We start from the raw sequence: 55,853 nt of genomic DNA, 5'->3' as shown, positions 1-55,853 counted from the left end.
CTGGGCCATGTCTTCGAAACGAGTGCTGCTATCGGCGAAATAAGAGCCCTTGTGCGCCCAGACGTGACGCAGCGCGATATCCGAATCGCTCTCTCGCAACTCCTTGAGGCGACCATACAGTGCCTTGGCAATGCGCGTGCGGCCCACAGGCGACTGCTGCTGCAGCTCCTTGAAGTACTTGAGGAAATGCTTGAAGTGGTTGACCTCGTCGTTGCGGATATTTCCCAGCAACTCGCTCAGAACCGGCTCGTCGCTGAGTTCGCGCAAGGTGTGATAGTAGGCTGTCGTGCCGGTCTCCACCACGCAGCGCGCCACCATTTCCAGGCGCGGGTCGGGGTAAAGCTCCTCCATGGTGCACAGCTGCGAATATTCGGCGAAAAAACTGTCGTAGGCTTTTTGCCAGGGAAACTCCGGCCACACGGCTTCAACATAGGCCCGCAGCGCTTGTCCGTGCTGCAGTTCTTCGCACTCCCATTGATCTTTGAGCCAGATCGCGATCTCGGGCCAGGCAGCGTAATGCTGGGCCAGGTTTGCCGCGTAGGTATCCGAGCCGGTCTCGATGAACGAGGCGCTCATCAGCAAGAAGAACAGGTCCTGGTTGTGCTCTATGGCGCGGCGATCGATGGCAGAGAAGTCGATGTTTTCAATGCGCCAGTGGGCAGAGCCGTTTCTGCTCGGGGTGGTTGAAGGTGAAGATAGGGACACGTTTTGCTGCATCAGTTGTAGGACCGACATACTGAATCTGCCGGGCTTCAGACTTGGAGATATGCCATCTTGTCGACATTTGGCCCTTACGCCATGTCAGATTACACCGACATTACAGGAGACTAACAATTCTTCAAATAGCCTTCTACAGGCTTTCATACTGGCTTTCAAGCTGATTTTTCGAGTTGCAATCATGGATCTGCGTGCGCTTCGCTACTTCATCACCGTGCTGGAGGTCGGCTCGATCTCGCGGGCGGCCCATTCGCTCTATGTGGCCCAGCCGGCACTGACGGCGCAGATCAAGAAGCTAGAGTCCGAGCTCGGCGTCCAGCTGCTGGAGCGTACCCATGCGGGAGTCACGGCGACGCCCGCAGGTACCCGGCTGTATGAGGATGCGCGCCGCCTGCTCTCCGATGCCGACGCGATGTGCGAACGCCTGCAGCGCCTGCCCATGGGGCCCGAAGGCTCGGTCAGCATTGCCATGCCGTTCTTGCTGACAGGCCTGCTCATGGGGCCGGTGATTGCCGGCTTGCGCCAGAGTCACCCGCGCATACGGGTGTTTGTGCTCGATGACTCCAGTCTGATGGTGCAAAAAGCCATGCTGGAGCGTCGCGCCGATCTGGGCGTTCTGGTCGATACAGCCAGTCTGCAAGGCCTGCAGGTGCAGCCCATGGCCACCGAGCCCATCTATTTCTGCGGCCATGACGCACAGGGCAAGGTCGCGCCCCTGCTGTATAGATACAGCACGGCGCAAAACACTCCCTGCCTGGACTTTGCCCATGCTGCAGCACAGCCACTGGTACTGCAGTCACGGCGCTTTTCCATACGCCAGACGGTGGAGCAGGCCGCCAGCGATCTGCAGCTCGGTTTGAACATCGTGCACGAACATGACTCGGCCCGTGTCATTCGCTCGCTCTATCAATGCGGCGGAGGCTTTACCTTCAGCCCCGCCTGCTCGGTGGCCGAGAGCCCGCAGCCCCAGAACGCCGGCAGTGCCTGGATCGTGGCCAGAGTCTGCAACCCCGATCTGCAACGACGCTACTACCTGGCGCGCCAGCCCGGCCGCGCCCACGATGCTGCGGTACAGGTGGTTCAGGACGCCCTGCTGCTGCAGGTCCAGGCCATGATCGGCGAGGGCCGCTGGCCAGCCCGCTGGGACTACGCTGCAGCATAGAGCGCACTCAAGCACGGTAAATACAGCGGCCAGCCGCCTGCAGCACAGGACAAACCCGCAGCGCGGCGGTCTGCAATCAGACTTGGCATGCGCAAGTCATTGATTTCTTGAGTCATCAAAAATATTGATGTCCATGGATAAACAAACGGTATTTCCTTGATCTCCTTCGTTTTGGGACAGTCCAAGCAGATGCCGCACATCGGTGCGGCGCGGCTTCAACAAGGACTTGCCCATGACCACTGCTTTGCCCATGGCCCCTATGCCGGGCGCCCCTATATCCAATGTCGGTGCACTCGTTGCGCGCTGCTGCCGTCTGTATGCTGACCACCTTGCCGTGACCAGCGCCAGCAAAAACCTCAGCTACGCCGCACTGGAGCGGCGCAGCAACCGTCTGGCCAATGCCTTGCTGGCTCAGGGCCTGCAGCGTGGTGACCGTGTGGGCATCTACCTGCCCAACTGCACCGAGATCGTAGAAATCGAGCTGGCCTGCTACAAGGCCGGTCTGGTCAAGGCTCCGTTCAACGCCCGCCTGTCACCCCGTGAGGTGATCGAGATAGCCGACAACAGCGATGCAGCCCTCATCGTCACCACGGCGGAACGTGCCGAGAGCTTTCGCGCCCAGCTACGCAACCCACAGGTTCGGCTGATACTGCTCGGCGACAATGAAAACAATAGCTATGAGCGATTGCTGGAAAAGGCTTCAGAGCAATTCTCAGCAGTATCCGTGCATGAGCACGAAGTAGCCGTGCTGCATTACACCTCTGGCTCTTCGGGCACGCTCAAGGCCGCCATGCAGACCTTCGGCAACCGCTTGGCCCAGTTGCGCAAGTTCCTGATGCGCGGCGAGGGCATGCAGCCTGGTCATACCCTGGGTCTGGTGGGCCCTGTCACTCACGCCTCGGGCATGCAGCTGATGCCCACACTGTGCACAGGCGCCACCATCCATCTGTTCAGCAGCTTCGAGCCTGCGCGCTTCCTGCAGGACATGCGCAGCCTGCGCGTGACCCACACCTTCATGGTTCCGACCATGATCAATATGCTGCTGGCAGAGACCGCCGGCCGCTACCGCCCTCTGCCCGATCTGCAGCGCCTAGGCTATGGCGCCGCCCCCATGGCACCGGCCCGCATTCTTCAGGCCATGGATGTGTTCGGCCCCGTTCTCAGCCAGGGCTACGGCGCGGGCGAAACCACCTCAGGCGTCTGCGCGCTCACCGTGCAGGACCATCTTTATGCCCGCGCTGCCAGGCCCGAGCTGCTGTCCTCCTGCGGGCGGCCTTTTCTCGAGTCCTGCGTGGAAGTGGTGGATGACGAAGGCAGGCACCTGCCCCAGGGTGAGGTGGGCGAGATCGTGGTCAGCGGAGCCGACGTGTTTGCCGGTTACTGGCGTGCCCCCGAACTGACGGCGGAGGTGCTCAAGCACGGTCGCTATCACACCGGCGACCTGGCGCGTGTCGACGAGCAAGGCTTTGTCTACATCGTGGACCGCAAGAAAGACATGGTGATTTCAGGTGGCTTCAATGTCTATCCGTCCGAAGTGGAGGCCGTGCTCCATGAGCATGCGGCGGTGCAAGACGCCTGTGTGTTTGCCATACCCGACGACAAATGGGGCGAAGCCGTGGCTGCCCACCTCGTGCTCAAGCAGGGGCAGACACCCGGTGACGCGGGCATCAAAGAGGCCATCGACCGCTTCTGCGCCGAGCGCCTGGGTGGTTTCAAGCGCCCGCGCCATATCGAGTTTGTGCAGCAGTTGCCCAAGAACCCGAATGGCAAGGTCATGCGCAAGACCGTTCAAGCGCCCTACTGGGCCAATCACAGCCGAAAGGTGAACTGAGATGAATGCCAAAGACCCCATGCAAACCACATCCCCATCCCCGAGCTCTGCCTTGCTTGCCATGCCGTTTGAGGGCTCGTCGCGCGCGGCCGAGCTCATTGCAGCCCTGCAGGATTTCTTGCAGAGCGAGCTGGCAGAGCTGGCCCAAAAGCACGGCATCAGCCATGACAACAGCGCCAGCAAGGAGTTGCTGCAACAGGTCTGGAAGCGTTCGCGCGAGCTGGGCTTCTACGGCATGACGCTGCCAAGCGCCATGGGCGGCGAAGAACTCTCGGTGCTGGACCAGGTGCTGATCAAGGAAGCCATCTATGCCAGCGGCTCGCCGTTCGCGCCTCATGTGCTGGGCGAACTCAGCGGCCCGCCCCGTATCGGCTCTCTGGTGCGCAAGGCCACTCCTTTTCAGATGGAGCAGTTCATCGCGCCCGTGGCGCGCGCCGAAAAAGCCATCTGCTTTGCCCTGACCGAATCCCAGGCGGGATCGGATGCAGGCGCCGTGCAAACCAGGGCTGTGCGCGAAGGCGAGCACTATGTGCTGACCGGCCGCAAGCGCTTTATCTCAGGATCGCCGTTTGCCGACTTTGCCGTGCTCATGGCATCCACCGCCCCCGAGGGCAGCGCCGAGCGGGAGATCAGCGCCTTCTTTGTGGACCTGGCCGCCCCCGGCGTGGAGGTGGTCAGCGGCTACAAGACCATGGCCGGGCAGTCGCACACCGGCGATATTCATCTGAACGCCGTGCGCGTGCCCGTGGCGCATCTGATTGGCGAGCCTGGCCGCGGTCTGGGCCTTGCGCTGGGGCGCATTACCGTCAACCGACTGCTGCACTGCCCCGCCATGCTGGGCCTGGCTCAGTGCGCGCTGCGCGACGCGCGCGACTATGCGCTGAGCCGCCAGCAGTTTGGCCGCAGCATTGCCCAGTTCCAGTCCATACAGCACATGCTGGCCGATATGGCCACCGACTGGATGGCCGCCCGCGCGCTGATGGTCCAGACCGCCCGCGCGCTGGACGCTGGCCTTGATGCACGCGCCCAGGCTTCGATGAGCAAGCTGTTTTGCTCGGAAAAAGCCTTTGCCATCGCCGATCGCGCGGTGCAGATCCACGGTGGCGAAGGCATTGTCCAGGGACGTCGCGTCGAGTTTCTGTTCCGCATGCTGCGCATGTACCGTGTGCTCACGGGCACCAGCGAGATCCAGCGCAACAACATTGCCAAGGAACTGCTCATGCCCTGACGGGACATGACCAGGCAGCTATAAAAACAGGAGACAAAATGAGCAAGCAATCCTTGATCCCCTCTGTCAGCAACAGCGCGCGCCGCCAGTGGCTGCGCATGGCTGGCGCAAGTCTAGGCGCCGCAGGCCTGGGCACTGTGGGTCTGTCCGCCCGGGCCCAGAGCTGGCCCAGTCGTCCCATCAAATGGGTGGTTCCCTATATGGCGGGTACCGGTCCGGACAATGCCGCGCGCATCATCTCCGAGGCGCTGGGCCAGCAACTGGGCCAGCCTGTGGTGATCGAAAACCGGCCCGGCGCAGGCGGCAACATTGGTGCCCGCCAGGTCGCTCGCGCCGCCGCAGACGGCTACACCCTGCTGTATTCAGGCTCGCCCATGGCAGCCGCCATGCGCATGTACAAAAACCCGGGCTTTGAGGTATTCAAGGATTTCAGGCATGTGATGGGCATGTCCCGCTCGGACATTCTGCTCGTGGTCCACCCCGGCTCCGGACTGCGCAGCCTGGCCGACCTGATCGCCGCCAGCAAATCCCGCGATATCGACTACGCCTCTGGCGGTGTGGGCACGCCGTCGCACCTGGGGGTGGAGCTGCTACTCTCGGCGCTGCAGATCAAGGCCACGCATGTGCCTTACAAGGGGGCATCCGATCTGGTCAATGCAGTGCTCGGCCAGCAGGTGGTGTTTGCGGCCCCTATCTTTTCCGTCGCCTACCCCCATGTGCAGGCCGGCAGGCTGATACCGCTGGCAGTCGCTGGCGAGCAACGCAACGACAAGCTGCCCCAGGTCCCCACGCTGGAGGAAACCGGCGTGAAGAACGTGCATCTGAGCTCTTGGGGCGGCCTGTCCGTGCCCAGGGACACGCCACAAGCCGTCACCACTAGGCTGAGCAACGCCATGGATGCGGTGCTGAGCCAGCCCAAGGTACGCCAGCTGCTGGAGATGGATGGCGGCAAGGTGCAGATTCTGGACTCCGCAGCCTATACCCAGGCGTTCGAGCACGAGCTGAAATTTACCGAAACCATGATGAAGCGCATAGGGCTTCAAGCGGTATGAAGACTCAGACTGAGCCGCCGTGACCGGGGCACGCGGCCGCCTGCTCAATCCCGCAAGCTCCTGGGTCTGCGGGCATTCGCGGATAATCGGCCCCAGTCATGATCAGTCTCAAGAACATCACGCTGCGCCGCGGCACCAAAGTCCTGCTCGACCAAGTCAGCACCACCATCAACCCGGGAGAGTCCGTTGGCCTTGTCGGCCGCAACGGTGCGGGCAAGTCCAGCCTGTTCGCCCTGCTCAACGGCAGCATCAGCGAAGACGGCGGTGATTTTTTCATCCCTCCGCAGTGGCGCATGGCACAGGTAGCCCAGCACATGCCGGAAACCGACGAATCTGCCACCCGGTTCGTACTGGATGGCGACACCCGTCTGGCCGAGCTGAACGCCCAGTTGGCTGCCGCCGAAGCCTCCGGCGATGGTATGGAAATCGCCCAAGCCTATGTGGATCTGGCCGATGCCGGTGCACATGATGCGGAATCGCGCGCCCAAGCCCTGATTCTGGGCCTGGGCTTCAAGGTCTCCGAGCTGGATCACCCCGTCAACAGCTTCTCGGGCGGCTGGCGCATGCGCCTGCAACTGGCCCGTGCACTGATGGCCCCAAGCGATCTTCTGCTGCTGGACGAACCCACCAACCACTTGGACCTGGATGCCCTGGTCTGGCTGGAGGCCTGGCTCAAGCGCTATAGCGGCACGATGATCGTCATCAGCCACGACCGCGAATTTCTGGACGCCATCACCAACGTCACACTGCAGATCCAGGGCGGCCAGATCAACCGCTACGGCGGCAATTACTCGCGCTTTGAAGAGCTGCGCGCCCAGCAGCTGGAGCTGCAGGCGGCCAGCTTTGCCAAGCAGCAGGAAAAAATGGCTCACCTGCAGAAGTTCATTGACCGCTTCAAGGCCAAGGCCAGCAAGGCCAAGCAGGCACAAAGCCGGGTCAAGCAGCTCGAGCGCATGGAAAAGATCGGGCCGGTGCTGGCAGAAGCCGAGTTCACCTTTGAATTCAAGGAACCCGCCAATCTGCCCAACCCGATGCTGGCGATTACCGATGCCAGCTTCGGCTATGAAGACGAAGACGGCAAGCAGACCACCATCTTGCGGGGCGTCAACCGCTCCGTGCTGGCAGGCCAGCGCATCGGCATTCTGGGGGCCAACGGACAGGGTAAATCGACCCTGGTCAAGACCATCGCCCGCGAGATGAAGGCGCTGGCCGGAACCGTCACCGAAGGCAAGGGCCTCAATATCGGCTACTTTGCCCAGCAGGAACTGGACGTGCTGCGTCCCGGCGAGAACCCGCTGGAGCACATGGCACGTCTGGCCAGGGAACTCGGCGCTGCCGCACCTGCAGCCAGCCGCGAGCAGGACTTGCGCAACTGGCTGGGCACTTTCAACTTCAGCGGCGACATGGTCAAACAATCTGTGGGCAGCATGAGCGGCGGCGAAAAAGCCCGCCTGGTGCTGGCCATGATCGTCTGGCAACGCCCCAATCTGCTGCTGCTGGACGAGCCTACCAACCACCTGGACCTGGCCACCCGCGAAGCGCTGGCCATGGCGCTCAACGACTTTGACGGCACCGTCATGCTGGTCTCCCATGACCGCCACCTGCTGCGCGCCGTATGTGAAGACTTCTGGATGGTGGGCCGCGGCGTTGTCGGCCCCTTCGATGGCGACCTGGACGACTACCAGCGCTATCTGCTGGAAGAGTCCAAGCGCCTGCGTGAAGAAGCACGCAATGCCGAACAGCAGGCCGCGAGCACGTCAAAGGTGCAAACTCAGGAAGAAATCAAGCCAAATCCGCCTGAAGTCCTTGTGCCAAAAGCGCCAGATACTCCTAAAGTGGAAGCATTCAGCGACACCGCGGCCGACCCTAGGGAAGCCCGACGCCTGGCTGCTGCGGCGCGTCAGCAACTGGCCGAAAAGACCAAGCCTTTCAAGAAAGAGCTGGAACAGATCGACAAGACGCTGCCCAAGCTCAATGCCCAGCGCAGCGCGCTGGAAGAAAAGCTGGCCACGCCCGGCCTGTCCGGTGGCGATATCGTGGAAGCCGGCAAGCAGCTCAGTGCCGTCAACGCTGAAATCGATCAACTGGAAGAGCGCTGGCTGGAGCTTTCGGAGCAGATCGAAGCCCTGTCCACCGAAACCTGCTGAGACCGTAAAGCAAGCCCTGCCATTGCCCAGCATTGGCAGGGCGCTATTCATTTTGAAGATGTACAGCGCCTGCTGACAACATCAGCAAACGTGAGTTGCATTTTCTTGCGCTGTTGATTCAGCTTCTTGTCAACCTACAGTTCAGGCCGGGCGTTGAACACGCAAAGGAGTGAACTGCAATGACCACCACTGTTACCGACACCGCCAAAGCCCAGCCTGCGAAGGCAGCAGCAGCTATGTCTCTGATGGCCTGGCCCTGGGATGAGCGCGATCGCAAGCGTGTCCCCGCATTTGCAGCCTGATTATCACTGGATAAAAAAACAGGTAAAAATTTTCCAAAAAGCTGTCAACGAGCTGAATCCGTCAGACGTTAAACAGACATACAGGAGAGATTCCCATGCAAACCACGAACATCATGTCCATCTGGCCCGAAGACGAACGCGATCGCAAGCGTTAAGCGCTCGCCGCGCAGCACTGTGCAGACCAAAGCGCAGTGTGTTGCAGCCAGGTGCCCGGGCAGTCGGCACTGATAGGCCAAAGAACCTACAAGCCTTACTGCCCCACGCTCAACCAGTCGCTTTGCGAAACGGCACAGAAGCTCAAGACCCGCATGATTGATTTCTGCGGGTTTTGTCATTTGGGCATCGTCGCGCTCTTTGCCCACAGGCTTGCAGAGAAAAGCAGCAAGGACATGAAAAAAGGAGCCGAAGCTCCTTTTTGCCAAATGCCTGAAAAGGCTTAGTGCATGTGCAGGCCGCCGTTGACAGCAAAGTCCGCACCTGTGGAGTAGCTGCCCTCTTCGGAAGCCAGCCAGGAGATGATGGACGCGATCTCGCTGGGCTCGCCCAGACGCTTGACGGGCACGCCCGCCACGATCTTGTCCAGCACATCGGGGCGGATGGCCTTGACCATATCAGTGCCGATATAGCCTGGGCTGACCGTATTCACGGTCACGCCCTTGGCGGCCATCTCTTGCGCCAGTGCCATGGTAAAGCCATGCATACCCGCCTTGGCTGCCGAGTAGTTGGTCTGACCGGCCTGGCCCTTGGCGCCGTTGACCGAGCTGATGTTGATGATGCGACCCCAGCCCTTTTCCACCATGTCTGCCACCACCTGCTTGGTGACGTTGAACATGGAGTTGAGGTTGGTTTCGATAACCGACTTCCAGTCGTCCGGCGTCATCTTGACGAACATGCGATCGCGGGTGATGCCCGCGTTGTTCACCAGCACATCGATGCTGCCGTGCTCCGCCTTGGTCCGGTTGAAGGCTTCTACGGTGGATTCCCAGTCCCCCACATTGCCGACCGAGGCATAAAACGTGAAACCCAATTGCGCCTGCTCGTCCAGCCACTTGCGGTAGTCGCGCGATGGTCCGCAACCCGCGATCACCTTGAAGCCATCCTTATGCAAACGCTGGCAGATTGCGGTACCGATACCGCCCATGCCTCCCGTGACGTACGCTACTTTCTGACCCATTCATCTCTCCTGTCAATCAATGGTTATTTCACGATCACACTATCAACGATAAACATTTTTAGAGATTGCTTATCGTTTTGAACGCCACACACCCTGCACGCTGGCCATACCAGTATGCAATCGAGTAGGTCCGAATGAACCCGCTTTCGCCGTGGTTTACCTCGTGATCTTCCCTAGGGTCGATGAGAGGCTGGCTTCAGCGGGCTTCCCAGACTGCACCGGTCTTCAGGAGCACCGGAGCAGTCTGCAATCCTGAAGCCTCAGCAGGCTTCCACAGCCATAGCAACACCCATGCCACCGCCGATGCACAGGCCGGCAAGGCCCTTCTTGGCACCGCTGCGCTGCATTTCATGCAGCAGCGTCACCAGAATGCGGCAGCCCGATGCACCGATGGGGTGACCGATGGCAATGGCGCCACCGTTGACGTTGACCTTGGCGGTGTCAATGCCCAGATCCTGGTTCACCGCACAGGCCTGTGCGGCAAAGGCTTCGTTGAGCTCGAACAGGTCCACATCTGCCGCCTTCCAGCCGGCACGATCCAGCGCCTTGCGCGTAGCGTAGACCGGGCCCAGGCCCATGACCTCAGGAGCCAGGCCGCTGGTGGCATAAGAGACGATCTTGGCCAGAGGCTTGAGGCCCAGAGCCTTGGCCTTGGCAGCCGTCATCACCACCACGGCCGCGGCTCCGTCGTTCAGACCGGAGGCATTGCCAGCCGTCACCGAACCGGCCTTGTCGAAAGCGGGCTTGAGGGTGGCGAGCACATCGGCATTGGTCTTGCGATTGACGTATTCGTCAGTGTCGAACACGATGGGATCACCCTTGCGTTGGGGAATGTTCACAGGAACGATTTCGTCCTTGAACTTGCCCGCATCCTGCGCGGCCGCAGCCTTTTGCTGGCTGGCCAGCGCCAGCGCATCCTGCTGCGCGCGGCTGACGTTCTTTTCCTTGGCCACGTTCTCGGCAGTGATGCCCATGTGGTACTGGTTGTAGACATCCCACAGGCCGTCCACGATCATGGTGTCCACCATCTTCCAGTCACCCATGCGCTGACCATCGCGCGAATTGGGCACTGCATGGGGCGACAGGCTCATGTTTTCCTGGCCGCCGGCGACCACGATTTCGCTGTCTCCGGTTGCCACGGCCTGAGCCGCCAGCATCACGGCCTTCAGGCCGGAGCCGCAGACGGCATTGATCGTCAGCGCAGGTGTCTCCTTGGCAATGCCGGCCGCCATCATGGCCTGACGCGCAGGGTTCTGTCCGGCCGCCGCCGTCAGCACCTGGCCCATGATGACTTCACCGACCTGGTCCTTGCCCACCTTGGCACGGGCCAGAGCCTCGGAAATCACGGTCGCACCCAGCTGGGTTGCAGGAATCTTGGCCAGAGAGCCGCCGAACTTGCCGACCGCCGTACGCACGGCGGAAACGATAACGATGTCTTCCATTGCTGACGAACCTTTCTAGGTTTCTTACAAGTGATGCATGCGTGCGGGTCGCATCCTGTTCATCGTGCCACCCGACGCTTCCTACCACGGTGCAAGCCTTGCTTGTTGCACCGCAATATGGAACTGATTGTGCCTCAGGCCTCGCTCAGGCTTTTGACAGAACGTAGCGACCCGGTGCATCTTCGATGGCGGCATAGGCGCGCGCACGGCCATAGCTCCTGGGAGCCGCCAGCTGCTTGCCTGCATGGCTTCCGAGCCAGGCGCTCCAGTCCGTCCACCAGCTGCCCGGATACTCCGTGGCCTCGGCCAGCCAATCGTTGAATGCCTCAGGAAACTGGCCATCCTCACGCAGCCAGTGGCTGCGCTTGTTCTTGGCCGGAGGATTGATGACGCCGGCGATATGGCCGGAGGCCCCCATCACGAAACGAAGCTCACCACCCAGCACCTGTGAGGAGGCATAGGCTGCACCGACAGGAACGATGTGGTCCTCGCGCGAGCCGTAGATATAGACCGGCATCTTGAGCTGGCTCATGTCGATCTTCTCGCCGCACACGGTCAGCACGCCGGGCTTGATCAGATTGTTTTCGAGGTAGAGATTGCGCAGATACCAGGCATAGAACGGGCCGGGCAGATTGGTCGAGTCACTGTTCCAGTAAAGCAAATCGAAGGGCGGCGGCGTCTCGCCCTTGAGGTAGTTGCCCACCACATAGTTCCAGACCAGATCGTTCGGGCGCAGAAAGCTGAAGGTGGATGCCATGTCCTGACCCTTCATCAGCCCGCCTTTGCCCATCTGCATCTCGCGCAGACGCACCATGTTTTCATCGATGAAGATGTCCAGAATGCCGGTATCGCGGAAGTCGATCAGCGTGGTCAGAAGCGTCATGCTGGCCACGGGGAAAGGCTGGGCCGGCGTCTTGACAGCAGCAGCCGTCCTGCTGCTGGACTTGGCTGCCGCAGCGCGGCTGCGTGCAGGCTTGGCGGCTGGTAGCTCTCCGTGCTCGCGGGCGTGGCGTGCGGCCAGCACCGCCATGGCCGTGGAGACCATGGTGCCGCCCACGCAGAAACCCAGCACATTGATCTGCGGCGCCTCGCAGATATCCTGAACCGTACTCACTGCCTTGAGTACGCCATCTTCGATGTAGTCATCCCAGCTCTTGTGACCCAGGCTTTCGTCTGGATTGCGCCAACTGACCACAAAGGTGCGATGTCCCTGGCTGACGGCATAGCGAATGACGGAGTTGTCCGGTTGCAAGTCCAGAATGTAGAACTTGTTGATGCAGGGCGGCACCATCAGAAAAGGCTTCTCGAATACCTTGGCAGTCAGCGGCTTGTATTCGATGAGCTGGAACAGCTCGTTCTCGAAAACCACCGCGCCTTCGGTGGTCGCCACGTTCTTGCCCACGGTGAACAGGCTCTCGTCGGTCATGGAGACATGACCCTGGCGCATGTCGGCCAGCAGATTGGCAATGCCCTGAGCCAGGCTCTCGCCCTTGGTTTCCACGACCTTGTTGAGCGCATCGGCGTTCAGCGCCAGAAAATTGCTGGGCGCCATGGCCGCCACCCATTGCTCGACCGCAAAACGCACGCGATTGCGTGTTTTCTCATCACCCTGCACCGCTTCGGCCATACCGGTCAGCATGCGACTGCCCAGCAGGTAGTTGGCTGCAGCCATCGATGCAACGGGATTGGCGCTCCATTCGGGCTTGGCGAAGCGCTTGTCCTTGGCCAGCAGGTCCTGAACCTGCTTGGCATCCGCCAGCGACTGCACGGACTGCAGGTATTCCTGCTGCAACCCCTGCAGCTTGGGAGCATCGAACTGAACCGTCTGAGCCGAGCCGGCCGCCACCTGGGGCATGGCCGATTGCATAGCCTCCATGATGGAAGCCCAGGGGTTGGGTGCAGCGCCCAGACCCGGAATGGCGCTGAGCCCCATGGGAGCACCGGACTGCATCTGCTGAAGCGTCTGGAGGCTCTTGCCCCACTGCTCCTGCCAGAATTGTTGAATGGATTGGCCAGCCTGGCCCCAGCTCGGGTCAAAATTCATGCTTACATCCTAGTCAAGGCAAGCGACCGGCGATCTCAGGGTCTGGGGACGCTTGCGGAATCTGCAATACGGCTCACACGGCGGCATTGTCACCTATGTGCCAGGCAGTTCCGACAAGAAGCGACTTCATTTCGCCGTTATGAAGCTGTTTTGACACAAAACAACCCGGAGCCAGAATGCTTTCTGGCCCATTACAGAAGCTCCATGTACCTTATTGCCATTGCCTGGATGTACGTTGTCGTGATGATGACGATCGCCGAGGCCGTCAGCCCCGGCGGCACCCTGCTGGGTGCATTTTTCACCTTTGTGCTCTATGGTCTGCTGCCGCTTTCCATCGTGCTCTACATACTGGGCACGCCGGCCAGAAAGCGCCGCCTCAAAGCCCGACAGGAACAGGAAGCACTAGCTGCAAAACAAGCGCCCCCCAGCCCAGGCTCAGGCGTCGCGCCAGATGCTGGCAGCCAGCCGCCCGCTGCCGCCCAGACGGACGGCGTCGCGCCGGTGCGAGAAGAAACGTGATGCATTGCTGACCGTGCACCAGGGCAGACTGCCATCGTTGCCGAAGATTGCAGCAATGCCCAATGCAGCAAGCCGCAGACGTGCCAGCTGCGCCAGATCGGCCAGATATTTGGTGCTGCTGCCCGCTACAGGCACAAAGTGTCGTGCCGCATCGGCGTCATGCGCCATGAAGATATCGCGCACCTCGGAGCCCACCTCAAAGGACTCGGGACCTATGCACGGGCCTAGCCAGGCCTGGGTGCGAGCGGCAATGCGGGACGGCTTCATGTCGGCCGCTGAAAGCGATTGCTGCGCCTGTACTTTGCGGGAAAAAGACTCGAAAAGCATCTCCAGCACACCGCCGGGCAACGGCCCCTCGGACGGCTGTCTGCCGGGCGGCATGCCGGCCAAACCGCGCCAGCCCGCATGGGCCGCGCCCACGACCAGCCCCGAATCATGGGCCAGCAACACGGGCAGACAGTCCGCCACCATGACGGTGCAGACCACGCCAGCATCGTCGGTCACACACGCGTCGAAAGCTGCACCATTGGACTCGAGCACATTGCCGGCATCCAGCTCCAGCACATCCACGCCATGCACCTGCTGCAGGAACGCCGTGCAGGCACCGGGGGTGCGGGCCTGCAGCGCCGCGTTGAACAGTTCACGGTTGCGGCTCACGTGTGCGGGGTTGTCGCTCACATGGTCGCCCAGGTTCATGCTGCCCCAGGGTGCCTGACTGACGCCGCCCTCGCGCGAGGTGCAGATGGCATGCACGCCGGGCAGAGCCGGCCAGTCCGGAACCAGCCAGGAGTCGGGCCAGAGCTCCGGCGGACCCGGCCGATAGGTCTCGCTCATGGCACCCTCTTCACTCTGCATCCGGACAGGCCGAAGGATGGGCCAGTTGAAAGGCAGGCAAGGCGTGGCAGCGCGCTGCCACGTCCATCAGGCGCGGCAGCGCATCGAGACTCACATTGAAGCGCTGGGCGTTGTAGATCTGCGGCACCAAGCAGCATTCGGCCAGCGTGGGGGTGTCGCCCCAGCAAAACGTCGAAGGCGGCAGACCTGAGACCTTGCGTTCGGCATCCAGCAGCGCCAGCTGACGCTCGAAGGCTTCGAGGCCCGAACGTACCCAGTGCGCGTACCAGCCATTCTTGGCCTCGTCGCCGACGCCCATCTGGTGCACCAGGTACTTGAGCACGCGCAGGTTGTTGAGCGGATGGATATCGCAAGCCACCATCTGCGCCAATGCGCGCACATGGGCACGACCCAGTGCATCCCTGGGCAGCAATGGTGTTTCAGCATGGGTCTCATCGAGATATTCGATGATGGCCATGGACTGCGTGAGCCAGTGCCCCTCATCCGTCACCAGTGCGGGCACCAGCGGGTCACCCACATGGGAGGCATAGGCCGCAGCCTTTTGTTCGCCGCGCACAAGATGCACGGGCACGGAGTCGTAGGACAGCCCCTTGAGTTGCAGCGCAATGCGCACACGGTAAGAGGCGGAAGAGCGGAAATAGGTATGCAGCTTCATGATGCGAGCAGCATAGCGCGAGCCGAGCAGACTGGCATTTTCCCTAGGGCCGGAATACGTAAAAGCCGTCATGCGCCATGCCGTCCCCGGGCCTGCATCGTGGCACACTGCTTGCCACATCAACCATTGCTGATTTCAGCGCGTGTTCCTGCCGAGGACTTCATGAGTTACGTGTTCAATCCCCCTGCCGTTGCCAGCCTGCCTGTTGTGGGCCGTGGCGAGCGCTTTCCCATTCACCGCATCTACTGCGTGGGCCGCAACTATGAGGATCACGCCAAGGAAATGGGCTTTACCGGCCGCGAACCGCCGTTTTTCTTCATGAAGCCTGCGGACGCGACCGTGGCAGTGGAAGCTGGCAGCACCACCACAGTGGCCTATCCCACGCTGACCCAGAATCTGCACCATGAGATCGAGCTGGTCGTCGCCATCGGCAAGGCCGGCAAGAACATCAAGGCAGCCGACGCACTGCAGTACATCTACGGCTATGCCGTGGGTCTGGACATGACACGTCGCGACCTGCAAAACGACATGAAGAAGCAAGGCCGCCCCTGGTGTATCGGCAAGGCTTTCGAGCAATCGGCCCCCATTGGCCCCATCACGCCGGCCGATCAGGCGGGAGACATCGTCAACGCCGAGATTTCGCTGCAGGTCAATGGTGACTATCGCCAGCGCAGCCACATCCACAAGCTGATCTGGAATATCGCCGAAACCATTGAGCATCTCTCCAGCGCCTGGGAGCTGCAGCCCGGCGATCTGATCATGACCGGCACCCCAGAGGGTGTGGCCGCAGTGATCAAAGGCGATGTGCTGGAAGGCGCAGTCAGCGGACTTGAATCGATCAAGATCCAGATCGCCTGAAAGTCCTTGGCGCACAGGCAGTTAGCGCCGACCAGGTACTCGGGGAGTCACGCGGCAATCAAGGTGCGACTCCCTTTTTCATAGCTGTTTGCGCATGTTGTACCTGCGCTAGCAGCTTGATTTGCTTATAGTTGCGGAATGATTTTTCGCAGCCCCATCAAGTTCTGCCGCAATTGCGGCACCGCAGTCACCTACCGCGTTCCTGACGATGGGGATACTCGCGAGCGTGCCGTTTGCCCGGCCTGTCACACCATCCACTATGAAAACCCGCTCAATGTGGTTGGCACCCTGCCCGTGACGGACGACGGACGCGTGCTGCTGTGCAAGCGCAATATCGAGCCGCGCCGCGGCAAATGGACGCTGCCTGCAGGCTTCATGGAGCTGGCCGAAACCACCAGCCGCGGGGCCCAGCGCGAAACCGACGAGGAAGCCGGAGCCGACATCGAGCTGGGCAGGCTGTTCAGTCTCATCAACGTGCCCCAGGTGGGACAGGTCCATCTCTTCTATCTGGCCCGCCTCAGAAGCACCCAGTTCTACCCCGGCCCCGAGACCATGGAGGCCCAGTTGTTTACCGAGGCAGACATCCCCTGGGAAGAAATCGCGTTTCGCACCGTCAAGCTCACCCTGGAGCGCTTCTTTGCCGACCGCAGTGCCGGCGTGCTGGAGCAGCCGCAGGTGCACTGCCTAGACCTGATCTGAGCTGCCAGACTGGCTACCCACTTTCTCACATGAATCACCGCACTGTCTTGGGGGGACAGAGGAAGTTGTCCGACGCCAGACTCACTTCTACAGGCCAAAAATTACCAATAAATACAAATTGCGTGTGATCTGACATACCTTCTGCGCAATGCTGTCAAAAGTCGAGCATGAGAGCGGGCATCGCGACGGACTTCTGATCGCCAGCAAGACGGCGTCTGCTGGCTGTTTCGTACCTGTGCGTCTTGTGGATGCCCTCACTCATGCACCTACAGTCTATTTACTGGATGAGGCGTCATGAAGGCATCTTTGAGCCCCGCACTGAAGTCTCAACAATTGCTGCAGCGCGTCTGGGCCTTTGCGCTGCTGGCACTGATTCTGATGCTCAGTGCCAGCTGCAGCCTGTACCTGCTCTCGGCCGTGCGCGCCTTCGTCAACGGTGAAAGCCTCTGGTCCAAGGCCCAGAAGGATGCGATCTACTCGCTGTCCCGCTATGCCGACGAAGGCAATCCAGTGGACTTCGCCCACTACCAGCGGGCGTTGCAGGTGCCGCGTGGCGATGCCGAGGCACGTATTGCCCTCTACGACAAGCCTCTGCGCCTGGACCTGGCGCGCAAAGGCATAGAGCAAGGCCAGAACCACCCCGACGATGTCAGCTCCCTCATCTGGCTGCTGCGCACATTCCGCTACTTCAGCTGGGTGCAGGAGCCCGTTGCGTACTGGAAGATGGGTGACGAATACCTGACCCAGCTCGATACATTGGCCCAGGAAATCCGGCATGGATACGAAGTCGGCAACATCAGCCGCGAAAACATTGCCACCTGGAAGCGCGAGATCGACCTGATCAACCAGGGCGTGACGGCATTAACCAAGGCATTCAGCGACTCTCTGGGCCAGAGCTCGCGCAACATCGTCTGGCTGCTGCTCGCGCTCAACGGTGCCCTGGCCATCGGACTGGTGAGCCTGTGGGTCTGGAACACCTGGCGGCTGATCCTGCTGCGAGAGCAGGTTCAAGACGGCCTGAACAGTGAAAAAGAGCGCGCGGAGACCACGCTCGCAGCGCTCAGCGATGCGGTCATCACCACCAATGCCAAAGGCCTGATCAACTACGTCAACCCCGCCGCCATAGGCCTGCTGGGTCTGCAAAAGCACAGCTATCTGGACAAGCCCATCAAGCAGGTGCTGCAGTTCTACACCATGGACGCCTCCATCACCAGCGAGGGCCTGCTCGCCCAGCTGGTCAGCGAAACCAAGGAAAGCACCGTCGTGCGTGATGAACAAACGCACTGGGTGCGCCGCACCGACCACAGCATCGTGCCGGTCAAGGTACTGGGCTCTGCCATGCAGCGTGAGGGTGAGACATCGGGCGCCGTCTTCGTGCTGCGCGACGTATCGCGCGAGCAGCAATACATGGATCAGATCTCCTGGAACGCGCGCCACGACACGCTGACAGGGCTGGAAAACCGCGGCGAGTTCGAGCGCAGACTGCAGAAAATGCTGACCCAGGGCCTGCATCAGGTCAAGCCCTATGCCCTGCTCTACATCGACCTGGACCAGTTCAAGCTCATCAACGAAACCAGTGGCCATGCCGCCGGTGATGAAGTGCTGTGCGAAGTCTCCCGCATGCTGCAAGCCAATCTACGCGAAACCGATTGCCTGGCACGCATGGGCGGCGACGAGTTTGCCGTGCTGCTGGAGAACTGCCCTCCTTCCAACGTCGCGAGCATTGCCGAGAAGCTGCGACTGGCAGCCCAGCAACTGCAAACCACCTGGGGAGAGAAGATATTGCGCACCGGTTTTTCGATCGGTGCCGTGCATGTTCCCGGTGATGCGGTCAATGCCTCCGATCTGCTGCGCATGGTCGATATGGCCTGCTATCAGGCCAAGGAACGCGGACGCAACAAGGTCTTTTTCTACAAGGCCGAGGACGGAATCTACAGCCGCTATGTCAGCGAGATGGAATGGGCCACACGCATTCGCAGCGCACTGGACGAAGAGCGCTTTTGCCTCTATGCCCAGAGCATTGCACCGCTGCAGGCCCGCAAGAACAGCCGCCACAGGGGCATGCACTTCGAAGTCCTGCTGCGCCTGCGCGATGAAAATGGCCAGATCCTGGCCCCGGGAAATTTCATACCCGCCGCCGAGCGCTACGGTCTGATGCCATCGCTTGACCGCTGGGTGATCTCCCGGGCCCTGCAGACACTGGCGCAGCAGCCTGGACACGCCAAGCTGGTGGAAACCTGCGCCATCAATCTCTCCGGTCCCAGCCTGGACGACGACGGCCTGCTGGAATTTGTGAAGGAGCAGTTGCAGCAGCACGCCATTGCGCCGCAAAAGCTCTGTTTCGAGATCACCGAAACCAGCGCCATTGGCAATCTCAGCAATGCCACACGGCTGATTCAGTCGCTGCGCGCCCTGGGTTGCCGTTTTGCCCTGGACGACTTCGGCGTCGGCATGTCGTCGCTGACCTATCTGAAGCAGTTGCCCGTCGACTATCTCAAGATCGACGGCGGCTTTGTGCGCGACATGCTCAAGGACAAGGGAGACCATGCCATGGTGGAGATGATCAATCGCATCGGTCAGACCCTGGGCAAGAAGACCATTGCAGAGTTTGTCGAGAGCCGCGAGATCGCCGAGGAACTCATGACCATGGGCGTGGACTATGTCCAAGGCTACGCCATCGCCCGCCCCAAACCCATGACGACCGAATACTTTGCTCCCACGCAGGAAAACCAGTTGCCGCAGTGGTGCGCCTCACTGGCCATGGGCTGAAAAGCTCGCATATCCACACAAAAAACGACGCATCAAGCGTCGTTTTTTTGACTGCAATCAGGCTGATGCCATCAACGGGACTTGCGCGAACCCTGGCCCGCTGGCTTGGCGGGTCTCGCCGCAGTCTTGAAGCCGGGCTTGGCCTTGCCAGTCACACCCGCGCGCGGCGGCAGGCCGGTATGCTGGGTCAGCAGCTTGCCCGGTTGCGGCTGGCTGCTGCGAAAGCGCACATCGCCCTTGGGCTCCAGGCTCGCCTCTTCGCTGCGGCGTCGCACGGCCACGGCCTTGCCATCCTTGTTGGTGGTGTAGCCGATGCCGCCACCCGCCTTTGACGAGGTGCTGTTTTTCTTGCGGGCACTCTGATAGCTACCGTCGACCAGAGGCTGGAAGGTCGGGATCAGGTGCTGCTTGCCGTTGCCGATCAGATCGGCGCGTCCCATGGTTTTGAGCGCCTCGCGCAGCAGCGGCCAATTGTTCGGGTCGTGATAGCGCAGGAAAGCCTTGTGCAGACGGCGGCGCTTTTCACCGCGCACGATATCTACGCGCTCTTCGGCCTCGTCCCGCATCTGACGGCGCACCTTGGTCAGCGTGTTGCGACCGCTGTGGTACATGGCCGTGGCCGTGGCCATGGGGCTCGGGTAGAAGGTCTGCACCTGATCGGCACGGAAGCCGTTCTTCTTGAGCCAGATGGCCAGATTCATCATGTCTTCATCGCTGGTGCCGGGGTGGGCGGCAATGAAGTAGGGAATCAGAAACTGCTTCTTGCCGGCTTCCTCGCTGAACTTCTCGAACAGCTGCTTGAACTTGTCATAGCTGCCGATGCCCGGCTTCATCATCTTGGTCAGCGGGCCTTGCTCGGTATGCTCGGGGGCGATCTTGAGATAGCCGCCCACATGGTGCTGGACCAGCTCCTTGACATACTCGGGCGACTTGACGGCCAGGTCGTAGCGCAGGCCGGAGCCGATCAGAATCTTCTTGATGCCTGGCAGCTTGCGCGCGCGGCGGTAGATCTTGATCAGCGGCCCGTGGTCGGTGTGCAGGTTCTGGCAGATGCCGGGGAAGACACAGCTGGGCTTGCGGCAGGCCGCTTCGATCTGCGGACTCTTGCAGCCCAGGCGGTACATATTGGCCGTGGGTCCGCCCAGGTCGGAGATGGTGCCGGTAAAGCCCTTGACCTTGTCGCGGATCTCTTCGAGCTCCTGGATGATGGAATCTTCCGAGCGGCTCTGGATGATGCGGCCCTCGTGCTCGGTGATGGAGCAGAAGGTGCAGCCGCCGAAGCAGCCGCGCATGATGTTCACCGAGGTGCGAATCATCTCCCAGGCAGGAATCTTGGTGGCTCCCTCATGGCTGCCGCTTTCGTCGGCATAGGCAGGGTGCGGGCTGCGCGCGTACGGCAGGCCGAAGACCCAGTCCATCTCGGCCGTTGTAAGAGGAATGGGCGGCGGATTCATCCACACATCGCGGGCCGTGGTCCCCTCTCCGTGAGCCTGCACCAGCGCGCGCGCGTTGCCGGGGTTGGTTTCCAGGTGCAGCACGCGATTGGCGTGCGCGTACAGAATCGGATCGCTCTTGACCTCTTCGTAGCTGGGCAGGCGCAGCACGGTGCGATCGCGCGCAGGCAGCTTGGACTTGCTGCGCAGCGAGAGATTGGGCACGAACTGGATGGGCTGGGCCGCAATCGGCTGTACCGATGCCACGGATTTGGCATCATTTGCACCGCTGCCACAGGCCGCAGCTGTGCTGTCAGCGCCTGATTTCGCAGCATCTTCCTTGGAGCAGCTCTGGCCCTGGGCCTCGGCCTGCTCGCTGGTCGTCATATAGGGGTTGATATGGGGCTCGACCTCGCCGGGCTCGTCCACCGTGGTGGAGTCGACCTCGAACCAGCCCTCCTCCGAAGCACGGCGAAAGAACGAAGTGCCGCGCACATCGGTGATCTGCTCCACCGGCTCGCGCGCCGCGATGCGGTGGGCCACCTCGACCAGGGCGCGCTCGGCATTGCCGTAGAGCAGGATGTCGCACTTGCTGTCCACCACGATGGAGCGGCGCACCTTGTCGCTCCAGTAGTCGTAGTGGGCAATGCGACGCAGCGAGCCCTCGATGCCGCCCAGCACGATCGGCACATCCTTGTAGGCCTCGCGGCAGCGCTGGCAGTAGACGATGGCCGCGCGATCGGGGCGCTTGCCGGCCACATCACCGGGGGTATAGGCGTCGTCACTGCGAATCTTGCGATCAGCCGTGTAACGGTTGATCATCGAGTCCATGTTGCCAGCCGTCACGCCCCAAAACAGATTGGGCTTGCCCAGGGCCTTGAAGGCCTCGGCGCTGGTCCAGTCGGGCTGGGCGATGATGCCCACGCGAAAGCCTTGCGCCTCCAGCACCCGGCCGATGACCGCCATGCCGAAGCTGGGGTGATCGACATAGGCGTCGCCCGTGACCAGAATGATGTCGCAGCTGTCCCAGCCGAGCTGATCCATCTCCGCACGGCTCATGGGCAGGAACGGCGCCGGGCCGAAGCGCTTGGCCCAGTACGGCTTGTAGCTGGTCAGCGGTTTGGCATCGCGATGGAAAAAGGAGACATCAACCGGGGCGTTCATGTGGATGGGCTTTATATGGCCTCATGGCCTATGCGGAGAAAGAACCGGCCAGTGTACTTTTCCGCCCTCAGCCTTGCACGTGCAAGGTCTTGCGAAAACATGGCTGGAACTCTGAAACTCATAGCACCTAGCGCATTCCACAAAAGGAATTCAACATCAAACATGTCTTAAACCTATTATGGGCAAGCGCTAGATACTCATTTCTTCATAGCACCAGAATCCAGATAACGCGCCGACTCAGTCTTTCTCCTGCCTCGTCACAGCGCCGGTGGCAGGGTCCAGCCTGAGCTTCATGACCGTCTGATCGGCGCGCAGCATCTTGACCTTGTAGCTGGTCTTGCCCCAGTCCGAATCCAGCTGGGCCTCCAGCGGCTTGCCGGGCAAGGCGGCAATAGCTGCATCGACGGCCTGCACCAGCGTGATCCGGGCATCGGCCAGGCGCTTGACATGCTTGCCCTCGGCCCGGCCCTTGTTCTCCTCCACCGCTGCATCGCCCGTGCTGGCATTCACGCGCAGCTTGATTTCCTCATTCACGGGTGAGATCAGGGTGACCGAGTAATAAGGCGCAGCGCCCTTCTTGCCCTCTTCCAGCTCGACATCGATCGCTTTTCCGGGAGCTACGGCCTGGGCTTTTTCGACGGCCTGACTCAAGCCGATCTGCACGGCACCTGTCAAGGCCAGCCATTCGGCAGCCGACTTGGCCAGGGCCGAAGTCGCACTCAATCCACTCAGGCTCAGGGCTGCAGATAGCAGCAAGGTGCTGGGATGCAATCTCATGGACCAATCCTCCTACAGTGGCAATGGCTCCAGTCTGCCTCGAATCCGTGGCGCGGCCTTGTCGGATATCAAGCCATATCGACTTGCAGAAAATCTATCTCAAACTATTGATAGGCAAAGATTATCCGCTATGAAATCCGTGAATCAGCGCACAGAAAACCCGCCAGAACCAGGTCCGGGCGGGCCGGGATGACTGCCACGGACAGGCCTTTTGCTTACAGATCTTGCTGGGCCGCCGCAATCATTTCGCCAAACTGGCGGGCATCACCGAGCTGATTGGCGGCCAGCAGCGCCAGCTTGACCAGCAGCAGCTCGGACTTTTCCGCGCCCACGGCATCAATGGCGCCAGCCAGCAGGTCGTACACGGTCTCCAGACCTGCGATATCAAGAGTGGTTTGCGTCATTTGAATCTCTCCTCAGGCGGGCAAGGCTGCTTTGAATGCGGCTTGCAAACGATTGGCGTCCAGCGCCATCCAGCGCGCACAGACATGCTGATCGGGGCGCAGCAGGTAGGCAGCGCCATCGGCCATCACGCCATAGCGGGCGCGGCAGCGGCCTTCGCTGTCATCAAGCACCAGATCGGCACCTTCGATAGCGCTTGCAGCGTGGCTGCTGACGGCGACCAGGCGCACAGCAACGCCGCGAGCTCTGACGCCGGCCACGACCGCCTGCAGTTGGGCAGCAATCGCCTTGCCGCTCGTGAAATACAGCAGATCGAAGCCACCGCCCAGATGGTCGAGCAGATAGCTGTCCGGCGCAAAGCGCACGTTCAGAGGCGGCGCGCCATGGCCGGGGCCGGCCTTGAACAGCAGATTGTCGTCGCCCATGCTGTTGAGCGGCGAGTTGCCATACTCATGCGGGCGCGAGGTGCGCCAGTGGTAGAGCGGGCCGACAAAGGACTGGCTCAGCGACAGGGACAGCACGGCGTCGCGCAGCAGCCTGAAGCCTCTGCTGGGCGGTGCCATGAAACGCGTGCTCTTGCCGGCCTCCTCCACAATCTCGCGGGCCGCGCCCACGCGCTCGCTGCTGTAGCTTTGCAGCAGCGCGGCGCTGGCCGCGCCCTTGGCAACGAGTGCCAGACGCCAGCCCAGGCCCTGAGCATCCTGAAAACCGGTGTTGGCGCCGCGCACGCCGAAGATGGGCAACATATGGGCGGCATCGCCCGCAAAGATCACGCGGCCATGCACATACTCGGGCAGGGTCAGCGCACGGGCCGAGTAGACGGAGCTCCAGTCCATCTCCCAGGGCGTGCCGCCAAAGCCGATCATCTCCAACTGCGCATCGATGCGCGCCTTCAGCGACTCGGGCCTGAGCGCATCCTCGGGGTCTTCGCCGGCAGGCAGCTGGTAGTCCACGCGCCAGATGCCATGCGGCTCGCGGTGCATGAGGATGGTGTTGCCCGGGTTCCATGCGGGATCGAAGAATGCGAGACGCTCGGTGGGCAAAGGCAAGTCGATGCGGATGTCCGCAATGACGAAGCGGCCTTCGTAGGAAGCGCCTTCCATCAGCAGATTCATGCCGGTGCGAATCCCCGAGCGCGCGCCGTCGCAGGCCACCAGCCAGTCGGCCCGCAACTCGTAGCTGCCTTCAGGGGTGTCCACCTCCAACCATGCCTGCTCGCCCTTTTGCTCGACCTTGTTCACGCGGTTGCCCCAACGCAGCTCGATCAGCGGGTTGGCCTGCACTGCATCGACCAGGTATTCCTCCAGGTACTGCTGCTGCAGATTGATCATGGGAAAGAAGCGGTCATCGTCGGCACGCGCGTTTTCCATGCGAAACACACGCTGGCCGCGGTAGATGCTGTTGCCGTAGCACCAGGGCAGTCCGGTCTCCGTCACACGCTGGGCCACGCCCACTTGCTGCAGGATTTCCATGGAGCGGCGCGTGAACACAATGGCGCGGCTTCCTTCGGACACCTGCAGCTCGGACTCGAGCACCACGCAGCGCTGGCCGTGGCGGGCAATCTCCAGCGCCGTGGTCAGACCCACGGGGCCAGTGCCGACGATGACGATGGGGTGGTTTTGCTCGCCCGGATGCCGGGAGGCAAGCCAGGGCTGGTGCACCTGGTACTGGTAGTAGATGGAGCGGCGTGGCTCGGCATAGGGCTGATGCATGTTCTTGTCTCCTGGGGGGCGCTGTGTGGTCAAACCGGTGCGCTTTCATCCCCTTTGCGGTCTGGCTTGCAATGCAGTGTAGAAAAGCAGACCAACGGCGATGTCACCAGATGGAGACAAGCCTATACGGGCTAAATTTTCAATGAAATCAGCCTCTATCCCTTACCCATCAATCGATAGAAGCTATCAAAGTTGACCATCGACACCGTCGGCGGGCTCCATCAGCAGCGCAAACAGCTCACGCTGCCCCTGCACGCCCAGCTTGGCGCAGACGCGTTTGACATAGGTGCGCGCGCTGCTGACGGTAATGCCCAGGCGCTGCGCCAGCGAATCGGCATCCAGGCCCTGGGCCAGTGCCCGCACCACATCGAGGTCGCGCGGCGTCAGCTGCTCGAAGCGCCGCGCCAGTCGCGCAAGCACCAGCCCGACCAGGTCGTCCTGCAGCGCCTGCCCCGCGTAATGCAGACGCATGGCCTGCATGACCAGCGGCGCGAAGGCCTCGATCCGGGCAATGGCCACAGCGTCGAAGCAGCCATGCTCCTCGCCGCGGTACAGGTTCACGGAAAGCCAGCGCGCGTTTTCCTGCAGCATCAGCAGCGACAGCCGCTCGGCAATGCGCGGCAGCTCATAGCAGACATGGCGGTATTCGGGATGCTGCACATCACGCGGCCCCTGGCGATGCAGCCAGACTCGCGGCTTGGCATGCGCATCCCTGGCAAGACGTGCCAGCTCGGCCTGCATCACACGCTGCGAACCGTCGAGCAGATAGAAGCGCTCGCTGTAATCCTGGGAGATCATGGGCAGCGCCCCTGTGCGCGCCCTGTCTCCCATGCCCACCACGCGCGGCCTGGCCATGCCCTGGAAGGAAAAGATCGTGCATTGGGCCAGCGGCACATGACGTCCCAGCAGCTGCAAGATCTGCTCGGCCACGGCGTCGCTGCTGCTGCGCCCCACTCTTTCCATCATGGCCGTCACATCGGCCAGGGCCACGGGTAGCTGCGCTGCCTGGGCGGCAGGCGGCAGCAGCATCCAGTGCGAAGAATCGGGAAACGGCGCGGAGCAAGCAGTCATGGGCTGCAATTTTCGCCGCTGCAGCGCGGCCGCGCACAGGAAAAACCGGCTCTCCCTTTCAGGAGCAGCCGGTCTGGCCGGTTTGGCCGGTTTGGCTAGAGGCAGAAAATGCGGTCGGCCCCTGGCGCCCTACCACTCGCCCACGCTGCGTATGCGCTGCAGCAGCTCCCATTCGTCTTCGGGCGCCGCAGCCTGCAGGGCCTGGGGCTCTGCCAGCTCCTGCGCCAGCGGAGGCGGCGTGAAATGCTCGCGGCCAAAAGTATGTTCGCTCAGGGGCTGTGGATGCGGATGGTTCATGGCGGCCTCCTTTGCGCAAAGCTTAAGGCGCGAGGCTGGCCGAACTTGTAGGAATTGGCTTAACGACACTGTCGAGCAATCCCCACAAGCCGCGTCGTCATGTCATGGATATGTCACAACTGCCGCCACCCGGCCCATGCATCGCAACGCGGCCCGGCCCCGACTTTGCGGTTATGCTGCCGCCGCTATGCCTCAGACCCTTCGCGCTCCTGTCACCAGTGAACTCATCATCAAGAAAAGCCGCTTTATCGGCTGCGTGCAGCCGATGACGGATCGCTCCAGCGCGCAGGCCGTAGTGGATGCACTGTGGCGCGAGCACCCGGGCGCCGCCCATATCTGCTGGGCCCTGCTGGCAGGCGGTCAATCGGCCGCCGTGGACGACGGCGAGCCCAGTGGAACGGCCGGTCGCCCCATGCTTGATGTGCTGCGCCATCAGGACCTGGAGGGTGTGCTGGCCACCGTGGTGCGCTACTTTGGCGGGGTCAAGCTCGGTGCCGGCGGACTGGTGCGCGCCTACACCGACGCCGTGGCACAGGCCTTGCTGCAGGCCGAAAAAGTCGCCATTCAACGCATGCAGACCTTGCAGTGCACGGTCCCCTATCCGCTGGAAGGTCTGGTGCGACGCATGGCCGACACGGCGGGTGCGGCGCTGCTGGAGGTCGATCACGGCTCTCTGGTTCGCTTCACACTGCAGATGCCCGAGGCCGATGCCGCCCAGTTCGTCAGTGCCCTCAATGAAAGCGGCCAGGGTCGCATTGGCTGGCTCAAGCCCGACGAACTTCAAGACGCAAAAAAACCCGCCTGAGCGGGTTTCTTCGCGGCCATTTCAGCAATTGCCTTTTTTGGCCTGGCCCGGAGGGCAGCCATGGGGATGAGGCTTTTTGTAGCCATCGTCGTAATACCCGCCGCGGCCATCGTAGACCGCGCAGCCGCTGAGCACCCACAGGGTCGCAGCCAGCGCAAGCATGATTTTCATGGGTTGAACCTTTTCTGATTTTCCGGGGTGGCAGTCTATAGGCGATCCCGCTGGCATTCTGTCAACCATCTTTTCTGCGGCCCTCAGTTGGCCGGCTGCTGCTCGACCGCCACCTGCATGTGCAGCAAGGTGAAATACAGGGTCACATCGCCCTTCTGGTCGATGAAGGTACCTACGGCGCGCTGCAGGCGGGCGGCAATGCACATGCACTCCATGCCCTCGGGACGGCCGCCGGGAATCCGGGCCGTGGTCAGCAATGCCAGCTGATTCTGGCGGCCGAACTCATGCACGACTTCCAGCGCCTGGCCATGCTGCTTGGGAATGGCTTCGTTGGCCCAGCTCCAGACAAAGCTGCCGTCCTGCTCGCTGCTGGTGCCCACCAGGCAGACCGTGGCAATCACCTTATGCAGCGGGGCTTCAAGCGCCAGCAGGGCGCGGTCGAGATCCCAGCGGTAGCCGGGGCTGCCCTGCAAGCCAAATTCCAGAGGCCATTTAGCATTGCGGGCCTGCATCATTTCAACGGCCTCACGGCTCCAGGCAGCCCAGTCGGTGGTTTGTGCGTCGTTGCTCATCGCGTATCCATTGCTTTTCAACAGACCGCATTGTCAGGCAAGAAGCGGGCATGCCCGGGCCCGGAACCCCATGCCCCGTCGACTTGCGTTCAGCTCTTCATCTGCTGCGCTATCCAGTCGGCCAGAAGCTGCTGCACCGAGTCCGCCCCCCAACTCTGTACGGCCAGCAGGCAGTAGTGCGAGCCATCTGGCACAAAGCCCAGTGGAGCCACCAGCCGGCCGGCAGCGATATCGTCCTGCACCAGCAGTTGCGGGCCCATGGCCACGCCCAGGCCCGCTGCTGCCGCCTGCAAGCTCAGGTAGAAATGCTCAAGCACCAGATCACCTCCTGCTTGCGCCTGCCGGATCTGGGTGGGAGGCTGATTTGGCGGGGTTTTCCACCAATCCTCCCATGCCTTGGGTCGTGTCTTGCTGTGCAAGCGCGTTGCATCGCCACGAAGCGCCAGACCGCCATCGGACTGCAACGCAAAGAACTGCGCCAGACTGTCCGGGTGGCAGACCGGCCCCATGCGCTCTGCGCACAAGGGCTGCATTTGGACATTGCGACCCCAGTCAAAGTCGTTGCGCCGAATGGCCAGATCGATGCCGCGCCCCCATTCCACGGCACCGCCGCCTGCAACCAGATGCACGGTGTGCTGCGGGTAGCGCGCCTGGAAGTCGCCCCAGCGCGGAATCAGCCAGCGCATCAGCAGCGTGGGCTCGCACGACAGCAGCAACGGCCTGCCAGCCACCTGCCGACGCACCGCTTCTGCCGCGCGCGCCATCTGCGTCAGCCCGGCATGGACGCCATCGAACAACAAGCGGCCTGCGGCATTGAGAAACACACGGCGATTGCGGCGCTCAAACAGCTGCACCCCCAACTCTTCCTCCACCGAGCGCACCGCGCGACTGATGGCTCCATGGGTCAGGTGCAGCTCATCGGCCGCGCGGCTGAAGCTCTCCAGCCGCGCTGCCGCTTCAAAACAGCGCAAAGCGACCAGCGAAGGCATTCGTTGTGGGCCGCCAGCGGAAATAGGTGAGTTTGAATCACTATTTTCTTGAGAAATCATCGTTATTCAAAAAACTTTGATCGCCCTAGAGTTCACAGCTGTAGAGCACTGTTTGCCATTCTCGTGCAACAGAGCCATCTCACAAACAGATATTTGAACTCAACCAATTCACTGTATGAACTCCTGGCCCACCGTGATTCTCGTTACCTCTCTCGCCGTCATCAGCCCCGGCGCCGATTTCGCCATGGTCACCCGCACCAGCCTGATGGAATCGCGCCGTGCGGGTCTCTGGGTGGCGCTGGGCATCGGCTGTGGCGTTCTGGTCCATGTGGCCTACACCCTGCTGGGACTGGGCATGGTCCTGCAACGCCTGCCCTGGCTTTTCAATCTGCTCAAATATGCGGGCGCAGCCTATCTGGTATGGCTCGGAATCTCTCTGTGGCGCGGCGCCAGCTGTGCAAATGGGGATCGGCCAGAGTCCCGATCCAGTGCCGAGCCAGGCCAGCGCAATGCACTCAAAGGCCATGCGCCAGGCCGCTCGCTTTTTGTCCTGGGCTTTCTGACCAATGCACTCAATCCCAAGACAGCGCTGTTCATCCTCAGCCTGTTCATGCAAATTGTCGGCCCTGCCGTGCCCATGCCCACCCAGTTGGCCTACGGCCTTTTCGTCGCCATGGCCCACGTACTGTGGTTTGCGCTGGTAGCCTGCTTTTTCTCGGCACCGGTGCTCCAGCCCAAGGTGCAAGCCATACGCCCCTGGGTAGATCGCAGTCTGGGCTGCGTGTTGCTCGTCCTGGGCCTGCTGCTGATCACCACCGGCACACCGGCCACGTCGAATCTGATGAATGCCGGCATCTGATAGGAAAAGCCCGACAAGCCCAATGGCCGCAAGACCGCAATAGCAGCATCTGCAACGCAAACGACAGCTTTGGAGCGCTCACCCGTGCCATGCTTGCCATGGTTGGTACCTATCAGCAAAACTCCAAAGGAGACAAGCACCATGAAAAGCCGCTACCCCTTTCCCGATCTGAGCCGCCTGCCTGAAGACATCAAGCAACGCATCGCCGAGGTACAGCAAAAGTCGGGCTTTGTTCCCAATGTTTTTCTGGCCTTTGCTCGCCGGCCGGCCGAGTGGCGCGCCTTCTTTGCCTACCACGATGCGCTGATGCTCAAGGAGGACGGCAGTCTCAGCAAGGGCGAGCGCGAAATGATCGTCACCGCCACCAGCGCTGCCAATCAGTGCCTGTATTGCGTGGTGGCTCATGGCGCCATCTTGCGCATCTATGAGAAAAAGCCGCTGATTGCCGACCAGGTGGCGGTCAATTACCGCAAGGCCGACATCAGCGCGCGCGAGCGGGCCATGCTGGACTTTGCCATGAAGGTCTGTCTGCACAGCGCCGAGATCGACGATGCCGACTACGAAGCCTTGTACCCTCACGGCTTTGACGACGAGGATATCTGGGACATTGCGGCCATCACCGCCTTCTTCGGACTGTCCAACCGGATGGCCAGCTTCGCGGGCATGCAGCCCAATCCCGAGTTCTATCTGATGGGCCGGGTGCCGCGCGAGAAAAAAGCCTGAAGCAACAAGCAGTAACTCATGGGCGGCAATCGATGCAACTTGCATCGCAATGACGCATCATCCCTTGCACAGCAGCGGCCACCCCGGCAAAACGCTGTTTGCCGGAGGTCATCCAGATGCAAAAAGCCGTTTGCTACCTCGCCGCCCTGCTCACCACGCTCTGTGCCACTGCGGCTCATGCCACCTCGTGGGAGCTCAAGCCCGGTGGCGACAACAGACTGGAGTTCACCGCCACTTTCGAGCAAACGCCGGTCACCGGAGTGTTCAAGGACTTCCGGGTTCGCTTTGATTTCGACCCTCAAAAGCCAGGCAGCAACAAGCTGAATGTCAGCATTCGCATCAGCAGCGCCGATATGGCCAATCCGGACATCAACCAGGCCATTGCCGGCAAGGACTGGTTTGACTTTGTGCGTTATCCCGAGGCGGTCTTTGATGCCCGCGAGATTCTTGACGCCCCCGGCGCAGCCCGTTACCTGGCACGTGGAACCCTGGAGCTCAAAGGCCGCAGACAGCCGCTTGTGCTGCCATTCAGCTGGAAGCCCGAGGAACGCCGCATGGAAGGCGAATTCGTTACCCGCCGCTCGATATTTGATATCGGCACAGGAGAGTGGAAGAGCAGCGATGCCGTGGGAGACGCCGTGACAGTGAGATTCCGTGTCCAGTTGCGCGAGTTGCCATGACATTGCGCAGACCGCTGATTGCAGTCCTGTTGGCTCTGATCGCGGGTTGCTCGCAACCAGGCATAGAGCCAGCGCAGCCTCCCGGCCCAACGGCAAGGCCTGCGGACTTTCCTGCGGCCTTCTATGCCGATGCTGCCGCACGGGGCCAGTCGGTGCTTCCGATTGATTCCTCGCATTCTCTGGTCTCAATCACCGTTCGACGTGCTGGCGCTTTGGCAAAACTAGGGCACGACCATGTGATTGCCAGCCATGAACTGCAAGGCTATGTGGCCCCCCAGCTTGGCCGCGCCGATCTTTATGTGGCGCTGGACAGGCTATCGGTTGACGAATCCGCTCTGCGCGCCAAGGCGGCCCTGGACACCCAGCCCAGCGCTGCCGATATTGAAGCGACCCGAGCCAATATGCTGAACAAGCTGCTGCAAACCTCGATCCATCCGTTTGCACTGATCCAGGCACATGCGTCCCCGCAAGCAGACGGCGATGTACTGCTGGCCCTGGAACTCACTCTTCACGGCGTCACACGCAGCCTGAGCGTACCGGCCCTGATCAGGAGGACGCCAGGCGAACTCCATATCAGCGGCTCGCTGAGCATCGATCAATCGAGTTTTGGCATCACGCCTTTGTCCATCCTGGGCGGTGCAATCCAGGTCCGCGACAGGCTCGAGTTGAACTTCGAAGTGCGCGCCGGACCACCTTTGAAGCAGGAATCCCGGTCATGAGAGCAGCGCTTGTGGGTGCCTGCGGCGCAGCTCTGACCATGCTCTGCGGCAGTGTGCAGGTCTCGGCACAAGAGCTGCGCATAGAGACTACCGAACAGAACGAGGCATTGACGGTGAACGCCTCGGCCGTCATGCAAGTCAGGCTGGCCACGGCCTGGAGCGTGATCTCCGACTACGACCATCTGGCCGACTTTGTGCCGGATATCCAAAGCTCGCGCGTGCTCCAACGCGACGGCAATCAGGTGCTGCTGGAGCAAAAAGGCAATCTGGGGTTTCTGTTCTTTCGCCAGGCAATCGAGGTCAGACTGGCTGTGACCGAATGGCCGCAGCAGCGCATCGCCGCTCATGCGATCGGCGGCAATCTCAAGCAGATGAACGGCAGCTATACCCTGCAAACCCAAGCCAACGGCCGGGTACGCTTGGCCTACAGCGCTCGCATGGTCCCCGCTTTCTCTATCCCGCCGCTGATCGGCAAACCGGTAATGCGCCAATTGCTGAAACGCCAGTTCAGGGCACTGGTGGACGAAATCCAGCGACGCGAGGCCTTGACGCCTCAGGAGCACAGGCAGATACCAGAAAATTAGCGGCAGGCCGCTGCAACGATCAGTTGGGCCACCGTTTCACTTCAATTGCAGCCGACGCTGCATGTCGCGCGGGACGGTATTGGACGCATGCAAGCCTGGCCCCTGTGCCTCGGGTTGCCGTCATGAATGCTCGAGCATCTGCAGGAAGACAGACTTAAAAATGCAGAGGCCCTGAGATGGCGCGTAAATTGCTCGAACTCTGCAGCCATGTTGGCAATGGCCGCTCTGGGCAGTAGCAGAGCCTGCATCGCGTCGATGAACAGATAGTCGTTCACGTCATCTTCGGCAAGCGCCAGCACTCCTGACCACGGCAGTATCGTGTCTCCCCGAACCGAGGCTACCCCGATGGCATCCGACGAGAGCGTGACCGTTTGTGGCGACAGAAACGCTCCATCCGGCAAGGGCAAGAGCTTGCGCATGGATGCCTGTGACAGACAAGGCTATGGCGTGACGGTTTTAAGCATTGATCTGATTGTCTGCCACGTATCGATTGCGCTCCATCTTCCAAGAACTCGCGATTGGTCAAACAGCCTTGCTGCCAGCACTTGGCCATCAGGCGCTGGCAGCAACTTCAACCTCAAGCCTTGAAAGTCAACCAGGGCTTCAACCGCACACTCGCACGAATCAGCCCCGCCTCTTCCTGCGCCTGCAGCACCGGCCCTACGGGTTTGTAGGCGCTGGGCGCCTCTTCGATCAGCCGCTCTTCACGCAAGGTGATGCATTGCCAGACGGACTCGAGCAGCGGCTGCTTCATGCGCCGCGTGTCCTGTCTGCGCACCTGGCGGCCCGCGCCATGGCTGCAGGACCGCAGCCAGTCTTCATGACCCAAACCTTTGACGAGGAAGGAGTAGTCGCCCATCGAGCCCGGAATCAGCGCCCACTGGCCGTCATGCGCGGGAGTGGAGCCCTTGCGGTGCACGTTGAACTCGCCCTCGGTCATCACCACGTTGTGGGGCACATCCACAATCAGGCGCGATGCATCGGGCGCGGCAATGCCTGCCAGCTCTTTGCGCACCAACTCCGCCAGCGCCATGCGGTTGAACCACGCGTAGCGCGCAGCCACGCCCATCGCTTGCAGATAATCCTGCGCCAGCGCGCCGCTCAGGCCATACAGACCATGCTGAGGGTGCTTGATGCCTTGCGGCCATTGCTGCCTGGCCAGCTCCATCCAGCGGCGGCCGACATAAAAGCCGACATCACGCGAGCCAGTGTGGATCATCACCGTGACATCGCCCTTCTTGAGCCCCGCGGCATAGGCGGCATGACGGTCGTAGACTTCCTCGACCACGCAGAACTCCAGAAAGTGGTTACCGCTTCCCAGGTCTGCGGCAGACGGCGGGCGCAGCAGCTCGCGCGCCTGCAACAGGGCTTCAGGCGCGTAGCGACTCTGTCCCGCAAAGCCTTGCAGGCCCACGCACTCGGCCAGTTCGGCTTGCAGGCGGTCGCGGTTCACGCCTTGCCATAGACCCACGTCAGGCAACTGTTCAATAAAGGCCTGGGGGCCCTCATCAAACAGCGCCTTGAAGCCTGCGCTGCGCACGGGTACATCGCGCCCGTTCTGCAAGATGACGCGGGTCAGCCGCTGAACGATGGTGCTTTTGTGCAGCTCGGCCTGCGCCTGCGTCAGGCCCGTGCTCAGCAGGCGTATGCCGCAATTGATGTCTGTGCCGATGGCCGCAGGAATCACGAAGTCTGGCGACGTGGCCACCACCGCCCCCACGGGCGCAATGCTGCCGGGGTGAAAGTCCGGCGTGGCACAGGCTTTGCAGACCGCGCCATGGCCTTGCGGGTCGGCAACCGAAGCGAAGTCCAGCAGTTGACGAACGGCTTTGTGCTCCAGCGGCAGACTGTCGGGCAGCAAAATGGTGGCTGCGGCCTGCTCGTTATGGATTTGATAGATATTGTCTCGGTAGGAGACCTGGATGCCCTGACGTGACAGAGCTTTTTGCAGTCGGGAAAGCTTCCCGGAAGAATGCGGCATGATGCTGAGAAAAATAGGTACGCAACAGCGCATCTCCGAATCTGGGAGATGCAACGCACCTTCGAGCAGCAGCATCAAGAAGGACTGATAAGCGGCGTATTCTAATGAGTAAGCGTCGGGCCGCCTAACCGGCGTTGCTAATATGCTGCAATGCGCAATGCAATTCGGTCATTTCAGATTCCTGCACCACTGCAGACTTTGTATGACGCGGCTGCAGCCATAGGCCCGCAGTTCGGCCTGCCGCCCGAAACCGTTTTTGGGGACTGCGGCCTGCGGCTGGAGATCCCCCCCGTACCCAGTTACATCGGTTGGTGCACGCCGCACAATGTGATGACGTTTGCGACCACGGGCTGCGACAGCGTTCATTACAGCTATCTGGTCGATGAGCGCCTGCCCGATAGCGTCTGCCCCATCGTCATGACACTGCCCTGCGTGAACGAATTGAGCTGGGTGATTGCCGAGAACTTTCAGGAGTTCTTTGACTACGGCTATTACACGGGCTGGCTCGAACTGGAGCAGTTGTACTACGAAGATGAAAAAGGCGAAGCCTGCTTTCACGAGGCAAGCCAGTCATTGAACAATCTCGGCGGGCAGCTGCTGCCGCTGCTGCACAAGGCGTTGAAGATGCAGGCTGCGCTGCCGACACTGCAACGCTTTGGCGAGCTGCAGAAAAAGTACCAAGCCCTATTGAATACTGCGCCCATGCCGCCAGAGCATGCCTGATTGCGGATCCATCAATGGCATTGATCCCCATGCTCGCTGAGCGATACCGCTTTGGATTCGGAATTCAGTCCAGAAAGCGCTCAGCCATAGCAGGCTCCGGCATCATGCACTGTTCGCTTTTGCCAAACCAGTGATAGCGGTTTCTGGCGATCATGCGGTAGAGCGCATCGCGCAATGCAGCGGGTATCAACCTGATCACCGCTGTCATTCGCCACGGCCAGCCCAGTGCGTGCAGCACGCGCAAAATGGCATCCGTGTGCTGCCAGGAGCGCTGGCCGTCCACCAGCAGCATGGTCTGAAGACCTTCCATGCGCAAGCCTGCATCGGCCAACAGCTTGCCGCCGACCTCGCCCTGTATGTCGGCGAACCGAAAAATGCCCTGCTTGTCGTGCTTGAGCAAGAACTGAACCCAGCCATTGCACAGCAGACATTGCCCATCAAAGACCACAATCATGCTTTTTCCTCGGGCAGCAAAAGATAGCCACGATAACTGGCCACCACGCCAATCAGGGGGACGGCCGCTTCGACATGAAATTGCATATGCTCCCCGGCACCGGTTTCTTCGGCCACGATGCGCGGTGCAAGCCAGCCCGGGCATGGGAAGCCCAGAAAATACAGACGCTGCAGTCGCATGAGAAGCCGTCCATCCACGGCCTGCAAGGCAAAGCACAGTCGCGCCGGGCCAAGGCGCTCGATCAGCTGGCCATTGTGCAACTGCATGGTTGAGCGCATGAGCTGCGAGGGGAAACTGCGGATCCAGGTTTCCGCCTCGGGACTGGCCCGCAGTTCGAAATGAATCGTCCCCTCGCCAGCGGCGCGTGGAGTGCCCAGCGCTGCAGAGGCCGAGCGCCCTGCCACCACGATGTGCAAACCGCTTTGCCTGGCAAGCCTGGCAACGGCGAGCCTGCTCCGCCGCGTTCATGGCCCGGTCACAGTCCGTACTTGCGAATCTTGTCGTGCAGCGTGGTCTTGGGGGTGTGCAGCGCCTGGGCCGTGCGCGTCAAGCTGCCTTCGTTGTTGCGCAAGGCTTCGGAAATCAGGGAGCGCTCAATGGACTCCATGGTTGCCGCCAGCGAAGTCGCCGCCTCGGGCGCCGTACCGGACGGGGACAGGCCGGCATCCAGCCCCAGCGTGATGCGCTCGGCCGTGTTGCGCAGCTCGCGCACATTGCCTGGCCAGTCGTGGGCAATCAGCGCCTGCAGACGCTGCGGCGTCAGCTCGGCCACGGGCCGCTGGTGGCGGGCGGCGGCCTGCAACGCGAAATGCTCGAACAGCAGCGCAACATCCTCGCGGCGCTCGCGCAGCGGGGGCAGGTTCACGGTCACCACATTGAGGCGGTAGTAAAGATCGGAGCGAAACAGGCCCTGACGGCTGAGCTCCAGCAAATCGACCTTGGTTGCAGCAATCACACGGCAGTCGACGGCAATGAGCGTGTTCGAGCCCAGACGCTCCAGCACTCTTTCCTGCAGCACGCGCAGCAGCTTGGCCTGCATGGCCAGGGGCATGCTTTCGATCTCGTCGAGAAACAAGGTGCCGCCGCTGGCATGTTCGATCTTGCCGATGCGCTTTTTGCCCGCGCCGGTAAAGGCCCCGGCCTCGCTGCCGAACATTTCGCTGTCAAACAGCGTCTCCGGCAGGCCGCCGCAGTTGATGGCGACAAAATTGCCGCTCTTGCGCCGGCTGGATTCATGCAGGCTGCGCGCGACTCTTTCCTTGCCGGTGCCCGTTTCCCCCCAGATCAGCACATCGGCCTCGCTGGCCGCAAGGCTTTGCAATGTGCTGCGCAACTGCTGCATGGGCAGCGAACGCCCGAGCAACTGGTGCTGCAACACATCCCGGCTTTGCAGCTGCTGGCGCAGGCTGCGCACCTCCAGCACCAGGCGACGGCGCTCCAGCGCACGGCGCACGGCTTCCACAAGGCGTTCGGGCGCAAACGGCTTTTCCAGAAAATCGGCAGCGCCATCCTTCATGGCTTGCACGGCCATGGAGATATCGCCATGCCCGGTGATGAGAATCACGGGCAGCTCGGCGTCCAGCACGCGCACGGCTGCCAGCAGCCCAAGGCCGCTCATCTGCGGCAAGCGGATGTCGCTGACTACGATGCCGGCAAAATCCGGGGACAGGTGCTTTTGCGCCTGCTCGGCACTGCTCACGCAGACGCAGTCCAGACCTTCGAGGCGCATGGTCTGCTCGCAGGCCATGGCGACATCGGCATCGTCTTCAACGATCAGGACTTTGAGGGAAGGGTTCATGGGCTGCAGGCAATCAGGACAGCGGCCGAGTATCCACCAAGGGCAGGCTCAGCGTGAAGATGGCCCCGCCTTCCGGATGGTTGCCGCCCGTCAGGCTGCCGCCTGCGGCCTGGGCGATCTCGGCCGACAGAGGCAGGCCCAGGCCCAAACCCAGCCCCTCGGGCTTGGTGGTGAAAAAAGGCTCGAACAGTCGCGCTTGCACCTGATCGCTGAGTCCAGGACCGTGGTCGCGCACCGTGATCTGCGCCCAGGAGCCGCAACGCTTGCAGGCAATTTCCACGCACCGCGTATTGCCACCCTGCACGGCGTCCAGCGCATTGCTCAACAGATTGATCAACACCTGCTGCACGCGATTGGCATCGCACCAGGCGCTCAACTCGAGATCCGAGGGCTGGCGCAAGATCATGACGCCGCTTTGGGCAATGCGCGGCTCCATGAGGGACAGAGCGCCATCGACCACCTTGGCCAGTTCAACCGGCTCGGGCTGGCCGGCAGACTTGCGGGCAAAGTTGCGCAATTGCCCGGTAATACGCCCCATACGCTCGGTCAGCTCGGCCATGCGCTGCAAATTGCTTTGCACCATCTCGCTGTGACCGCGTTCCAAAAAGCGCTGACTGTTGCCGGCCAGCGCCCGCAAGGCCGCCAGGGGCTGATTGAGCTCATGGGCCACTTCCGTGGAGAGCTGACCGATGACGGCCAGTTTGCCGGCCTGTACCAACTCGTCCTGCGCCGCGCGCAGCGTGGTCTCGGCCTGCATGCGCTCCATCACCTCCTGCTGCAGCGCCACATTGGCACTCTGCAGATCGGCTGTGCGCTGCTGCACCTTGTTTTCCAGCACCTCGTTGGCCTGTTTCAGAGCTTGCTGGGCCGCCAGTTGCTCACGCACATGTCTGCGCCGCTGGTACAGCAAAGCTCCCAGCAAAAGCATCAACGCAATCAACGCCCCCGTCACCCAGGCGCGACTGGCCGCCAACTGCAATGCAACGCTCAAGGGGGAAAGCACGGTAATCTGCCAGGGCGTGCCGGCCATAGGTCTGGACTGGGCCAGAAAACGGCCAGCGCTCTGGTCTGCTGCAGCGTCCTTGACATCGGGAATGCTCACCTGCCTGACGCCCGTGACGCTGCTCATGCCACGCCAGCCCAGAGGCCGCAGGTTCAGACGGTTGTATTTCTGCGAAGCTTCCAGCTCGGCACGTCTTGCCTCATCCAGCGGCAGCAAGGTGGCAAAGCGCCAGGCAGGCATGTTGCTGAGGATGACCACTGTATTTTCATCGCTGACCAGTACCGGAGACTCCGCACTGGCCCAGGACTGTTCGAGCTGCGCCAGCCCGACCTTGACCACCACCACGCCATGCATCTCGCCCTGCCCCAAGGTCGTGGTCAGGTAATAGCCGGGCTCGCCGCGCGTGGTGCCCACGCCGAAGTAGCGCCCGCGCCCCTCTCGCAATGCCTGCTGGACATAGGGCCTGAAACCGAGATTCTCGCCCACAAAGCTGTCGGCGCGGCGCCAATTGCTGGCGGCCAGCACATGCCCGTCGTGATCGAGCATGTAGACGCTGAGGGTGCCGGCACGACGGCTCAGCTCCTCCAGATAGAGATTGGCGCGAGACTGCAGTCTTTCGTCGCCCGGCGATTGCAGCAGCGACAGGATCTCGGGCTGCAAGGCCACGACATCGGGCAGAAAGGCATATTTTTCGATCTCGCGCCGCAGGCTGGCAGCATAGAGATCGAGGCGGTTGTTGCCGGCAGCCACCACGGTCTCGAGACCGATCTTGACGAAGCCCTGATAGCCCAGCCAGCCGCCCAGGCTGCTTGCAGCCAGCCAGAGCAGGATCAGCAAAACAGCACGCAGGCGCGGGGGCAGGACAGCTAACATGGTGCGAACCATGGTAGCAGCGCCCGGCACCGCAGGGGACAGGAATCCGGGCAACGGAAAGATTAGGCTCGAACGCGAATGGGCTCGGGCATCATCTGTGGCTCGACAGCCAGCTCTGCGCAGGACTCCTGCTCTTCGCTGCCTTCCCATTTGGCAACCACGGCCGTGGCAATGGCATTACCCAGCACGTTGGTCAATGTACGGCCCATGTCCAGGAAGTGGTCGATGCCCAGAATCAGCAAAATGCCCGCTTCCGGCAAACCGAACATGGGCAGCACGGCGGCAACCACCACCAGCGAGGCACGAGGCACGCCGGCAATGCCCTTGCTGGAAATCATCAGCACCAGCAGCATGGTCAGCTGAGCCGTCAGTGTCATCTCGATGCCGTAGGCCTGAGCGATGAAGATGGCCAGGAAAGTGGTGTAGATCATGGAGCCATCGAGGTTGAACGAGTAACCCAGAGGCAGCACAAAGCCTGTGATGCGCGGCTTGATGCCGAATTTGTCCAGCTGTTCCATCAGCTTGGGCAGCGTCGATTCGCTGCTGGCCGTGAAAAAGCCCACCAGCACCGGGCCGCGAATCAGCGACAGCAGACGGAAGACATCCTTGCCCAGCACCAGATAGCCGGCACCGATGAGCAGTACCCACAGCGCGGCCAGTGCAATATAGAAGCCCAGCAGGAACTTGCCGAACACCAGCAGCATGCCCAGTCCGTGGGTGGCAATGGTGCCGGCGACAGAGCCGAACACGCCCACGGGCGCAAAGCGCATCACGTACTCGGTCACGCGCAGCATGACATGCGAGGTCTCCTCCATCAGATCGACCAGCATGTGCTTTTTCTGGTGGTTCAGGTAGCCCAGAGCGATACCGAAGAACAGAGCAAACACCAGGATCTGCAACACCTCATTGGTGGCCATGGCCTCGAAGATGTTCTTGGGGAAGACATGGGTGATGAAATCCTTGAAATTCAGCGCACCGGTCTTCAGACCCAGGCTCTCGGCATTCGTGGGCAGCTCCACCGTCAGGCCGTGGCCGGGCTGCAATACATTGGCAAAAACCAGACCCAGAAACAGCGAGCAGAACGATGCCGCAATAAACCAGCCCAGCGCACGACCACCCACGCGGCCCACAGAGCCGGCATCGCCCATATTGGCCAGCCCCGCCACCAGCGTGGCAAAGACCAGCGGCGCGATGATCATCTTGATCATGCGCAGAAATACGTCGGTGAGAATGCCGAAATAGCCGGCAATGTCTTTGGCTGTCTCCGGTGTCGCGGCGTTGGCGTGGACGAGATAGCCCACAACCACACCCAGAACCATGGCCAGCAGAACCATGATGGTCAGGCGGTTGGATTTCATTTTTTGGAATCTTGGTATGCGTTGTTTGAGCCACTGCCTGAATCCAGGCCATGCAGGCACCGGACTCCGGCAGCGACAACAAACCGAGACGGACCGCCGACGGAACCGAGGTTTCGTCAGCTGGATCCTGCCCCAGTCTCACTTGGTCAGCCGCAGTGAAGCGGCGTGCCGTCCTTTAAGCACATACCGTGCCAGCCAAAAAATCACCTCCAAGTCTTTGATTTGCTTATATTCAAAATACTTTTTTGCATAACAACAATCGGATTTCCGGACAGCATCCGAACTAATTGACGGAATTCCGAACAGGACTCAGGCCGTGACTGCTGAACGTATCCAGTCCGGCAGCGCAGCGGCTTTCTGCCGGGGAAAATCCACCCAGATCACCGTGCCTCCGCCAGCGGCACAAATGACTCCCGGCTGCGTCACACGCTCCATGGTGGCCCAGGTCTCAAAGGTCGTGCGTGCGGGATCGCTGACAAACATCTTGAGCAGCACCTCATCCGGATACGCAAGCTGCTGATAGAAATTGCAGAAGGCGTTGACGATGACCGGCCCCTGCCCCGCGGGGTCCGGATTCAGGCCCATGCCATGCATCCAGTCGATACGGGCAGTTTCCAGGTAGCGAAAGTACTGGGCGTTGTTGACATGCCCCATGGCGTCCATATCGCCCCAGCGTACGGGAAAGCGCGTTTCATAGACCTGCTTCTTCAGCTCGGGCAGCTCGATTTTCATGCCGGTATGTCTCCTGATTGAACGAGGTTTGCATCTGCATCACCACCTTGTTCTAGTTTCTTTGAGGGATGGCGCGCCCTGGGGCGATCACTAGCCTATGGACTTTGTCGCAACACCGATTGATGCGCTGTCGCCAAATCTGCACGGTCGTGCCGAGCTGTCAGCATAGAATCGCCCGCATCGCGGTTTTTGCAGACGCACCTGCCAAGGCCGTGCACGCCAGTTTTCCCAATCCAATATCAAGCGAGACTTTCCCGATGACAAACGAAGAGATCCTGGCCCAGTTCGGCCCGCGAGAGGCCATGGAATATGACGTGGTCGTGGTGGGCGGTGGCCCCGGCGGCCTGGCCACTGCCATTCGCCTCAAGCAGCTGGCGGCCGAAAAAGGTCAGGATGTCTCCGTAGTCGTGCTGGAAAAAGGCTCCGAGCCCGGCGCACACACCCTGTCTGGCGCAATCATGGATCCTCGCGCGCTGACCGAGCTGATCCCCGACTGGAAGGAAAAGGGTGCCCCCCTGAACCAGCCGGTGACCGAAGACGCCATGGTCTTCCTCGGCGAGAAGAGCTCCCTGCGCACGCCCAACTGGCTGCTGCCCAAGTGCTTCCATAACGAAGGCAACTACATCGTTCGCCTGGGCTTTGTCACCAAGTGGCTGGCAGAGCAGGCCGAAGCCCTGGGCGTGGAAATCTTCCCCGGCTTCACCGCAGCCGAAGTGCTCTACAACGAAGACGGCTCCGTCAAGGGCGTGGCCACCGGCAATATGGGCATCAGCAAGGAAGGCGAGCCCACGGGCGACTTCCAGCTGGGCATGGAGCTGCACGGCAAATACACCATCTTTGCCGAAGGTGCGCGCGGCCACCTGGGCAAGCAGATCATCGCCAAGTACTCCCTGGACGCCAACCGCGACCCACAGACTTACGGTCTGGGCATCAAGGAACTCTGGGAGATCGACCCCAAGCGTCACAAGCCTGGCATGGTGCTGCACACCGCAGGCTGGCCCATGAAGAGCGACACCTACGGCGGTGCCTTCCTCTATCACCTGGAAGACAATCTGGTCACGCTGGGCTTCATCACCGGTCTGGATTACTCCAACCCTTATCTGTCTCCATTCGAGGAGATGCAGCGCTGGAAGACCCATCCCAATATCCGCTACTACCTGGAAGGCGACGAAGCCAACGGCATCAAGCCCGCCAAGCGCATCAGCTACGGTGCCCGTGCCATCACGGCCGGCGGCATCTCCAGCCTGCCCCGCTTTGTCTTCCCCGGCGGCGCACTGGTTGGCTGCGAAGCAGGCTTCCTCAATGTCAGCCGAATCAAGGGCAGCCATGCCGCGATCAAGACCGGCATGCTGGCAGCCGAAGCTGCCTACGCCGCCATCGTCGCCGGTCGCCAGGGCGACGAGCTGACCGCCTATACCTATGCGTTCGAGAACAGCTGGCTCTATGAAGAGCTGTGGAAGGCGCGCAACTTCAAGGCCTGGTTCAAGAAGGGCCTGACCACGGCCACCGTGATGAACGGGCTGGAGCAGTTCGTGCTGCGCGGCAACATCCCCTGGACGCTGCATCGCAACAAGCCCGACCACGCCTATCTCAAGCCCGCCGCCGAGTGCGCCCCCATCGAGTACCCCAAGCCCGACGGCAAGCTGACCTTCGACCGCCTCTCCAGCGTCTTCATCAGCAGCACCAATCATGCCGAGAACCAGCCGGCTCACCTGACGCTCAAGGACGCCAGCGTCCCTGTCGCAGTGAACCTGACCAAGTTCGCCGGACCCGAGCAACGCTACTGCCCCGCAGGCGTGTATGAGTTCGTGGAGGACGCGGCCGATGCCGGCAAGCAGCGCCTGCAGATCAATGCACAGAACTGTGTGCACTGCAAGACCTGCGACATCAAGGACCCGACACAGAACATCGTCTGGGTGACACCCGAAGGCGGCGGCGGCCCCAACTACTCAGGTATGTAATCCCTCCGCGATTGCATCCGGGCGCAGCAACTGCTCCGGATGCTGCATCACAAAAGCCTGCGCCAGCCATTGCTGCGCAGGCTTTTTTCATGGGCTGAATGTTTTTAGCAACGCAGGCTGCCAAATGCCCACAAATTTGCAGCATCACAGAAAAAACTCAGGCCACCGCAACCGCCGCGAATCCACCAATGAAGATCGCTCTCCCGCACAGAAAGAGCAATGTTCAAAAAACAGGCAGTTGCACCAATATGCTTACCCATATCGCATCAGGCGCAGGAAAAATGCGGGACAAAACCAAAACCAGGACCCGCTCAACGCAATATTGCGCGCCATTGCCCTGCATCCACACACACTAACTCCTGCCAAATAGCGCTTTGCGCAGCTTTCATGCCATTTTTTCGCGATCATCGTATAGGGATAAACAAGGTTATCTCAATCACGAAGACAGCCGGATCGGTGCAGTAGACTTTGCCGCGAGGCGACGCGCATCACGCACTGCCGTCTTAATTCACCTGCAACACACAAAACGCTGGAGATACACATGAAGCAGCTGTCCTTGGCCCGCATGGGCGCACTGGCCCTGGCAATTTCCGCCATGTCGGGTGCCTATGCCGCCGATACCAAGTCCGTGGCCGTGACCGCCATTGTTGAACACCCCGCCCTGGATGCGGTGCGCGACGGCGTCAAGGACGCCCTTAAGGCAGCCGGCTACGAAGAAGGCAAGTCCCTGAAGTGGCAATACCAGAGCGCACAGGGCAATACCGGCACCGCTGCCCAGATCGCCCGCAAGTTCGTGGGTGACAAGCCTGATGCCATCGTCGCCATCGCCACACCCTCCGCTCAGGCCGTGATCGCGTCCACCAAGACCGTGCCCGTCGTGTTCTCCGCCGTGACCGACCCCGTGGCCGCGAAGCTGGTCCCCAGCTGGGAGCCCTCCAAGAACAATGTGACCGGCGTTTCCGACCTGCTGGCCCTGGACAAGCAGATGGATCTGGTCAAGCAGGTCGTGCCCAATGCCAAGCGCATCGGCATGGTCTACAACCCCGGTGAAGCCAACTCCGCCGTGGTCGTGAAGGAACTGCAGGCCCTGCTGCCCAAGATGGGCTGGACCCTGGTGACTGCTGCGGCTCCCCGCTCGGTGGACGTCTCCAGCGCCGCACGCTCGTTGGTTGGCAAGGTGGACGTGATCTACACCAACACCGACAACAACGTGGTGTCGGCCTATGAATCGCTGGTCAAGGTTGGCCAGGACGCCAAGATTCCTCTGGTGGCTTCTGACACCGACTCCGTCAAGCGCGGTGCTGTGGCTGCCTACGGCATCAACTACCGCGATCTGGGCGAGCAGACCGGCCGCATGGTGGTGCGCATTCTCAAGGGCGAGAAGCCCGGCGACATCAAGCCCGAAGTCTCGACCAAGATGGAACTGTTCGTGAACCCCGGCGCAGCCGAAAAGCAAGGCGTGAAGCTGTCCGACGCGCTGATCAAGTCCGCCGCGACCGTGGTCAAGTAATCCAATCCCTGTCGCCAGCACTGCCGCTCTCAGGCGGTGCCAGCGCAGCGGCAGGTGCCGTGGCAACATGGCCCTGCCGATTTTTTTAGACGTTTGCCGCGCCTGTCGCTATCTCTATGTCTCTATTTTCCATCCTCGGTGCCATTGAAATTGGCCTGATCTTCAGCCTGGTGGCGCTGGGCGTCTTCATCTCCTTTCGCTTGCTGCGTTTCCCCGATCTGACGGTCGACGGCAGCTTCCCCCTCGGCGGTGCGGTATGCGCCATTCTGATTTCCACGGGCACCAACCCCTGGCTGGCCACGCTGGCCGGCACAGCGGCCGGAGCCGTGGCCGGGTTCATCACAGGCTGGCTCAACGTCAAGCTCAAGATCATGGACCTGCTGGCCTCCATCCTGATGATGATCGGCCTGTACTCGGTCAATCTGCGCATCATGGGCGGCCCCAATGTGCCGCTGATCAACGAGCCCACACTGTTCACCATGCTGCAGCCGGCGAACATTGAAGACTACGTGATGCGCCCCCTGATCATGCTGGGCTTTGTCATCGCGGCCAAGCTGGCTCTGGACTGGTTCTTTGCCACCGAACGCGGTCTGGCCATCCGTGCCACGGGCTCCAATGCCCGCATGGCCCGCGCTCAGGGCGTCAACACTGGTGCCATGATTCTGCTGGGCATGGCAATTTCCAACGGCCTGGTCGGTCTGGCCGGAGCGCTGTTCGTGCAGACGCAGGGCGGCTCCGACATCTCCATGGGCATCGGCACCATCGTCATCGGTCTGGCGGCCGTGATCGTGGGCGAGACCATCCTGCCCTCGCGCAAGATCATCTGGGCCACGCTGGCCGTGGTGCTTGGCGCCGTGGTCTACCGCTTCTTCATCGCAGCGGCCCTCAATATCGATGCCATCGGCCTGAAGGCACAGGATTTGAATCTGGTGACGGCAGTGCTGGTGACCATCGCACTGGTGATTCCGCAAATCAAGAAAAAGCTGAAGAGAAAGTAACCCCCTGAGCGGCTTTGCCGCGTCCCCCAAGGGGGACGATGGCCTTTGCTGCGGGGCGGCCCCTGCGGGCCCTCTCGCCAAGGAACTGCAGCACTCACAAATGCTGCGCCCTCAGTGACTGATCGGAATACATCATGCTGAACGCACAAAACCTCGAACTCACCTTCAACCCCGGCACGCCGATCGAAACCCGCGCCCTGCGCGGCCTGTCGCTGTCCATCCCCGACGGCCAGTTCGTGACCGTCATCGGCTCCAACGGCGCAGGCAAGTCCACATTTCTGAACTGCGTCTCGGGCGACCAGAGCGTGGACAAGGGCAGGATCGAAATTGCCGGCATCGACATGACGCGCATGCCGGTATGGTCCCGCTCCAAGCAGGTGGCCCGCGTGTTTCAGGACCCCATGGCCGGCACCTGTGAAGACCTCTCCATCGAAGAGAACATGGCGCTGGCACACGAGCGCGGCAACCTCCGCGGCCTGTCCAAGGCAGTCAAGGCCACCAATCGCGAGCTGTACCGCGACCGCCTGGCCACGCTGGGCCTGGGTCTGGAAAATCGCCTGACCGACCGTATCGGCCTGCTCTCGGGCGGACAGCGCCAGGCCGTGAGCCTGCTGATGGCGGCGCTGCAGCCCTCGCGCATTCTGCTGCTGGACGAACACACGGCCGCGCTTGACCCGCGCACCGCGGACTTTGTGCTGCAACTGACGGCACGCATCGTGCAGGAAGCCAATCTCACCACCATGATGGTCACGCACAGCATGCGCCAGGCGCTGGATGTGGGCACGCGTACCGTCATGCTTCACCAGGGCAATGTGGTGCTGGACGTCAGCGGCGAAGAGCGCTCCAAAATGGATGTGCCCGACCTGCTGCACATGTTCGAGAAGGTGCGTGGCGAGAAGCTGGCCGACGATGCACTGCTGCTGAGCTGAAGCCCGGCCCGATCCCTACAAAAAGTCCGCCCCTGGCGGACTTTCTTTTTGATAGCTGGCAGCGCTTGCAAACTCTATATATCAGATATATTAATATCTAAAATCCATATACATCAAGCGCTTTAAGCTCCTTTAAAGATAGCAACCGTTTCAACCCAGCAGCTTGGCGCGCAGTTGCGCAAGCTCGTCCGTGCCCAGACCCAACCCTTCGCTCAGGTAGCGGCCCATCGAGCCGAAGCCGCGCTGGGCCTCGTCGAACTCCGCCTCCAGGTAGCTGCGCTGCACGCCCAGCAGGGGCCAGTAGAGATCGGCTGCATCCTTGCCGTTGTGCGCCAGCATCAGCTGATAGGTGGCGTTCATCCAGGCCTCGGTATAAGTATTGGTGAGCAGGTAGTCCTTCAGAATGGTTTCGCGCGGTACGCCGGCAATGGTGTGCAGCAGTGCCGCCACCCAACCCGTACGGTCCTTGCCGGAGGTGCAGTGAAACAGTTGCGCATCGGCGGTAGAGGCCATGGTCCTGAGCAACTGCCCCATGCGAGCGCGCATGCCGGCGTCGCGCACCATCACGCGGCCCATCTCCTCCATCGCGGCCTCGGTCTCCTTGGGCGTATGAAAGGGCGAGAACACCGGGTCGGCCGTGCCGAAGAGGTTCATATACACATAGCGGATCCCCGGCGGCAGACGGTCCGCGTCCTTGGCCGCCTCGTTCGTGGTGCGCAAATCGTAGGCCGTGCTAATGCCCAGATTGCCCAGCGTCGCTGCATCGGCCGCGCTGGGCAATACCGCATTGGAGCGGTAGAACACGCCGCGCTTGAGTGGCTGCCCGGCAGCGTTGCGATAGACCGATGCGTCATCCGCCCCGGCCACGTCTCGGAAGTTGAGCATGGACGACAACCTTGGCGTGGCCGCTTTGGGCTCCATGCCGTCCCCGCCGCCGCAGGCGGCCAGCAGCCCGCCGGCCCCCGTGGATACCAATCCCAGCAGCCCCAGGTGCAAGACCCTGCGCCTGTCCATGCTGCGATCGATCTCCGCGAATGAAACCACTCCTGTCACCCCCTTCATGCCTGCTCCTTTATGGGTAAAGGCCATGTATCCACCCTCCGTGGATCATTGACAGGCGCAGGCTATCAGCGATGGCTGACTTGACTTACCGGCTGTAGACCTTAGTCCGATTGGTCTAAGTACAAGCCTAGGAGCCAGAGCCGGCACCGGCGAAAGAGCTTGTTCAATCCCCCAGACGGCCTGGGCTGACGATCACCCATTGGTGCATGTGCCGCTACATCTTGAGCCGGCTCAGCCCCAGGCTGCACGAGGCCTCGGTCACATGGCCTCGGTCACATGGCCTCGGTCACATGGCCTCGGTCACATTGCAGTGATGCGTCTTCGGCGCCTGCCGCCACGCCATGCGCGCGTTCTGCGCGCGTCCTGCACCTGCGCCAATTTGCGCCTCCAGCCCGGCAATGGCCTGCAGCGCATCCCCTGCGGCGAACGGCTGTGCCTGACGTGGCCCGGCCTGACGCGGCCCGGCCTGGTGTGGCCCGGCCTGGTGTGGCGCGCGCACAGTTCACTATCAAAAAAGAAGCTGCCAGTCCTTGATAACTATTGGCTGGCGGCTTTTTTCATTGAAAGACAGAAGATATCGACAGCCAACATTGACATTTCGACAAATATTTTTGACGAAATGAAAAATAAAACAATCAAATAGACAAAGCTCCATCGAATGCAGGCCAAGCAGGTAGCCACTCTCGCCGACGATTTGACGAAGATATAAGGATATTTTTCTGAATTTCCGATCCAGCCATTAATTCTGAAATATCAAACACTTAGATATCGATTCAAGCCACGGCGCCCCTGTTCCACAGCTCGCGCTGTACGGCTGCTGCGCAAATCGCTCACAATCTGCACCCTATCGGAAGCCACTGAGCACGATGCATGTCATCGCCGTTCACGCTGACCGCGTTGATATCCGGAGACCCCGACATCAGGGCGCAACAAAAAGAGCATGAGGCCAAGGCTTTCACCAGCAGAACCGCCCAGGCTTCATGATCCGCAAAAAACCAATATCTCTCATGAGCGATAGCCAAGCAAAAACTGACAACGGTGGCTTGCACCGTTCCCTCAAGGCCCGACATATGTCGATGATCGCCATCGGCGGCTCCATCGGCACCGGTCTTTTTGTCGCCTCTGGCGCAACCATCTCGCAAGCAGGCCCCGGCGGCGCATTGCTGGCCTACATGATCGTGGGCCTGATGGTCTATTTCCTCATGACCAGTCTGGGCGAGATGGCAGCACACATGCCCGTCTCCGGCTCCTTTGCCACCTATGGCGCCAAGTACGTGGATGAAGGCTTTGGCTTCGCACTGGGCTGGAACTACTGGTACAACTGGGCCGTGACCATCGCCGTGGACCTGGTTGCGGCGCAGTTGGTGATGGCCTACTGGTTCCCCGGCACCAACGGAGTGCTCTGGAGTGCTCTGTTTCTGGCACTGATGTTTGGCCTGAATGCACTATCTGCCAAGGGCTTTGGCGAATCCGAATTCTGGTTTGCCGCCATCAAGGTCACAACGGTGCTGGTCTTCATCGCCATCGGCGTGCTGATGATCTTCGGCATTTTGCAAGGCGGCGCGCCCGATGGGATCTGGGGCAATATTGCCAACCTGAGCACGGGCGACGCACCGTTTGCAGGCGGCTTTGCGGCCTTGATCGGCGTGGCCATGGTAGTGGGCTTTTCCTTCCAGGGAACGGAGCTGATCGGCATCGCCGCCGGCGAATCCGAAGATCCCGCCAAGAATGTGCCCAAGGCCGTGCGCAAGGTGTTCTGGCGCATTTTGCTGTTCTATGTCTTCGCCATCCTCATCATCGGTCTGCTGATTCCCTATACCGACCCCAAGTTGCTGCGCAACGACCTGGGCGATATCGCCGTCAGCCCCTTCACACTGGTTTTCGAGCGTGCCGGCCTGCTGGGCGCCGCCGCCGTGATGAATGCCGTGGTACTGACCTCGGTGCTGTCGGCCGGCAACTCCGGCATGTATGCCTCCACCCGCATGCTGTATGCGCTGGCCAAGCAGGGCATGGCGCCCAAGCTGTTTGCCCAGGTCAACACGCGCGGCGTGCCCGTGCGGGCATTGATCGCCACCACCGTGATTGCCGCTCTGTGCTTTCTGACCAATATCTTCAGCCCTGAGGTCGTCTATATCTGGCTGCTGAATCTGTCCGGCATGTGCGGCTTTGTCGCCTGGCTGGGCATTGCCATCAGCCACTATCGTTTCCGCAAGGGCTGCGAAGTGCAGAACTACGATTTGAACCAGCTGCCTTACAAGGCAGCGGCCTTCCCCTTCGGCCCCATCTTCGCCTTTGTGCTGTGCCTGGTCATCACCTTGGGCCAGAACTATGAGAACCTGATCAAGGACCAGATCGACTGGGTCGGCGCCATTGCCACCTATATCGGCCTGCCGCTGTTCCTGGCCATCTGGTTTGGCTACAAATGGGTCAAGGGCACCAAGATCGTCAAATACTCGGAGATGGATCTGAACGGCTCGCGTTAATACCTGGTCATTTTTGACCCGGCCCAAGGCAGCACCGGCAACGGCGCTGCCTTTTTTGCGTCCTGGGCTTGCCTCGGATGCTGTCGATTAGTCTCAACAGACGATTCATGTCATGACAAATATCTGAAAAATACATGCTCGCAGGCAATAGCCTGCACCGTTTTTTCACTTGGAAAACAAGAGCAATGCAACAAAAGACGATGAGCACAGCGCTGATGCTGTGCATAGGTTTGCTGAGCGCAGGAGCCGCCTGTGCCAAGGTTCCCGCCGCGGAAGCCGACAAGCTGGGCAAGGAGCTGACCTGCACCGGCGCCATCAAAGCCGGCAATGCCGATGGCAGCATCCCGCCATTCACGGGCAAGATCCTGGGCGTTCCGCCCGGCGTGAAGTTCACCAAGTCCGTGGGACAGTTCCAGCCCGATATCTACGCCAATGAAAAGCCGCTGTTCGAAATCACGGCCGCCAATATGGCGCAATATGGCGACAAGCTCAGCGCCGGCCAGAAGGCGCTACTGAGCAAGTTCCCCACCACCATGCGCATTCCCGTCTATCCGGGCCACCGCGACTTCCGTTATGACGACGATATCTGCGCCGTCATCAAGCGCAATGCACTGGAAGCCGAGATAGTCAACGACGGCAATGGCGTCAAGGGCTTCATGGGCGCTCTGCCCTTCCCCATTCCCAAGACCGGCCTGGAACTGCTCTGGAACAACCTCATACCCAGCCGCGCCAGCACCGAAGAGGTGGAACGCGACATGGCACTGGTGGGCGCAAGCGGCGATATTGCCTGGGGCCGCACCAGCTATATCCAGCTCAGCCGCTATGACTCCAAGGAGAACCTGGGCAAGCCCAACGAAGGCAAATACGCCTATGTGACCAATTTCTCCATCCTGCCCGAGCGCGAAAAAGGCGGCGTGATCCTGTCCATCGAGCCCATGAACTTCGGCACGGACAAGCGCCTGGCCTGGAACTACGATCCCGGCACTCGCCGCGTGCGACAGCTGCCCGAGTTCGGCTATGACCAGCCCTCCCCCGGCACCAGCGGCAAGGCGACCATCGACTCCGAGCGCCTGTTCAACGGTGGCTCCGAGCGCTATGAGTGGACCCTGCACGGCAAGCGCGAGATGTTCATTCCTGCGAACACCTTCCGCATCAACCAGCAGATGAAATACGCCGATCTGCTCAAGCCAGGTCACCCCAACCCAGCCTACACCCGCTATGAGCTGCGCCGCGTCTGGGTGCTGGAGGGCAAGCTCAAGCCCGGCTTCCGTCACCTGTACTCCAAGCGTGTGATGTTCATCGACGAAGACACCGGCCACGCCGTCTCGGGAGACTTCTACGACGCACGCGGCCAGTTGTGGCAGCACGGTGAGATCAATTACTACTACGCCTACGACATCAAGAAATGGCACGCGGGCACATCGTTCTACTACGACCTGAATGCCGGCTCCTATGTGGGCATGAATCTGGTGCAGGAGCGCCCCAAGGCACCCATTCTGGGCAAGGACGACCTCAAGCCGAGCCAGTACACTCCCGAGGCGATTCGCAACCTGGGCAACTGATGGACAACAGGTGGTTCAGCCACTGCGCGCACCGCACCGAAAGGTGTACAGAGAGGCCCTGAGCCTCTCTTTTTTTATGGCCGCTCCCGCCCCGAAACCGGAGCGCGCCCCAGCATAGGCACGGGCAGCATGCTAGGATGAAACACGGCACCGGCATTGAAAATGCATAGCAGTTGGTGCCGTTTTCTCTGTCTTCGAGTCGATTTCAACGTGAGCATCATTCACAAGCAGCCAACGACCCACCCGGTCGCATGGCAGGGCGCGGATCTGGCGGACACCGCCTCGCGCACTCATCGGCCACCCGCCGACCCCCTTGCCGCCATCGATGCCATGCGGGCCCGGTTCGGACAGCGCCTCGACTCACTTTGGAACAAGGCGTCCCCTCGGCCAATGTCGCAGCCTCGTCCTGTTTTTAATCCCTGCACAACAAAGCCCGACTAAGCTTGCAGAGGATTTAGTTCGCCGCAATCATGACCTCCATGCAATCCCTGGCCCGATGGCTGCCCTTTCTCAATTGGCCCAAACCGACTTTCGGCCTGCTGCGCGGCGAGTTCTGGGCCGGCCTGACCGTGGGCCTGATGTTGCTGCCCCAGGGGGTGGCTTACGCCGCGCTGGCGGGCATGCCGCTGATCACCGGCATCTACGCCTCCATCATTCCGGCCGCAGTGGCCATTCTCTTCAGCCCCTCACCCCGGCTGGGCGTGGGGCCGACGGCGCTTAGTGCCTTGCTGATCGGCGCCTCTTTGACCGGCATGGCCGAGCCGGGCTCGGCCCAATGGGTGGTACTCGCTGCATGGATGGCCATTTTGTCGGGCCTGGTGCAGTGGAGTCTGGGCGTTGTGCGCGCGGGCTGGCTGCTCAACCTGGTCACCTCGCCGGTACTGGCAGGCTTCACCCAGGCTGCTGCGCTGCTGATTCTGGCTTCGCAGCTGCCCACCCTGCTGGGCATGCGCGCTGACTGGTCCACCGTCTGGCATTCGCCGTCCATCTATCTGTTCAGCATCCAGTCCATCGCCTACGGCCTGGTCAGCATGGCCTTGCTGATGCTGGCCAAGAAATGGCGTCCTGCTTTTCCCTCGGCCATTTTCATCATCGGCCTGAGCGGCCTCATCAGCTGGCTCACGGGTTTTGCCGATACGGGCGGTGCCGTGATCGGTCATCTGCCTGCGGGGCTGCCCAGCTTCCAATGGCCAGGCATGCTCGACTGGGAGCAGTTCGGCGCCCTGATCATGCCGGTGCTGGTCATCTCCCTGGTCAGCTTTCTGGAGACAGCCTCCAGCGCCCAGGTAGAGCATCAGCAGGCCGGCACGCGCTGGAACGAGAACCAGGATCTGATCGCCCAGGGCCTGTCCAAGATCAGCGCCGGACTGTTCGGCAGCTTTGCCACCAGCGCATCTTTCTCACGCTCTGCCGTCAACTTGCTCGCAGGTGCCAGGACCGGCTACGCCAACGTCTTCTCCATTTTGCTGGTGGTGGTGGTCGTGCTCTGGTTCATTCCCTGGCTCTACCATGTGCCTCAGGCAACGCTGGCAGCCATCGTGATCACCGCCGTGCTCAACCTGGTCAAGCCCAGCGCCATCCTCAAGCTGTTCAGGATCTCCAAGGTCGAAGCCAGCATCAGCGTCGCCACGCTGGTGCTGACCATCGTCACCGCCCCCCGCATGTACTGGGGCGTGTTCGCGGGCATCATGCTCAGCCAGGCTTACTATCTCTATCACCACCTGCACCCGCGCATCATCGAGGTCGGCGAGCATCCCGACGGCAGCCTGCGCAGCCGCCAGCTTTGGCAATTGCCCCCCCTGGCACCTGAAGTCGTGGCTCTGCGCATGGATGCAGACCTGGACTTTGCCACGGCCACGGCACTTGAGCGCTACGCAGCCGATGCCCTGCAGCAAGCGCCCCAGGCCAGAGATCTGGCGCTGCTGATGCAGTCCATCAACAGCATAGACATCACCGGAGTCGAAACCTTTGCCCGACTCGAACGCCTGGTCGCATTGCGTGGCGGTCTGCTGCACGTGGTGGGGTTGAAGCTGCCGGCCGAGCAAAGGCTGGAGCGCGCCGGCCTGCTGCACAAGCAAGGCAGCCCCATCAGGCTCTATCGCACGGATGCCGACTTTCTGCGAACGCTTGGCAATTTCCCCACAGAACTGGCTCCGATCAACGCTGACGAAAAGCCTACATCCACAAAAAGATAGGGGGCGCTGCTACACTGACGGCCATCATTGATAGTTCGTCGTGACCTCATCCGCCCCCCATCAATCCGTGTTTTTGCGCGATCTGCGCCTTGCCACCGCACACAATCTGGTGACTCGCGCGGGCGGTAGCGATAACCGTCTGCCCACTGACACTCCCACCCATTACCTGCAAGCACTGATTGACGGCTTGTGCGCACTGTCTTTGCGAGACCCCCTCACGGGGCTGGCCAACCGACGCCATTTCCGCTCCGTGATCGAGCGCGAGATCGACCGCGTGGCCCGCTCCGGAGAAACCGCACTGCTGCTGATGCTGGACATCGACCACTTCAAGCAGATCAACGACGAGCACGGTCATATTGCTGGCGATATGGTGTTGCAGTCCGTTGCACAGACCCTGTCCGAAATCATTCGCCCCATGGACACCCTGGCGCGCTTCGGTGGTGAAGAATTCGCCATAGTGCTGCCGGTGTGCCCTGCGCATCAAGGCCGTGCGGTCGCCGAACGCCTGCGCCAGGCCATCGAAAACAACTCCATCGCGGTGTCCTCCGGCCAGTCGCTGAAGGTCACTGTGAGTATTGGCGGGGTCTACGCCCAGCAATGGATTCGCAGCACGGCGCAACTGTGGACCGAGCGAGCCGATCGCCTGCTCTATCTGGCCAAATCGGCGGGGCGCAACCGCGTCTTCGTGGAAGATCCGCCCGACAGTACGGTGAGTGCCGAGGAAAAAAGCCTGCTTTTCAGCCCTTTGCCTGCTGCCTCTTTAGAGGAAAATGTCTCTGACAATACAGCACCAGACGTAAACACCGACGCCGCAAGCCAGGTCATAACGCCTTGAGACGATGGACACCTTGGCCCCTCACCCTACTTTGCCCGCTCATATATCCATGGAAGATGCCCTGCGGGCGCCTGGCCGCAACAAGCAGGCCCACATCATTGCCGTCACCAGCGGCAAAGGCGGTGTCGGCAAGACTTTCGTCTCTGCCAATCTGGCTGCGGCTCTGACGCGTCATGGCTTCAACGTGCTGGTACTGGACGCAGACCTTGGCCTGGCCAATCTGGATGTAGTGCTCAACCTCTACCCCAAGGTCACGCTGCACGATGTGTTCACGGGCCGCTCCACGCTGGAGGATGCGATTCTGACCACGCCGGGCGGCTACTCCGTGCTGCTGGCCGGCTCGGGCATGATCGAGTATTCGCGCCTCACCCCCGAGATCCGTTCCCAGTTCATGCGCACGGTGGAGCTGCTGCGCCCGCGCTACGACATCATCTTGCTCGACACCGGTGCCGGCATCTCGGATGTGGTGCTGTTCTCCGTCTCTTTGGCGACCGAAGTGCTGGTCGTGGCCACGCCCGAGCCCACCTCGCTGACCGATGCCTACGCCGCCATCAAGGTGCTGGCCCTGCAGCAAAAGCGCCAGCAGATCCGTCTGGTCATCAACCAGGCGCAACGCCCTGGCGATGGCCGTGCCATCACGGGCCAGTTGCAGCAGGTGCTCAACCGCTTCGTGACCACCGAGTCCGGCCAGCCGCTGCAGCTGACCCACTGGGGCGATATTCCGCTCGACTCCTCCGTGCGCGAGGCCGTGATGCGCCGCCAGCTGCTGCTGCAGGCCATGCCCGGAGCACCCGCATCTCTCGCAGTGGCTCAGCTGTCCAATAAAATCAAGGCAGAGCTGACGGCCCCGGTCTGAGCTGCATCACCGTCGATGCAGCAGCCGCGCGGCCGCCCCCCCGGATATCGACGTGGCCGACATACTCAACATCTCCTGCTACAAATTCACGCCCCTGCCCGACGCCGACCAGTTGCGCCAGACGCTGC

Annotated in this window: 53 protein-coding genes (2 of these 53 cut by a window edge); 29 read left to right on the top strand and 24 right to left on the bottom strand. The window is 61.3% G+C overall.

Annotated elements, in window-relative coordinates:
• Positions 1-717, bottom strand: the 5' portion of a protein-coding gene (locus tag AC1RTQ_RS09130; RefSeq protein WP_492875464.1) for a ferritin-like domain-containing protein. The gene continues 144 nt to the left of window position 1, outside the view; 717 of the gene's 861 nt are visible here — the first part of the coding sequence; its start codon is at positions 715-717; its stop codon lies beyond the left edge, outside the window.
• A gap of 181 nt (positions 718-898) precedes the next feature.
• Between AC1RTQ_RS09130 and AC1RTQ_RS09125 the strand changes: the two genes are divergently transcribed.
• On the top strand, positions 899-1,879 hold the full coding sequence (locus AC1RTQ_RS09125) for a LysR family transcriptional regulator (protein WP_492875094.1): 981 nt from the start codon (positions 899-901) through the stop codon (positions 1,877-1,879).
• Between the two features lie 96 nt (positions 1,880-1,975).
• Here the strand turns inward: AC1RTQ_RS09125 and AC1RTQ_RS09120 are convergent, their stop codons facing one another.
• Positions 1,976-2,113: a hypothetical protein gene (locus AC1RTQ_RS09120; RefSeq protein WP_492875093.1), complete on the bottom strand. Its 138-nt coding sequence runs from the start codon at positions 2,111-2,113 to the stop codon at positions 1,976-1,978.
• Between AC1RTQ_RS09120 and AC1RTQ_RS09115 the strand changes: the two genes are divergently transcribed.
• The 5 genes from AC1RTQ_RS09115 to AC1RTQ_RS09095 all read left to right on the top strand — a co-directional run bounded on the left by AC1RTQ_RS09115 (position 2,112) and on the right by AC1RTQ_RS09095 (position 8,439).
• On the top strand, positions 2,112-3,710 hold the full coding sequence (locus AC1RTQ_RS09115; RefSeq protein WP_492875092.1) for a class I adenylate-forming enzyme family protein: 1,599 nt from the start codon (positions 2,112-2,114) through the stop codon (positions 3,708-3,710). The genes AC1RTQ_RS09120 and AC1RTQ_RS09115 overlap by 2 nt on opposite strands.
• A 1-nt stretch (position 3,711) precedes the next feature.
• Positions 3,712-4,938 carry an acyl-CoA dehydrogenase family protein gene (locus AC1RTQ_RS09110; RefSeq protein ID WP_492875091.1) on the top strand — a complete coding sequence of 409 codons (1,227 nt, stop codon included), beginning with the start codon at positions 3,712-3,714 and terminating at the stop codon, positions 4,936-4,938.
• A gap of 38 nt (positions 4,939-4,976) precedes the next feature.
• A complete protein-coding gene (locus AC1RTQ_RS09105) occupies positions 4,977-5,990 on the top strand; it encodes a Bug family tripartite tricarboxylate transporter substrate binding protein (protein WP_492875090.1) in 1,014 nt (337 codons plus the stop codon).
• A gap of 98 nt (positions 5,991-6,088) precedes the next feature.
• Positions 6,089-8,137 carry an ABC-F family ATP-binding cassette domain-containing protein gene (locus tag AC1RTQ_RS09100; RefSeq protein WP_492875089.1) on the top strand — a complete coding sequence of 683 codons (2,049 nt, stop codon included), beginning with the start codon at positions 6,089-6,091 and terminating at the stop codon, positions 8,135-8,137.
• 179 nt (positions 8,138-8,316) lie between these two features.
• Positions 8,317-8,439: a hypothetical protein gene (locus tag AC1RTQ_RS09095; RefSeq protein WP_492875088.1), complete on the top strand. Its 123-nt coding sequence runs from the start codon at positions 8,317-8,319 to the stop codon at positions 8,437-8,439.
• Positions 8,440-8,875: 436 nt separating this feature from the next.
• Here the strand turns inward: AC1RTQ_RS09095 and phbB are convergent, their stop codons facing one another.
• The 3 genes from phbB to AC1RTQ_RS09080 all read right to left on the bottom strand — a co-directional run bounded on the left by phbB (position 8,876) and on the right by AC1RTQ_RS09080 (position 13,099).
• Positions 8,876-9,613, bottom strand: a complete 738-nt coding sequence (phbB, locus tag AC1RTQ_RS09090) for an acetoacetyl-CoA reductase (RefSeq protein ID WP_492875087.1) — start codon at positions 9,611-9,613, stop codon at positions 8,876-8,878.
• A gap of 260 nt (positions 9,614-9,873) precedes the next feature.
• Complete coding sequence (locus AC1RTQ_RS09085) at positions 9,874-11,055, bottom strand: acetyl-CoA C-acetyltransferase (protein ID WP_302090542.1); 1,182 nt, start codon at positions 11,053-11,055, stop codon at positions 9,874-9,876.
• Between the two features lie 145 nt (positions 11,056-11,200).
• Positions 11,201-13,099: a PHA/PHB synthase family protein gene (locus AC1RTQ_RS09080; RefSeq protein WP_492875086.1), complete on the bottom strand. Its 1,899-nt coding sequence runs from the start codon at positions 13,097-13,099 to the stop codon at positions 11,201-11,203.
• Positions 13,100-13,303: 204 nt separating this feature from the next.
• Between AC1RTQ_RS09080 and AC1RTQ_RS09075 the strand changes: the two genes are divergently transcribed.
• The gene (locus AC1RTQ_RS09075; RefSeq protein WP_302090540.1) at positions 13,304-13,618 is read left to right on the top strand and encodes a hypothetical protein; all 315 of its coding nucleotides are present in this window, start codon (positions 13,304-13,306) and stop codon (positions 13,616-13,618) included.
• On the opposite strand, the gene AC1RTQ_RS09070 is transcribed toward AC1RTQ_RS09075, so the two are convergent.
• The gene (locus AC1RTQ_RS09070; protein ID WP_492875085.1) at positions 13,535-14,452 is read right to left on the bottom strand and encodes a purine nucleoside phosphorylase YfiH/LACC1 family protein; all 918 of its coding nucleotides are present in this window, start codon (positions 14,450-14,452) and stop codon (positions 13,535-13,537) included. The two genes, AC1RTQ_RS09075 and AC1RTQ_RS09070, sit on opposite strands and share 84 nt — an antisense overlap.
• A gap of 10 nt (positions 14,453-14,462) precedes the next feature.
• Complete coding sequence (gene maiA, locus AC1RTQ_RS09065; protein WP_492875463.1) at positions 14,463-15,128, bottom strand: maleylacetoacetate isomerase; 666 nt, start codon at positions 15,126-15,128, stop codon at positions 14,463-14,465.
• A 162-nt stretch (positions 15,129-15,290) separates the two neighbouring features.
• On the opposite strand from maiA, the gene AC1RTQ_RS09060 reads away from it, so the two are divergent.
• The 3 genes from AC1RTQ_RS09060 to AC1RTQ_RS09050 all read left to right on the top strand — a co-directional run bounded on the left by AC1RTQ_RS09060 (position 15,291) and on the right by AC1RTQ_RS09050 (position 19,454).
• Positions 15,291-15,986, top strand: a complete 696-nt coding sequence (locus AC1RTQ_RS09060) for a fumarylacetoacetate hydrolase family protein (protein WP_492875084.1) — start codon at positions 15,291-15,293, stop codon at positions 15,984-15,986.
• A 138-nt stretch (positions 15,987-16,124) separates the two neighbouring features.
• Positions 16,125-16,685: an NUDIX hydrolase gene (locus tag AC1RTQ_RS09055; RefSeq protein ID WP_492875083.1), complete on the top strand. Its 561-nt coding sequence runs from the start codon at positions 16,125-16,127 to the stop codon at positions 16,683-16,685.
• A gap of 294 nt (positions 16,686-16,979) precedes the next feature.
• On the top strand, positions 16,980-19,454 hold the full coding sequence (locus AC1RTQ_RS09050; protein WP_492875082.1) for a putative bifunctional diguanylate cyclase/phosphodiesterase: 2,475 nt from the start codon (positions 16,980-16,982) through the stop codon (positions 19,452-19,454).
• 71 nt (positions 19,455-19,525) lie between these two features.
• Here the strand turns inward: AC1RTQ_RS09050 and AC1RTQ_RS09045 are convergent, their stop codons facing one another.
• The 6 genes from AC1RTQ_RS09045 to AC1RTQ_RS09020 form a co-directional block, all read right to left on the bottom strand.
• Positions 19,526-22,051, bottom strand: coding sequence for a YgiQ family radical SAM protein (locus AC1RTQ_RS09045; RefSeq protein ID WP_492875081.1), 2,526 nt, complete (start codon positions 22,049-22,051; stop codon positions 19,526-19,528).
• Between the two features lie 237 nt (positions 22,052-22,288).
• Complete coding sequence (locus AC1RTQ_RS09040; protein ID WP_492875080.1) at positions 22,289-22,828, bottom strand: PepSY domain-containing protein; 540 nt, start codon at positions 22,826-22,828, stop codon at positions 22,289-22,291.
• Between the two features lie 215 nt (positions 22,829-23,043).
• On the bottom strand, positions 23,044-23,232 hold the full coding sequence (locus AC1RTQ_RS09035; protein ID WP_034366832.1) for a DUF2783 domain-containing protein: 189 nt from the start codon (positions 23,230-23,232) through the stop codon (positions 23,044-23,046).
• A gap of 12 nt (positions 23,233-23,244) precedes the next feature.
• A complete protein-coding gene (locus tag AC1RTQ_RS09030) occupies positions 23,245-24,942 on the bottom strand; it encodes an FAD-dependent monooxygenase (RefSeq protein WP_492875079.1) in 1,698 nt (565 codons plus the stop codon).
• Positions 24,943-25,128: 186 nt separating this feature from the next.
• Positions 25,129-26,013, bottom strand: a complete 885-nt coding sequence (locus tag AC1RTQ_RS09025; protein WP_492875078.1) for a helix-turn-helix transcriptional regulator — start codon at positions 26,011-26,013, stop codon at positions 25,129-25,131.
• A 129-nt stretch (positions 26,014-26,142) separates the two neighbouring features.
• Positions 26,143-26,310 (bottom strand): hypothetical protein, encoded by a 168-nt coding sequence (locus tag AC1RTQ_RS09020; RefSeq protein WP_492875077.1) that lies wholly within the window; start codon positions 26,308-26,310, stop codon positions 26,143-26,145.
• 187 nt (positions 26,311-26,497) lie between these two features.
• On the opposite strand from AC1RTQ_RS09020, the gene AC1RTQ_RS09015 reads away from it, so the two are divergent.
• Positions 26,498-27,115, top strand: coding sequence for an IMPACT family protein (locus tag AC1RTQ_RS09015; protein WP_492875076.1), 618 nt, complete (start codon positions 26,498-26,500; stop codon positions 27,113-27,115).
• Positions 27,116-27,136: 21 nt separating this feature from the next.
• Here the strand turns inward: AC1RTQ_RS09015 and AC1RTQ_RS09010 are convergent, their stop codons facing one another.
• From AC1RTQ_RS09010 to AC1RTQ_RS09000, 3 genes are all read right to left on the bottom strand, one after another.
• On the bottom strand, positions 27,137-27,286 hold the full coding sequence (locus tag AC1RTQ_RS09010) for a hypothetical protein (protein ID WP_492875075.1): 150 nt from the start codon (positions 27,284-27,286) through the stop codon (positions 27,137-27,139).
• An 83-nt stretch (positions 27,287-27,369) separates the two neighbouring features.
• Entirely contained in the window at positions 27,370-27,858 is a 489-nt protein-coding gene (locus AC1RTQ_RS09005; RefSeq protein ID WP_492875074.1) for a DUF6882 domain-containing protein, read from the bottom strand.
• Positions 27,859-27,947: 89 nt separating this feature from the next.
• Positions 27,948-28,847 (bottom strand): LysR substrate-binding domain-containing protein, encoded by a 900-nt coding sequence (locus AC1RTQ_RS09000; RefSeq protein WP_492875073.1) that lies wholly within the window; start codon positions 28,845-28,847, stop codon positions 27,948-27,950.
• Positions 28,848-29,022: 175 nt separating this feature from the next.
• Here AC1RTQ_RS09000 and AC1RTQ_RS08995 point away from each other — a divergent pair, with 175 nt between their 5' ends.
• The 6 genes from AC1RTQ_RS08995 to AC1RTQ_RS08970 all read left to right on the top strand — a co-directional run bounded on the left by AC1RTQ_RS08995 (position 29,023) and on the right by AC1RTQ_RS08970 (position 33,000).
• Entirely contained in the window at positions 29,023-29,706 is a 684-nt protein-coding gene (locus AC1RTQ_RS08995; RefSeq protein ID WP_492875072.1) for a LysE family translocator, read from the top strand.
• A 141-nt stretch (positions 29,707-29,847) separates the two neighbouring features.
• Positions 29,848-30,429, top strand: a complete 582-nt coding sequence (locus AC1RTQ_RS08990; RefSeq protein ID WP_302090525.1) for a peroxidase-related enzyme — start codon at positions 29,848-29,850, stop codon at positions 30,427-30,429.
• 116 nt (positions 30,430-30,545) lie between these two features.
• Entirely contained in the window at positions 30,546-31,109 is a 564-nt protein-coding gene (locus AC1RTQ_RS08985; RefSeq protein ID WP_492875071.1) for a YceI family protein, read from the top strand.
• Positions 31,106-31,828, top strand: coding sequence for a YceI family protein (locus AC1RTQ_RS08980; protein ID WP_492875070.1), 723 nt, complete (start codon positions 31,106-31,108; stop codon positions 31,826-31,828). Before AC1RTQ_RS08985 ends, AC1RTQ_RS08980 begins: the two co-directional genes overlap by 4 nt.
• Positions 31,825-32,412, top strand: a complete 588-nt coding sequence (locus AC1RTQ_RS08975) for an SRPBCC family protein (RefSeq protein ID WP_492875069.1) — start codon at positions 31,825-31,827, stop codon at positions 32,410-32,412. Before AC1RTQ_RS08980 ends, AC1RTQ_RS08975 begins: the two co-directional genes overlap by 4 nt.
• Before the next feature lie 345 nt (positions 32,413-32,757).
• A complete protein-coding gene (locus AC1RTQ_RS08970) occupies positions 32,758-33,000 on the top strand; it encodes a hypothetical protein (protein WP_492875068.1) in 243 nt (80 codons plus the stop codon).
• On the opposite strand, the gene AC1RTQ_RS08965 is transcribed toward AC1RTQ_RS08970, so the two are convergent.
• Positions 32,990-34,468 carry an RtcB family protein gene (locus AC1RTQ_RS08965; RefSeq protein WP_492875067.1) on the bottom strand — a complete coding sequence of 493 codons (1,479 nt, stop codon included), beginning with the start codon at positions 34,466-34,468 and terminating at the stop codon, positions 32,990-32,992. The genes AC1RTQ_RS08970 and AC1RTQ_RS08965 overlap by 11 nt on opposite strands.
• Positions 34,469-34,543: 75 nt before the next feature.
• Between AC1RTQ_RS08965 and AC1RTQ_RS08960 the strand changes: the two genes are divergently transcribed.
• Positions 34,544-35,116 (top strand): hypothetical protein, encoded by a 573-nt coding sequence (locus tag AC1RTQ_RS08960; protein WP_492875066.1) that lies wholly within the window; start codon positions 34,544-34,546, stop codon positions 35,114-35,116.
• A gap of 64 nt (positions 35,117-35,180) precedes the next feature.
• Here the strand turns inward: AC1RTQ_RS08960 and AC1RTQ_RS08955 are convergent, their stop codons facing one another.
• The 6 genes from AC1RTQ_RS08955 to AC1RTQ_RS08930 all read right to left on the bottom strand — a co-directional run bounded on the left by AC1RTQ_RS08955 (position 35,181) and on the right by AC1RTQ_RS08930 (position 41,334).
• On the bottom strand, positions 35,181-35,570 hold the full coding sequence (locus AC1RTQ_RS08955) for a thiol-disulfide oxidoreductase DCC family protein (RefSeq protein WP_492875065.1): 390 nt from the start codon (positions 35,568-35,570) through the stop codon (positions 35,181-35,183).
• Positions 35,567-35,977, bottom strand: a complete 411-nt coding sequence (locus AC1RTQ_RS08950; RefSeq protein WP_492875461.1) for a DUF4166 domain-containing protein — start codon at positions 35,975-35,977, stop codon at positions 35,567-35,569. Before AC1RTQ_RS08950 ends, AC1RTQ_RS08955 begins: the two co-directional genes overlap by 4 nt.
• A gap of 68 nt (positions 35,978-36,045) precedes the next feature.
• A complete protein-coding gene (locus AC1RTQ_RS08945) occupies positions 36,046-37,368 on the bottom strand; it encodes a sigma-54-dependent transcriptional regulator (RefSeq protein ID WP_304352094.1) in 1,323 nt (440 codons plus the stop codon).
• A gap of 13 nt (positions 37,369-37,381) precedes the next feature.
• Positions 37,382-39,244 (bottom strand): sensor histidine kinase, encoded by a 1,863-nt coding sequence (locus AC1RTQ_RS08940; protein WP_492875064.1) that lies wholly within the window; start codon positions 39,242-39,244, stop codon positions 37,382-37,384.
• Between the two features lie 62 nt (positions 39,245-39,306).
• Positions 39,307-40,602: a dicarboxylate/amino acid:cation symporter gene (locus AC1RTQ_RS08935; RefSeq protein ID WP_492875063.1), complete on the bottom strand. Its 1,296-nt coding sequence runs from the start codon at positions 40,600-40,602 to the stop codon at positions 39,307-39,309.
• 309 nt (positions 40,603-40,911) lie between these two features.
• Entirely contained in the window at positions 40,912-41,334 is a 423-nt protein-coding gene (locus AC1RTQ_RS08930; RefSeq protein ID WP_114862637.1) for an acyl-CoA thioesterase, read from the bottom strand.
• A gap of 257 nt (positions 41,335-41,591) precedes the next feature.
• Here AC1RTQ_RS08930 and AC1RTQ_RS08925 point away from each other — a divergent pair, with 257 nt between their 5' ends.
• From AC1RTQ_RS08925 to AC1RTQ_RS08910, 4 genes are all read left to right on the top strand, one after another.
• The gene (locus AC1RTQ_RS08925; RefSeq protein ID WP_492875062.1) at positions 41,592-43,295 is read left to right on the top strand and encodes an electron transfer flavoprotein-ubiquinone oxidoreductase; all 1,704 of its coding nucleotides are present in this window, start codon (positions 41,592-41,594) and stop codon (positions 43,293-43,295) included.
• 541 nt (positions 43,296-43,836) lie between these two features.
• A complete protein-coding gene (locus AC1RTQ_RS08920) occupies positions 43,837-44,805 on the top strand; it encodes an ABC transporter substrate-binding protein (RefSeq protein ID WP_003054768.1) in 969 nt (322 codons plus the stop codon).
• Between the two features lie 116 nt (positions 44,806-44,921).
• On the top strand, positions 44,922-45,803 hold the full coding sequence (locus AC1RTQ_RS08915; RefSeq protein ID WP_302090510.1) for an ABC transporter permease: 882 nt from the start codon (positions 44,922-44,924) through the stop codon (positions 45,801-45,803).
• A 134-nt stretch (positions 45,804-45,937) separates the two neighbouring features.
• Positions 45,938-46,732, top strand: coding sequence for an ABC transporter ATP-binding protein (locus AC1RTQ_RS08910; RefSeq protein WP_302090509.1), 795 nt, complete (start codon positions 45,938-45,940; stop codon positions 46,730-46,732).
• A 150-nt stretch (positions 46,733-46,882) separates the two neighbouring features.
• Here the strand turns inward: AC1RTQ_RS08910 and AC1RTQ_RS08905 are convergent, their stop codons facing one another.
• The gene (locus AC1RTQ_RS08905) at positions 46,883-47,794 is read right to left on the bottom strand and encodes a tyrosine-protein phosphatase (RefSeq protein WP_492875061.1); all 912 of its coding nucleotides are present in this window, start codon (positions 47,792-47,794) and stop codon (positions 46,883-46,885) included.
• Between the two features lie 262 nt (positions 47,795-48,056).
• On the opposite strand from AC1RTQ_RS08905, the gene AC1RTQ_RS08900 reads away from it, so the two are divergent.
• From AC1RTQ_RS08900 to AC1RTQ_RS08870, 7 genes are all read left to right on the top strand, one after another.
• Positions 48,057-48,437, top strand: a complete 381-nt coding sequence (locus AC1RTQ_RS08900) for a hypothetical protein (RefSeq protein WP_492875060.1) — start codon at positions 48,057-48,059, stop codon at positions 48,435-48,437.
• Positions 48,438-48,801: 364 nt separating this feature from the next.
• The gene (locus AC1RTQ_RS08895; protein ID WP_302090505.1) at positions 48,802-50,277 is read left to right on the top strand and encodes an amino acid permease; all 1,476 of its coding nucleotides are present in this window, start codon (positions 48,802-48,804) and stop codon (positions 50,275-50,277) included.
• A gap of 185 nt (positions 50,278-50,462) precedes the next feature.
• A complete protein-coding gene (locus AC1RTQ_RS08890; RefSeq protein ID WP_492875059.1) occupies positions 50,463-51,839 on the top strand; it encodes a DUF1329 domain-containing protein in 1,377 nt (458 codons plus the stop codon).
• Between the two features lie 479 nt (positions 51,840-52,318).
• A complete protein-coding gene (locus AC1RTQ_RS08885; RefSeq protein ID WP_492875459.1) occupies positions 52,319-54,034 on the top strand; it encodes a SulP family inorganic anion transporter in 1,716 nt (571 codons plus the stop codon).
• 40 nt (positions 54,035-54,074) lie between these two features.
• Positions 54,075-54,869: a GGDEF domain-containing protein gene (locus AC1RTQ_RS08880; protein ID WP_492875058.1), complete on the top strand. Its 795-nt coding sequence runs from the start codon at positions 54,075-54,077 to the stop codon at positions 54,867-54,869.
• 4 nt (positions 54,870-54,873) lie between these two features.
• Complete coding sequence (locus AC1RTQ_RS08875) at positions 54,874-55,725, top strand: MinD/ParA family protein (protein WP_409817499.1); 852 nt, start codon at positions 54,874-54,876, stop codon at positions 55,723-55,725.
• Positions 55,726-55,777: 52 nt separating this feature from the next.
• Positions 55,778-55,853, top strand: the beginning of a protein-coding gene (locus AC1RTQ_RS08870; RefSeq protein WP_492875057.1) for a sulfurtransferase. Its footprint extends 698 nt past the window's final position; the window shows 76 of its 774 coding nt (coding positions 1-76); it begins with the start codon at positions 55,778-55,780; its stop codon lies off the right edge, out of view.

The organism is Comamonas sp. GW821-FHT11H03, assembly GCF_058807955.1.
Note: the sequence above shows the minus strand (reverse complement) of the source record. Positions and strands in the feature narration are given on the sequence as shown.

Coding starts and splice junctions, on each gene's coding strand:
- AC1RTQ_RS08995 (WP_492875072.1), top strand. CDS start 29,023: ATGAACTCCTGGCCCACCGTGATTCTCGTTACCTCTCTCGCCGTCATC.
- AC1RTQ_RS09030 (WP_492875079.1), bottom strand. CDS start 24,942: ATGCATCAGCCCTATGCCGAGCCACGCCGCTCCATCTACTACCAGTAC.
- AC1RTQ_RS09110 (WP_492875091.1), top strand. CDS start 3,712: ATGAATGCCAAAGACCCCATGCAAACCACATCCCCATCCCCGAGCTCT.
- AC1RTQ_RS08945 (WP_304352094.1), bottom strand. CDS start 37,368: ATGAACCCTTCCCTCAAAGTCCTGATCGTTGAAGACGATGCCGATGTC.
- AC1RTQ_RS09055 (WP_492875083.1), top strand. CDS start 16,125: ATGATTTTTCGCAGCCCCATCAAGTTCTGCCGCAATTGCGGCACCGCA.
- AC1RTQ_RS08920 (WP_003054768.1), top strand. CDS start 43,837: ATGAAGCAGCTGTCCTTGGCCCGCATGGGCGCACTGGCCCTGGCAATT.
- AC1RTQ_RS08985 (WP_492875071.1), top strand. CDS start 30,546: ATGCAAAAAGCCGTTTGCTACCTCGCCGCCCTGCTCACCACGCTCTGT.
- AC1RTQ_RS08875 (WP_409817499.1), top strand. CDS start 54,874: ATGGACACCTTGGCCCCTCACCCTACTTTGCCCGCTCATATATCCATG.
- AC1RTQ_RS09035 (WP_034366832.1), bottom strand. CDS start 23,232: ATGACGCAAACCACTCTTGATATCGCAGGTCTGGAGACCGTGTACGAC.
- AC1RTQ_RS08915 (WP_302090510.1), top strand. CDS start 44,922: ATGTCTCTATTTTCCATCCTCGGTGCCATTGAAATTGGCCTGATCTTC.
- AC1RTQ_RS09015 (WP_492875076.1), top strand. CDS start 26,498: ATGCCTCAGACCCTTCGCGCTCCTGTCACCAGTGAACTCATCATCAAG.
- AC1RTQ_RS09045 (WP_492875081.1), bottom strand. CDS start 22,051: ATGAACGCCCCGGTTGATGTCTCCTTTTTCCATCGCGATGCCAAACCG.
- AC1RTQ_RS08895 (WP_302090505.1), top strand. CDS start 48,802: ATGAGCGATAGCCAAGCAAAAACTGACAACGGTGGCTTGCACCGTTCC.
- AC1RTQ_RS09060 (WP_492875084.1), top strand. CDS start 15,291: ATGAGTTACGTGTTCAATCCCCCTGCCGTTGCCAGCCTGCCTGTTGTG.
- AC1RTQ_RS08940 (WP_492875064.1), bottom strand. CDS start 39,244: ATGTTAGCTGTCCTGCCCCCGCGCCTGCGTGCTGTTTTGCTGATCCTG.
- AC1RTQ_RS08960 (WP_492875066.1), top strand. CDS start 34,544: ATGCGCAATGCAATTCGGTCATTTCAGATTCCTGCACCACTGCAGACT.
- AC1RTQ_RS08970 (WP_492875068.1), top strand. CDS start 32,758: ATGGCATCCGACGAGAGCGTGACCGTTTGTGGCGACAGAAACGCTCCA.
- AC1RTQ_RS09115 (WP_492875092.1), top strand. CDS start 2,112: ATGACCACTGCTTTGCCCATGGCCCCTATGCCGGGCGCCCCTATATCC.
- AC1RTQ_RS09105 (WP_492875090.1), top strand. CDS start 4,977: ATGAGCAAGCAATCCTTGATCCCCTCTGTCAGCAACAGCGCGCGCCGC.
- AC1RTQ_RS09085 (WP_302090542.1), bottom strand. CDS start 11,055: ATGGAAGACATCGTTATCGTTTCCGCCGTGCGTACGGCGGTCGGCAAG.
- AC1RTQ_RS08930 (WP_114862637.1), bottom strand. CDS start 41,334: ATGAAAATCGAGCTGCCCGAGCTGAAGAAGCAGGTCTATGAAACGCGC.
- AC1RTQ_RS09040 (WP_492875080.1), bottom strand. CDS start 22,828: ATGAGATTGCATCCCAGCACCTTGCTGCTATCTGCAGCCCTGAGCCTG.
- AC1RTQ_RS08885 (WP_492875459.1), top strand. CDS start 52,319: ATGCAATCCCTGGCCCGATGGCTGCCCTTTCTCAATTGGCCCAAACCG.
- AC1RTQ_RS08980 (WP_492875070.1), top strand. CDS start 31,106: ATGACATTGCGCAGACCGCTGATTGCAGTCCTGTTGGCTCTGATCGCG.
- AC1RTQ_RS09095 (WP_492875088.1), top strand. CDS start 8,317: ATGACCACCACTGTTACCGACACCGCCAAAGCCCAGCCTGCGAAGGCA.
- AC1RTQ_RS09100 (WP_492875089.1), top strand. CDS start 6,089: ATGATCAGTCTCAAGAACATCACGCTGCGCCGCGGCACCAAAGTCCTG.
- AC1RTQ_RS09005 (WP_492875074.1), bottom strand. CDS start 27,858: ATGAGCAACGACGCACAAACCACCGACTGGGCTGCCTGGAGCCGTGAG.
- AC1RTQ_RS09125 (WP_492875094.1), top strand. CDS start 899: ATGGATCTGCGTGCGCTTCGCTACTTCATCACCGTGCTGGAGGTCGGC.
- AC1RTQ_RS08900 (WP_492875060.1), top strand. CDS start 48,057: ATGGCCTCGGTCACATGGCCTCGGTCACATGGCCTCGGTCACATTGCA.
- AC1RTQ_RS09120 (WP_492875093.1), bottom strand. CDS start 2,113: ATGGGCAAGTCCTTGTTGAAGCCGCGCCGCACCGATGTGCGGCATCTG.
- AC1RTQ_RS09075 (WP_302090540.1), top strand. CDS start 13,304: ATGTACCTTATTGCCATTGCCTGGATGTACGTTGTCGTGATGATGACG.
- maiA (WP_492875463.1), bottom strand. CDS start 15,128: ATGAAGCTGCATACCTATTTCCGCTCTTCCGCCTCTTACCGTGTGCGC.
- AC1RTQ_RS09025 (WP_492875078.1), bottom strand. CDS start 26,013: ATGACTGCTTGCTCCGCGCCGTTTCCCGATTCTTCGCACTGGATGCTG.
- AC1RTQ_RS08955 (WP_492875065.1), bottom strand. CDS start 35,570: ATGATTGTGGTCTTTGATGGGCAATGTCTGCTGTGCAATGGCTGGGTT.
- AC1RTQ_RS09020 (WP_492875077.1), bottom strand. CDS start 26,310: ATGAACCATCCGCATCCACAGCCCCTGAGCGAACATACTTTTGGCCGC.
- AC1RTQ_RS08935 (WP_492875063.1), bottom strand. CDS start 40,602: ATGAAATCCAACCGCCTGACCATCATGGTTCTGCTGGCCATGGTTCTG.
- AC1RTQ_RS09070 (WP_492875085.1), bottom strand. CDS start 14,452: ATGAGCGAGACCTATCGGCCGGGTCCGCCGGAGCTCTGGCCCGACTCC.
- AC1RTQ_RS08975 (WP_492875069.1), top strand. CDS start 31,825: ATGAGAGCAGCGCTTGTGGGTGCCTGCGGCGCAGCTCTGACCATGCTC.
- AC1RTQ_RS09000 (WP_492875073.1), bottom strand. CDS start 28,847: ATGCCTTCGCTGGTCGCTTTGCGCTGTTTTGAAGCGGCAGCGCGGCTG.
- AC1RTQ_RS08905 (WP_492875061.1), bottom strand. CDS start 47,794: ATGAAGGGGGTGACAGGAGTGGTTTCATTCGCGGAGATCGATCGCAGC.
- AC1RTQ_RS09010 (WP_492875075.1), bottom strand. CDS start 27,286: ATGAAAATCATGCTTGCGCTGGCTGCGACCCTGTGGGTGCTCAGCGGC.
- AC1RTQ_RS08910 (WP_302090509.1), top strand. CDS start 45,938: ATGCTGAACGCACAAAACCTCGAACTCACCTTCAACCCCGGCACGCCG.
- AC1RTQ_RS08965 (WP_492875067.1), bottom strand. CDS start 34,468: ATGCTGCTGCTCGAAGGTGCGTTGCATCTCCCAGATTCGGAGATGCGC.
- AC1RTQ_RS09050 (WP_492875082.1), top strand. CDS start 16,980: ATGAAGGCATCTTTGAGCCCCGCACTGAAGTCTCAACAATTGCTGCAG.
- AC1RTQ_RS08890 (WP_492875059.1), top strand. CDS start 50,463: ATGCAACAAAAGACGATGAGCACAGCGCTGATGCTGTGCATAGGTTTG.
- AC1RTQ_RS08925 (WP_492875062.1), top strand. CDS start 41,592: ATGACAAACGAAGAGATCCTGGCCCAGTTCGGCCCGCGAGAGGCCATG.
- AC1RTQ_RS08990 (WP_302090525.1), top strand. CDS start 29,848: ATGAAAAGCCGCTACCCCTTTCCCGATCTGAGCCGCCTGCCTGAAGAC.
- AC1RTQ_RS09080 (WP_492875086.1), bottom strand. CDS start 13,099: ATGAATTTTGACCCGAGCTGGGGCCAGGCTGGCCAATCCATTCAACAA.
- phbB (WP_492875087.1), bottom strand. CDS start 9,613: ATGGGTCAGAAAGTAGCGTACGTCACGGGAGGCATGGGCGGTATCGGT.